This is a genomic window from Stenotrophomonas sp. NPDC047960 (assembly GCF_043204395.1).
Lineage (GTDB): Bacteria > Pseudomonadota > Gammaproteobacteria > Xanthomonadales > Xanthomonadaceae > Stenotrophomonas.
In genome coordinates this window covers 338,085-394,132 of sequence record NZ_JBIDBX010000003.1, presented here as the reverse complement: position 1 = coordinate 394,132, position 56,048 = coordinate 338,085, and the positions used below count along the sequence as shown (strand labels likewise).

The window sequence follows — 56,048 nt, the reverse complement described above, 5'->3', positions numbered from 1 at the left end:
GGGTCGAGCCAGGCCAGCAGGCCACGCATGTGTTCGGGCTGCATCGCCGTGCAGCCGGCCGTGGCCTCACCCGGCGTGCGCCACAGGTGCGCGAAGATGCAGCTGCCCCGGCCCGGCTCGGCGTTCGGGTTGTGCTCGATCACGAAGCCTTCGCGGTAACGCACGTCGCCCTTGTTGTGCAGGTCCAGCCGCATCGGTTCGGTGGACCCTTCGACCGCGTCGGCCCCTACGACCTCGGCATCGACGATGCGGTTGTAATACTTCGAGTCGGGTACATCCATGCAGTAGCTGCTCTCCAGCATCGGCTGGTAGGGCATCGCGCTGGCGATCTTCGGCGCATAGCCGAACGCCGGACCGATGCTGAACATGCCGGCCGGGCTGCGGCCGTCACCCTCCTTCTTCAGCGGCTCGCCCGGCTGCTGCGGCCCACTGCCGTTCGGCGCGGGCGCTACGCCCACGCCCCAGGCGCTGCCGCTGCGGCCCACCGCCACATCGAATGCGGCGCCATGTGGCTGCCAGCCCTGTGGGGTACGTGCATAGGCCTGCAACCTACCCTGTGTGGCATCCCAGCCATCGGTGGTGACCACGATCATCTGGCCGTTGTCGTGCAGCGGCGTGGCCACGGGGGTGAGTGCCGAAGCGGGCAGGGCGCTGGCAACCAGCACGGTGGCAAAGGCGGTACGCAGCAGCGACAGCATCGGGTGCACTCCGGGAATCAGGTGTCGATCAGGTGTTCGATCCGTTCCAGGTTCACCCCGAGCTGGCGGTGGCGGTCCGGGTTGGCGTGGCAGAGCAGCACGAACACGAAGTCCAGCAGCGACTGCAAGGCAGAACGGTACAACAGTTGCGCCACGTGCGGCGCCGGATCGTGCGCGCACACCACCAGCGCGCCATCGGCGTGCGCGCGCAGCGGGTTGGCGCTGTGGCGGGTGATCGACACCACCTTGCCGCCCACGTCCTGGAACTGGCGCGAGAGCTGGAACAACTGCGGCAGCTTGCCGAATTCGGAAAACACCAGCAGCACATCGCCCGGCCGCGCCGCCGACAGGTTGGCCATCATCAGGATCGGGTCGGCGTGGTGCACGGTGAGCATGCCCAGCAGCGACAGCCGCATCGCGAATTCGCGCGCGTACAGACCATCATCGCCCAGCCCGTACACGAACAGCTTGGGCGCGCCATCGATCAGCTGCACGATCGCTTCCACGTCCGCCTGCGGGTTGGCCAGCCGGGTTTCCTCGTCGGCTGCGTTGCGGCTCAGGCGCAGGCGCTCGGCCAGCTGGTCGTAATCGTTGCCCGGCGCGGCGGCCGGCGGGCCGGCGCCCGGATCGTTGCCGGCGCGCGCCACGGCCTGGCCGATGGAATACTTCAGGTCCGGGTAGCCCTTGAAGCCGAGCTTCTGGCTGAACTTGACCACGCTGGACTGGCTGATGCCCAGCGCGCTGGCCAGCTGCTGCGAGGAGTAATCGCGCAGCAGGTGGGCATTGTCGAGGATGAAATCAGCGATGCGGCGTTCGATTGCCGACATGTGGTCACGCTCGGAGCGGATTTTCACCAGGGGCGGCATGGGTCAGGCAACGGTTCCAATCAAAAGGGGGCGGGGCACGTTACCAGCGCGGCGGCCTGATCATCTCCAGACCGCGCACTTCAGTGATGCCCAGACCGGGCGCGTCGCTGATGGTGATCTCCGACTCGTTGAACTGTACCCCGCCCGTGACGGGGTTGAACTGCCCCAGCGACGGCCCGTCCAGGTCCACCTTGGTGATCACCTCGCTCTTGGCCACCGCCAGGTGCACGGCCGCGGCCACGCTGATGCTCGATTCGATCATGCAGCCGATCATGCACGGCACCCCGTAGATGGCGGCGATGTCGGCAATCCGGATCGCGTTGGACAGCCCGCCGGTTTTCATCAGCTTGATGTTGATGATGTCGGCGGCGCGCTGCTGGATCAGGTCGAACACCTGGCCCGGGTTGAACACGCTCTCATCGGCCATCACCGGCGTGTTGACCCGGTCGGTCACATACTTCAGCCCGCTGATGTCGGCCGCCTTCACCGGCTGCTCCAGCAGTTCCAGCACCACCCCGGCCTCTTCCAGCGTGCGCATGGCATGCACCGCCTGCTTGGCGGTCCAGCCCTGGTTGGCATCCAGCCGCAGCAGGGCGCGGCCCTGCACGGCCGCATGGATCGCCTTCACCCGCTCGATATCCAGCCCGATGTCCTTGCCGACCTTGATCTTCAGCGACTCGAAGCCGCGGTCGATCGCCGACAGCGAATCGGCCACCATCTTGTCGATGTAATCCACGCTGATGGTGATGTCGGTGGTGATCACCGGGTCGCCACCGCCCAGCATCTGGTACAGCGGCGCCTTGTGCAGCTGCGCCCACAGGTCGTACACCGCGATTTCCACCGCCGCCTTGGCGCTGGTGTTGCGCTCCATCGATGACTGGATCAGCGCGCAGTTGCGGTTGAGCTCGGCCACGTCCTGGCCGACCAGGCGCGGCTTGATGAAGGTGTTGATCGCCTCGATGATCGAACCGTGGGTATCGCCGGTGATCACCGCCGTGGCCGGCGCCTCGCCGTAGCCGGTGTGGCCGGTATCGGTGCGGACCAGCACCACCACGTCTTCCACCGTGTCCACGGTGCGCAGTGCGGTCTTGAACGGGGTTTTCAGCGGCACGCGCAGCATGCCAAGTTCAATGTCGGTGATTTTCATCAAGGAGTCTGGGGCCGGATGCGCTGGATGTTGGTGATGCGGTCGATATAGCTCACGGTGTCGCTGGCCATCATCGGCTGCAGCGGCGTCACCGAGACGCCATTGAGATGGGCCTGCACGCGCTTGCCGCCCGGGCCGAACCAGCTGCCGCCGGCGGTGTCGTGGATCATCCACGTCTGTCCGTCGAGCTGGCCAATGGTGACCATCACGTGGCCGGGAATGTAGACCAGGTCGCCCACCTGCAGCTGCTGAACGGCCGCGTCGCGCTTGGCCTTGCCGTCCTTGTCGCTGAAGGCGATACGGTCCAGCGCCGGGCTGATCGCCTGCGCGCTGGTATTGCGCGGCACCAGCACGCCGAAGCTGCGGTAGATCTCGGAGACGAAGCCGCTGCAGTCACGGGTGTCGTACGAATGGCCCCAGCCGTAACGCTCGCCCAGGAACTTGAAGCTCTGGCTGAGCAGGTTGCGCGGTGTCAGTGGCAGGTAGTCGCTGGCCGTATCCTGCGAACGCGGCAGCAAGGCCGGCACCAGGGCCAGGGTGCCGTCGTCGTTGCGGACCGGCAACTGCACCACGTGCGCGCCATGTGCCTGCTGGCCATTCACGGCCTGCGCCATCGGCCAGTCGGCCAGCACCGGCAGGCGCACGCCCATCTCCAGCTGCAGCCGCGACACGCGCGGCTCTTCCGGGGTGAACGCGGTGTACACGGTGGCGCCGGTCACCACGCGATACGGACCGTGCTGGCCGTAGCCCAGCACCGTGGCCGCATCCCCCACGCCCACGAAGCGCTTCTCGATCCACGCCGAGTAGCGTTCGCTGGTGACGAACAGCCACTGCCCATCCGCGCTTTCATGCAGCACCGCTACCGCATCGCCCGGGAACAGCGCGGACTCCTGGAAGCGGTCGATATCGGTATCGCCCTGCGAGGTGAACACCCGCAGCGCGGTCGGGAATGCGCGTAGTGCGGCGCGGTGGGTGACCAGGCCGTACTGCAGCGGGCGCTCGGCAGGAATGGCGTCCAGCGCCAGGTTGGCCTCGATCGCCGGACGCGCGGTGGCGGCCACCGGTTTGCCGTCCTCACCGAACAGCAGCTTCTGCGGCCAGCGCGAGAGCGCCTGGATGTCGGCCAGCACCGTGGCGCGCGGCAGGCGCGCGGGCAGGGCGCGCAGGTCATGAATGGAGGTGTCTTCGGCGCGCATGCGCGCGTTCTGCGCCGCGATGCCCGCGCGATCCAGGATCACCCGGTCGGCATCGGGCAGCCGCGCCGCCCAGAACGCCGGGTCCAGATAGGCCTCACGCAGGCCCACCACGCCAGCAAAGTCGGAAGGGCTGGCGACAGGCGCCTGAGCCCAGGTAGCAGCGGCGGGCAGGGCGAGCACCGCGGCCAGCAAGGCACGCGCCGGCCACGCAAGCCGCGCGGGGCGGCGGGGGGAAGCCTGGATCATGGAGCGGTCACCCTCCTCGAAAGCGTCAGGAATATTTATTCCTTTTTCCAGCGAAAGCAAGAATAAATTATTGACCACCTGTCAGGCCCGTGTTACACAGCGATTACCACCTGCACCTTGGGAAGTGTCGCCGTGGATCTGCCCGTACGCAAACCGCGTTCTTCTGCCTCGACCTTCGCCCGGCGCGCCGCGACGGCGTGCCTGCTGCTGGGCATTGCCTCGGCCGGGGCGCAGGCGCCGGCGCTGGATGCGGTGGTGGCGCAGATCGACCACGGCGACTTTGCCGCTGCCGACGCGCGCATCGCTGCGGCCATCAACGATCCCGCGCTCAGCGAAGACGCACGTGCGGCTTATGCGTTCCAGCGCGAGCGGATGCGCCGCATGCGGCTGGACTTCACCCTGGACGAGGCTGCCGCCAAGGCGATGGTGCGCAAGCAGATCCCGGACCTGCGCGATGACGAGTTCGCGCGCTGGGATGCCGCCGGGCTGATCGAACACCTGGACATCGACGGTGAACGCCGCTACTTCAAGCGCGCGCCGGCCAACCTGTTCCGGGTCAGCGCCGAAGCCAAGGCACGCCGCGCACCCAACGTCCCGCTACCGGTGGATGGCCCGTACGAGAACCTCGCCCCGCACCACGAAGAAGTGATCGCGGCGGCCAAGGCCAGCGGCGCCACCAGCCTGGTGCCACGCCGCGTGGAAGTCACCCAGTCGATCACGGTCAAACCCGATGCCGTGCCCGCCGGCGAACTGCTGCAGGCCTGGATTCCTTACCCGCGCGCCATTCCCGGCCAGCAGGAAGACATCACCTGGATCGGCCCGAAAAGCGAAGTGGTGATCGCGCCCGAAGCCGCCCAGCAGCGCACGGTCCACCTGCAGCAGAAAGCGGTGGCGGGAACGCCGACCCGCTTCGAGATCCGCTACGCCGTCACTGTCTACGCGCGCCACATCGCGATCGATCCGGCCAAGGTGCTGCCCACGCCGGCCGATGCCGCGCTGCAGCCCTACCTGGCCGAACAAGCGCCGCACGTGGTGTTCACCCCGGCGTTGCGTGCGTTCTCGCAGCGCGTGGTCGGCAATGAGACCAACCCCTACCGGGTCGCTCAGAAGCTGTTCGACGCGGTCGACCAGATCCCGTGGGCCGGCGCCCGCGAATACTCGACCATCTCCAACATCAGCGACTACGCCCTGCACGCTGGCCATGCCGACTGCGGACAGCAGACACTGCTGCTGATCGCCTTGTTGCGGCTCAACGGCATTCCCGCGCGCTGGCAGTCGGGCATGGTCTATTCGGACGACGCGGTGGGCTACAACAATCTGCACGACTGGGGCGCGCTGTACCTGGCCCCGTACGGCTGGGTGCCGATGGATGTGACCACCGGCCGCCTGAAAAGCGCGGACCCGGCGCTGCGCGATTTCTACTTCGGCGGGCTCGATGCCTACCGCATCGCCTTCAACGACGACTTCCAGCAACCGTTCCAGCCGGCCAAGCGGTACCCCCGTTCGGACACCGTGGATTCGCAGCGCGGTGAAGTCGAATGGTCCGGCGGCAACCTGTATTTCGATCAGTGGAATTACGACTTCCAATCGCACGTGGTGCCAGCCACGCCGCGGTAGCACCCCACCGTTGGTGGGGTAATCAACATTGTTTTTTCACCCTTGAAGGAGAGAGCAGGGAATGAAAGCGAACGGTTTGAAGCGGGCGGCGCTATGCGTCGCATTGGGTGCGTGCCTCGGTGTCGTGGCGCCGGCGGCGATGGCGCAGGACGGTTCCGTGGCGGGCAGGCTGCTCAGCGAGCCGGGCCAGCAACTGGAAGGCGCCACGGTCACGGTGCGCAACCCGGCCACCGGCTTCGTGCGCTCGGTGCGCGCCGATGCCAACGGCAGCTACCGCATTCCCCTGCTGCCGGTGGGCACCTACGACCTGGAAGTGGCCGTGGCCGGCGGCGCGCCGGCGCGCGTAGGGCAGGTCAACGTGACCCTGGGCAATGCCACCACGGTGAACGTGCCGGTCAGCGGCGTGAACACCTTGGGCGCAGTGCAGGTCAGGGCCCCCCAGGTGGTGAACATGGTGGACGTGCGCTCCACCGAATCGGCCACCAACATCACCCGCGAAGAGCTCTCGCGCCTGCCGGTGGACCGCGACATCACCGCCGTCGCCCTGCTGGCGCCGGGCGCGGTGAAGGGCAAGGGCTCGCTGGGCGGGCAGGGCATCTCCTTCGGTGGCTCCTCGGTCGCGGAAAACACCGTGTACGTCAACGGCCTGAACGTTACCGACTTCTACAACCGGGTCGGCTTCTCGTCGGTGCCGTTCGGCTTCTACCAGGAGTTCCAGGTCAAGACCGGCGGCTACTCGGTGGAGTTCGGGCGCAGCACCGGCGGCGTCATCAACGCCGTGACCCGCTCGGGCACCAATGAATTCCAGACCGGTGCGCAGCTGGTGGTGGAACCGCGCGCGTGGCAGTCGCAGGCCCGCGACCGCTACGACCGCAACGGAAGCCGCTACATCACCGCCAGCCAGGATGACTACTCGCGCAGCGCCCTGAACGTGTTCGCCTCCGGCGCGCTGGTACAGGACAAGCTGTTCTTCTTCGGCATGTACGAAGCGCGCGACTACCAGCCCAACTCCACCAACGACGCCGGCACCGTGTTCAACCGCGGCAGCGCCGATGACCCGTTCTGGGGCGGCAAGCTGGACTGGCAGATCACCGACAACCAGATGCTGTCGCTGTTCGGCTTCTCCGACAAAAGCGACACCATCACCGACGTCTACAGGTACGACTACGCCACCGGCGACATCGTCGGCGACCGCACCAACCAGATCTACAACACGGTCGGCGGCAAGAACTGGTCGGGCACCTACAGCTGGCAGGTCAACAACGACCTGACCATGAAGCTCATGTATGGCGAGAACAAGCGCAACCGTTCGCAGAGCAGCCTGATGGACCAGAACTGCAACCGCGTGTTCGACAACCGCACCGCCAGCCAGGGCGTGCCCACCGGCCTGCAGGGCGACCGCAGCTGCACCAGCAGCTCGCAGGTGGAATCGGCGCTGGATACCCGCAAGGCGGCCCGTGCCGACTTCGAGTGGGCCCTGGGCGACCACCTGCTGCGCTTCGGCCTGGACCGCGAAGAGAACACCTCCGATTACGAACGCTCCTACCCGGGTCCGGGCGGGCTGCGCTACGACATCTACTACCGCACTCCCGGCAGCTCGCTCAACGGCGGCACCGTGCCGGCCAGCGGACTGGTCGCGCGCACCCGCCGCTATGAAGTGGCCGGTTCGTTCGAGACCATCAACTCCGCGTACTACATCGAAGACAACTGGCAGGTCACCCCCAACCTGCTGCTGAACATCGGCGCGCGCGTGGAAGGCTTCGACAACAGGGGCGGTGACGGCGACAGCTACATCAAGATCGACAACATGTTCGCCCCGCGCCTGGGCTTCTCCTGGGACGTCAGGGGCGATGGCACCACCAAGGTGTTCGGCAACCTCGGCCGCTACTTCCTGCCGGTGGCCAACGTCATCAACATCAAGCAGGCCGGCGGCTTCCTGGATGAGCGTACCTGGTACGAGTTCCTCGGCTACTCCGGTGGCGGGAACAACATCCCGGTACTGGGCGGCCAGATCGGCCCGGTGGACAACTCGCAGGGCGACGGCAGCGTGCCGGACCTGCGCGCCGAAGTGAACCGCGACATGGACCCGGTGTACCAGGATGAAGCGATCCTCGGCTTCCAGCACATGCTCAGCGAATCCTGGTCGGTCGGCGCCAGCGTCACCTATCGCCGCCTGAACAATGCCATCGATGACATGAACATCACCGCGACCGGCCAGTGTGGTGAGGTCGACAGCGTGTGGATCATGGGCAACCCGGGTCGCACCAACACCGTGTGGGGCGATACCGATTGCGATGGCAGCAATGATGGCTGGATCGACATCGACACCGCCCGCGAAGGCTGGGCGCTGTATGACGACGACGGCAACTACGTGGGCCAGCGCGGCTGGGTCAAGCCGAAGCGTGATTACAAGGCGCTGGAACTCCAGGTCGACCGTGCATGGGATGGCAAGTGGGGCTTCAACGCGTCCTACACCCTGGCCTATGGCAAGGGCAACGCCGAAGGTCCAGTCAATTCCGATACCGACTTCGCCGATTCGGGCCGTACCGAGAACTTTGACAACCCATGGGTCAACTACCGCGGCTACGGCTACCTGGCCAATGATCGCCGCCACCAGTTCAAGTTCCGCGGCAGCTACGCGCTCACCGAAAACCTGACCGTGGCGGCCACGCTGGGCATCCAGTCCGGCAGCCCGATCACCCGCTTTGGTGCAGGCAACCCGTTTGATGCCACCGATTTCCACAGCTATTTCGTGTGCGTATCCAACTGCCAGTCCAGCGTGCCGTCCGAACGCGTGTTCGTGCATTCGCCGCGTGCCGGTGATGGCCGCACCCCCTGGACCTACGACCTGGACATGAGCATCGCCTACAAGGTGCCGGTGCCGCTGGACATCAGCCTGAAGCTGGCCGTGTACAACGTGCTCAACCAGCAGCGCATCGTCTCGGTGGACCAGGACTACGAGCCGCAGGACAGCATCGGCACGCCGAACCCGCTGTACGGTTACGGCGCCGGGTTCCAGTCGCCGCGCTATGCGCAGCTCACGGTGACGTGGAACTATTGAGCGCATGAGCGTCTTGAAACCGTGGGTGGCGTGCGTGGCGGCGGGGGTCATGGCTTCGGCCACCGCCGCAGCCGCCGAGCCCGGCTTCCAGGCGATGTTCGACCAGACCCGGCAGCACTACGCGCTGCCGGGACTGGCCATGGCCGTGGTGGATGACGGCCGCGTGGTCTATACCCACACCGCCGGTGAACGCCGCGCCGGCAGTGGCGAACCCATCGACGCCGACACCCTGTTCAAGATCGCGTCCAACAGCAAGGCCATGACTGCGGCAGTCCTGGCGCGGCTGGTCGACCGTGGCCTGCTGGCGTGGGACGACCCCGTTACAAAGTACCTGCCGCAGTTCCGCATGCACGACCCGTGGGTCACCGAACACATGCAGGTGCGCGACCTGCTCATCCACAACAGCGGGCTGGGCCTTGGCGCGGGCGACCTGATGCTCTGGCCCGAACCCAATGCCTTCACCCGCGCCGACATCATGGCCGGTCTTGCCCATCTCAAGCCGGTCACCAGCTTCCGCAGCGGTTACGCCTACGACAACCTGATGTATGTGGTGGCCGGTGAGGTGGCCGCCGCCGCCGGGGGCAAGCCGTATGACCAGCTGCTGCGCGAGGAAGTCTTCGGCCCGCTCGGCATGACCCGCTGCCAGGCCGGCGCGTGGTCGGTGGCGAAGGTGGGCAACGTGGCCCAGCCGCATGTCCCCCGCGAAGGTCGCAACGCGGTGGTCAATGCTGATACCGACATCGCGCCGGATCTGACCTCGATGGCGGCTGGCGGCATCCGCTGCAGCCTGCGCGACATGACCCGCTGGATGCAGGTCCTGCTGGATCCCAGCCTGGTGCCTGGCTGGCTCAGCGATACCCAGCGCCGCGCGCTGTGGACCGCGCACATGCCCATGCCGCTGGGCGAACGCCAGCGCCGCTGGGACAACGCGCATTTCTCCGCCTATGGCTATGGCTGGCGGCTGTCGGACATGGACGGGCAGTGGAAGGTCGCCCACACCGGCACGTTGTCGGGGATGTATTCCTCGCTCGCGCTGCTGCCGGACCGCAGGGTGGGCGTGGTGATCCTGATCAATGGCGAAGGCGAGGACGCGCGCACCGTGCTCATGCAGGCCGCGCTCAAGCATTACACCGCGCCAGAGCAGCTGCAGACCGTTGCCGGTTACTCCGGGCAGCTGCAGGCCGAACGGACCCAGCGCCGCAACACCACCCACGTACTGCCAGACACGACGGCACGCAAACCCGTAGAGCCACGCCCTGCGTGGCTGAGCAGCGCCGACCATCCCGCAGCCACGCAGGGCGTGGCTCTACGCAGCGCCGACCATCCCTCAGCCGTGCAGGGCCTCTATCGCGACCCCTGGCTGGGCCAGGCCCGCCTCTGCCCCGAAAACAACAGCCTGCGTTTCAGCGTGGACAAATCGCCGTCACTGCGCGGAACCGTGATGCAGCTCGATACCCGCTGGCTGGTGCAGTGGGATACCCTCGGGGCGGATGCAGAACCCTGGCTGCAGGTGGAGCCGGGCACCCCGCCGGCGCTCCGCCTGAGCGCGATCGATCCGGATATCGACTTCAGCTATGACTACCAGGACCTGCACTTCACCCGCGTCGGCGATTGCCCTCAGCCTGCTGCTCGCCTTGGCCGCGCCCGCGGTGGTGTCGGCCCAGCCGGTGCACATCGCCTTGGTCCGTACCGCCGAGCAGGCCGGCCTGGTTGACATCACCACGCTCTCGCCGGATATCAAGCTCGACATGCGCTACGCCGGCGCCAACAACTTCACCGGCCGCCCGGTACCGGGGTACGAGGCACCCAAGTGCTTCCTGCTGCGCCCGGCGGCCAAGGCGCTGGCCCAGGTGGAGGCCGACCTGCGCGCGGGCGGCTATGGCCTGCAGCTGTTCGACTGCTACCGTCCGGCACAGTCGGTGCGCTCCTTCGTGGCCTGGGCCAACGACCCGCTCGAGCAATCGCGCAAGGCGCAGCAATACCCCGGTCTGGACAAGCCGGCGCTGCTGGGCGGCTACATCGCCGAAACCTCCGGGCACAGCCGCGGCGCCACCGTCGACCTGGGCCTGCTCGACTGCCGCAGCGACCCGTGCAGCGTGATCGACATGGGCACCGACTTCGACTTCTTTGGCCCGCGCGCGCATACCGACGCGCCCGACATCACCCCCACCCAGTACCGCAACCGGCAGACCCTGCTGCAGGCCATGCAGCGCCGGGGCTTTGCCAACTACCCGCAGGAGTGGTGGCACTTCACCCTCACGCCCGAGCCCAGCCCCACCACGGCCTACGACGTTCCGGTTCGCTGAGCGCCTACAATGCGCGCTCACCGAACCCACGGAACACGATGAACCTGCCGCTGCATTTTGGATTGCTGGGCACGCTTGAAGCCGGCCTGATCGCCCTGCTGCTGGGCGTGCTGGTGTATGCGCTGTGGCACCGGCTGTGCCGCTGGGCGGGGTGGTCGGACGGGCACGCCATCGGCTGGTCCTGCGTCATCGCCGTGGCGGGCGCGGCTGGCATCGATGCCTGGAACCTGTTCTACATGGGCATGATGCGGCTAGAGTCGCCGCTGTATGCGCGCCTGTTCCTGGCCACCATCCACGATCCAAACGAACTGGGCTCGCGCGTGGTCATCGAAGTGGCCGGTGCACTCGGTGGCGTTGCACTGGCCTGGCTGATATTCAGTTCCTGCTCAGGCGAAAAAAGCGCCACCGAACGCTGAGTTTTCGTTCGCATCCGGTTAAATCCGGGCGCATTGAATGATCACCTTACCAACCGCTCACCTGTGCGTAACCGCACCGGTAATGGAGCGCGGCGCGCGGGTGGTTAAGACCGTGTGCGAAGGCCGGTTGCGGCGCAAGATTGATTCACAAACGGGGTGTCAGTCTGGGGTCGTGCGGAAAACAACGAGCCGCGCAACATCCCACAAGGAGACCACCCAGATGACTATTCGCAACCGCAAGCCCCTGATCGCCCTGATCGTCGCCGCCGGCAGTGTTCTGGCCATTCCGGCGATGGCCCAGACCGCCCAGCAGAGCGCCGCGCAGGCACAGACCCAGGCCGCGCAGGCCCAGCAGTCGGCGGCACAGGCCGACCAGGCGGCGGATGCCGCCACCGGCGCCGCTGCCCAGGCGTCGGCGCAGGCTGGCGGCGGTGGCGGTGGCGGCCAGACCTGGGCCAGCGTTGATACCGACGGTGACGGCGCCATCAGCAAGACCGAGGCCCAGGTGAACGCCGGCCTTGCCCAGGTCTTCGACCAGGCTGACAGCAACAAGGACGGCAAGCTGACCCCGGACGAGTACAAGGCCTATGTCGCCGCCCAGCAGGGCGCCGCAGCCGGCGGCAACGCCGCCCCGGGCCGCTAAACGCGCAACTGCCTGAAACCGATGGACAACGGTGAATGGCCTGGAAGGGCGGCTTGGGCCGCCCTTCCTTCTTTTCGCCTTGGTATCCTTGCCCGATGATGACCTCCATGCCCGCGCCCACCGGCGCCATCGGTCTGGTCGGTTTTGACGGTGACGATACGCTGTGGAAGAGCGAGGACTACTACCGCAAGGCCGAGCAGGATTACCTCGACATCCTGTCGCGCTACATCGACGTGCACGACACCGCCACCGCGCGCCACCTGCTCGAGGTGCAGCAGCGCAACCTTGGCGTGTTCGGCTACGGTGTAAAGGGCATGACCCTGTCGATGCTGGAAGCGGCCATCGAGATCACCGGAAAGGCCATTGCCGCACGCGACCTGCAGCTGATCCTCGACATCGGCCATGACACCCTGCGCCATCCGGTCGAACTGATCGACGGCGTGCGCGAGTCCGTCGCCGAGATCGCCCGCGATTACCCGGTGGTATTGATCACCAAGGGCGACCTGTTCCACCAGGAAGCCAAGATCAAGGTCGCCAACCTGCGCGAGTTGTTCCCGCGCATCGAAATCGTCTCCGAGAAGGACCCGGAAACCTACGCGCGCGTACTCGAAGAGTTCGACCTGCCGATGGAGCGTTTCGTCATGGTCGGCAACTCGCTGCGCTCGGATATCGAGCCGGTGGTTACCCTGGGCGGCTGGGGCATCCACACCCCGTACGCAGTGACCTGGGCGCACGAAACCCAGCATGGCGTGGCCGCCGATGAGCCGCGCATGGTGGAAGCGGCCACCGCCTTCGACTGGCCGCAGGCCCTGCGCGCCATTGAAGCCAAGGCGGCGGGCGGCTGAGCCGGTGAAGCGCCTGCGCCTGCTGCTGGTGGTTCTGCTGCTGTGGTTGCCGGTGCTGGCGGCCGCACAGCAGACCCCTGAGAAATCCCAGGCCTACCAGGTCGATACCGGTGATGCCTGGGTCGATACCCAGCTGCAGGACATCAACCATTACGCCGAGCGCTACCCGCAGAGCTTCCTCGACGAGGTAGCGCGTTACGCCAGCGTCCCGCGCGATTACATCGCCGCGCTGTTCTACACCCACGGCTGGCAGGCCGGCGACATCTACTTCGCCTGCTTCTGGGCCAAGGCCACCGAACGCTCCTGCCGGGATGCCGTGCAGGCCTGGTCGCGCTTCGTGCCCGAAGAAGGCGACGACAAGCGCTGGGCCGAGGTGGTGACCAGAATGCCGGTCACCCCGACCAACCAGCACTGGCGCACCCTGCGCCACGCCATCGTGGCCAGCCACGACCACTGGGACCGCCCGGTCACCCTCGACGCCACCCTCAAGCGCCAGCTCGGCGACCGCGCCCAGCGCGACAAAGCCGCCAAGCGGTAGGGTCGCATCCCGATCGACCGCCGTGAAATGCTCCGCGTTCGGTGATGGCATGACCTTCGTCGGGGACGGCTCTCGCTCCGTTTCGGGGTCATGCGTTACCGGGCGTTGACCCGTTATCGGCGGTCGTTCGGGAACCGACCCTACCCCTCCATGCGACGTGTGGGGCACCCTCGTCAATGCTGCTGTGCACCTCGCCGCATCCCGCTTCCTCGGCGACAATGGGTACCTGCTGTTCCCGTGATCCGTTGCCGAGTACGTAATGAGCGCCGACCGTTTCGTTTCACCCGACGATATCCGCAGCCTGTTCGCCCAGGCCATGTCCACCATGTACCGCACCGAAGTGCCGCTGTACGGCACCCTGGTTGACCTGGTGGCCGAGATCAACGATGCCGTGCTCACCGACAACCCGGCGCTGGCCGAGCAGCTCGAACGCAATGACGAGCGTGGCCGCCTGGCGCAGGAACGCCACGGCGCCATCCGCGTCGGCACGGCCGACGAGCTGGCCACCCTGGGTCGCCTGTTCGCGGTGATGGGCATGCACCCGATCGGCTACTACGACCTCTCCGTAGCCGGCGTGCCGGTGCATTCCACCGCCTTCCGACCGCGCACCGCCGCCGCGCTGGCCGCCAACCCGTTCCGCGTGTTCACCTCGCTGCTGCGCCTGGAACTGATTGAGGACGAAGTCCTGCGCGACGAAGCCGCGCGCATCCTCGCGCGCCGCCGCATCTTCACCGCTGACGCACTGGCGCTGATTGACCAGGCCGAACGCGAAGGCGGGCTGGACCAGAACGACGCGCGCCGCTTCGTGCTCGCCGCGCTGGAAACCTTCCGCTGGCACAGCGACGCCACCGTGTCGCTGGCCACTTACCACGCCCTGCACGACGCCCATCGCCTGGTGGCCGACGTGGTCAGCTTCCGGGGCCCGCACATCAACCATCTCACCCCGCGCACGCTGGATATCGACGCCGCGCAGGCCGGCATGCTCGCCCGTGGCATCGATGCCAAGGCCGTGGTCGAAGGCCCGCCGCCGCGCCGCTGCCCGATCCTGCTGCGCCAGACCAGCTTCAAGGCGCTGGAAGAAACGGTGAACTTCCCTGATGGGGAAGGTGGCGATGCCGGCACCCACACCGCACGCTTCGGCGAAATCGAACAGCGCGGCCTGGCCCTGACTCCCAAGGGCCGCGCGTTGTACGATCAGCTGCTGGCCCAGGCCCGTGATGCCGGCGGTGCCGGCAGCACCGGCCAGGATTACCCCACGCGCCTGGCCGCGGCCTTCACCGCGTTCCCGGACGACCACGACACCCTGCGCCGCGAAGGGCTGGGCTATTACCGCTATGCGCTCACTGAAGCCGGCCGCGCCAACCCGGCCGCCGTGGGCGACCTGCCGGCCGAAGCGCTGGTGGCGGCAGGGCTGGCCAGTGCCGACCCGATCGTCTACGAAGATTTCCTGCCGGTCAGCGCGGCGGGTATTTTCCAGTCCAACCTCGGCGGTGAAGAGCAGCGCGCCTATGCCGCCCATGCCAACCGCGATGCGTTCGAGCAGGCGCTGGGCATGAAGGTGGAAGACGAGTTCGTGATTTACGAACGCCTGCAGCAGGAATCGCTGGACAGCCTGCGCGGTTGACGGATTGCGTGCGCCACCACCAACGGTCGTGGCCTACCGGCAATCACCGCGGCGGATGATCGCGGTTTACCGGTAGGTACCGACCGTTGGTCGGTACCTCACCCACCGGCGCTCACGCCTTCATCGTGCCCGTATCCAACCACCGCTGGTGCCACGACAACGCTTCGGGCAGCAGGTGCGGGGTGTGCTTGCCGTAACTGTCCCGGCTGGCGCGCTCGAAATAATCGTTGAGCTGGTCGCGGAAATCGGGATGCGCACAATTGTCGATCACCGCACGCGCACGCTTGCGCGGCGGCAACCCGCGCAGATCCGCCAACCCCTGCTCGGTCACGATCACCGACACATCGTGTTCGGTGTGGTCCACGTGGCTCACCATCGGCACGATCGCCGAGATGGTCCCGTTCTTGGCCGTCGACGGGCTCAGGAACGCCGACAGGAACCCGTTGCGCGCGAAATCCCCCGAACCGCCAATGCCGTTCATGATCCGCGTGCCCATCACATGCGTGGAATTGACGTTGCCGTACAGATCCACCTCGATCATGCCGTTCATGCCGATGCAGCCCAGGCGGCGCACCAGTTCCGGGTGGTTGGAAATCTCCTGCGTGCGCATGATGATGCGCTCGCGGTAGAAATCGATGTTTTCCTTGAACGTCTCGTTGGCCTGCGGGCTCAGCGCGAACCCGGTGCACGAGGCATAGCTCAGCACCCCGTCGCGCAGCAGGTCCAGCATGCCGTCCTGGATCACTTCGGTGAACGCGCTCAGGTCGCGGAAGCCGCTTTTGCCCAAGCCCGCCAGCACCGCATTGGGAATGTTGCCCACGCCGCTCTGCAGTGGCAGCAGGTTGGCCGGCAGGCGCCCGCGCGCCACTTCGTGCTGCAGGAACTCGATCAGGTACGCCGCGATCTGCTCGCTGGTCGCATCGATCGGGCTGAACGGGCTGTTGCGGTCCGGGCCGTTGGTGCGCACCACCGCCACGATCTTGTCCGGGTCACAACGCAGTGCCGTCTCACCGATGCGGTCGTTGCCGTGAACCAGCGGAATCGGCTTGCGGTGCGGCGGCAGCGCCGTGCCGTAGTAGATGTCGTGCATGCCGTCCACCCCGGCCGGCTGCCATTCGTTGACCTCGACGATCACCTTCTTGGCCAGGTCCAGCCAGGTCTTGTTATTGCCCACCGAGGTGGAGGGGACCAGCGAACCGTCTTCGCGGATCGCCGAAACCTCGATCACCGCCGTGTCGATCTCGCCATAGAACCCGAACCACACATGCTGGGCCACGTGGCTCAGGTGGATGTCGATGTAGTCCAGCAGGCCCGCGTTGATGCGGTTGCGCGCATCCGGATCGCTCTGGAACGGCATGCGCATGGCGATGCCATCGGCCTTGGCCAGCGCGCCGTCCAGTTCCGGGGCGGTGGACGCACCGGTCATCAGGCTGATCTGGAAGGGCAGGTTGTCGGCGTGGAACGCCTCGATGCGCTGGGCCAGGGCCACCGGCACCGCCTTGGGGTAGCCCGAGCCGGTGAAACCACTCATGGCCACCGTCTCACCGGGCTGGATCAGCGCGGCGGCGGCTTCGGCAGATACAACGCGACCGCGCAGGCGCGCGTCGGCAATGCGATCAACGGACATGACGACTACGTTTTGTGGGGGACATTCATTATCCGCCATCGCCGCCGCCAACCGGCTGCGACCAAGGTGGAATGGCGTCCACCGCGCGGATGGGTTCCTATTCAGTTAAATGAGGGCATCTGTACCCGCCGGTATTGTTTTGCAGTGCAGCGTGCAACTTCTGCGCGGAGCCTAGAAGATCGCCCTGCATCCCGACGTGGGGGAGGGAGCAGAGCCCGCTGGCAGTTCGCTGCAAGCGGGCTTTTTTATGTCTGAAATTGGGTGAACGGCCGTCTCCGGCAGGGCCGCATCCCAATCGATCGCCGTTGGATTACCCGCGTGCGATGGGGCACGGCCCTTATACGTACCGCATCATTCGGGCGCCGCGTGCGACCCCATGCATAATCGCTTCATGCCGATTCCTGCCGATGCCGTCCCCGCCGCCCTTGTCCCGCTGGTCGACCGCGCGCTTGCCCGCCTCGCGCTCAGCCTGAACGACTCAGGCAACTGGCCGCCGCCGGAACCGGTGTTGGCCAAACTCCGCCTGCTCGCCATCACCAGCGACTTCGCCCTCGACACCCTGTGCCGGCAGCCGGCGCTTCTGTCGCAATTGCCCCAAACCGACTGCCCGCCGCTGCCGCTCCCGGAACTGGATCCGCAGCAGCCGGCCGACTGGCCCGCGCGCCTGCGCCGCTACCGCACGGCCTGTTCCACCCGGCTGATCTGGCGCGACCTCGACGGCCTGGACGACGTGCCCGCCACCCTGGCTGGCGCCACCCGCCTGGCCGAGGAATGCCTGGGCCTGGGTCTGGCGGCGCTGGAGCAGGAATTCGCCACCCGCCACGGCGTGGTCCGTGCCGCCGATGGCAGCGCCCAGCAGCTGGTGGTGTTCGGCCTGGGCAAGCTGGGCGGTGGCGAACTCAACTTCAGTTCGGACGTGGACCTGGTCTACGCCTACCCGCAGGGCGGCGAATCCGATGGCCCGCGCCCGCTCGCCGCCGAGGAATACTTCGCCCGGCTCGGCCAGCGCCTGGCGCGCCTGCTCGACGAAACCACCGTGGACGGCTTCAGCCACCGCGTCGACCTGCGCCTGCGCCCGTTTGGCAGCGCCGGCCGCGTGGCGCTGTCGTTTGCCGGCATGGACCAGTACTTCCAGCGCGAAGGCCGCGACTGGGAACGCTATGCCTGGCTGAAGGCGCGCGCCGTGGCCGGCGACATCGCCGCCGGTGAAGCCTGGCTGCAGACGCTGCGCCCGTTCGTCTACCGCCGCTACCTCGATTTCACCGCGCTCGATGGCCTGCGCGAAATGAAGGCGGCCATCACCGCCGAAGTCTCGCGCCGCGACATGTTCGACGACATCAAGCGCGGCCCCGGCGGCATCCGCGAAATCGAATTCCTGTCGCAGGCCCTGCAGCTCATCCGCGGTGGCCGCGAAGCCAGCCTGCGCGAGCGCCGCCTGCTGCACGCGCTGCCGGCGCTGGTCGCCTGCGGGCAGATGGCGCCGGAGGATGGCAACGACCTGCTGCACGCCTACCGCTTCCTGCGCCGCCTGGAAAACCGCCTGCAGATGCTGCGCGATGCCCAGACCCACGCGCTGCCCGCCGACCCCACCGACCGCCTGCGCATCGCCTGTGGCCTGGGCTACGCCGACTGGGACGCGCTGCTGGTCGCGCTCAATGTACAGCGCGACCGGGTCAGTACCGAATTCGCCGCACTGCTCGCCCCGCGCGCCGGCCAGGCCGCCCCCGATGCACTGGCCAATTACTGGCGCGGCCTGCCCGACAGCGGCGATGCCGAGGTGCTGGCCAACGCCGGCTTCCACGATCCCAACGGCGCCGACCAGTCGCTGCGCGACTTCGCCCAATCGCTCGGCGTGAAGTCGCTCAGCGACAACGCCCGCGCACGCCTCGACCGCGTGCTGCCCGCGCTGCTGCATGCGGCCACCCGCTCACCGCACCCGGACGCCGCGCTCAAGCGCGTGCTCGGCCTGCTGCAGGCCATCCTGCGCCGTACCAGCTACCTCGCGCTGCTCGACGAACAGCCCAGCGCACTCGCACGGCTGGTGGACGTGCTCGCCCGCAGCGCGCTGCTGGCCGAACGCATCGCCGCCTACCCGTTGCTGCTGGACGAACTGCTGGACGTGCGCGTGTCCGGCCCGATGCCCGACGCCGCCGCCATGCAGGCCGAGTGCGATGCCGCGCTGGCTGTGGACGACCCCGAAGCCGCGCTGCGCCTGCTCAATGAAACCCGGCTTGCGCTGAGCTTCCGCATGGCCCTGGCCACGCTGGACGGCCGCCAGCGCGCCGTGGACAGTACCCGTCAGCTGGCCCAGCTCGCGCAGGCGGTGGTGGTCACCGTACTGGCAATGGCCGATGCGGACATGCGCCGCGCGCACGGCGAAGTGCCGGGCGGCCGGTTCGCCATCATCGGCTACGGCAGCCTGGGCGGGTTGGAACTGGGCTTCGGCTCGGACCTGGACCTGGTGTTCCTGCACGACCACCCGGCCGACCAGGACAGCAGCAACGGCGCCCGCCCGCTCGACCCGGGCCGCTGGTATGCGCGCTTGGCGCAGAAGGTGATGGCACTGCTGGGCGCGGTCACCGCCGCCGGCCGCCTGTACGACATCGACGTGCGCCTGCGCCCGGATGGCGGCAAAGGCTCGCTGGTGTCCTCGCTGGCCAGCTACACCGAGTATCAGCGCGAGCGTGCGTGGACCTGGGAACACCAAGCCTTGGTGCGCGCACGTGGCATCGCCGGTGATGCCAGCCTGCTGGCCGATTTCGAACGGATCCGCGCTGCCACGCTGGCGCGCCCGCGCGAACGCGACGTGCTGTATGCCGATGTGGTGAAGATGCGTGGCCGCATGCGCACCGAACTGGACCGCAGCGATGCCGCGCGCTGGGATCTGAAGCAGGGCGCCGGTGGCATCGTGGACCTGGAGTTCCTGCTGCAGACCGGCGTACTGGACAGCGCCGGCACGCACCCGCAGGTGCTGGAGCCGCGCGACACGCCCAGCCTGATCGACCAGCTGGCTGCCATCGCATGGCTGCCGGGTGGCACACGCGACGCGCTGCACGAAGCGCACGCCGCGCTGCTGGACGTGGGCTTGGCCTGCACGCTGGACAGAAGGCCGCGCCTGGCGGTCCTGACACCCGCGTTGGAAGAAGCCCAACGCGTAATCACCGCCACCTGCGAAGCAGCAGCGCTACCTTTTGGTAGGGTCGATTCCCAAACGACCGCCGATAACGGCGCAACGTTCGGTAACGCATGACCTCGAACAAAAACAAACGCCGTCCCCGCCGATGTTCATGCCACAACCGAACGCGGGCAACGTAACGGCGGTCGATTGGGATGCGACCCTACCACGGGGTAGTCGGCGCATGCGTCGGTAGGGTCGGTTCCCAAACGACTGCACGTATCGGTGCAACGTCCGGTAACGCATGACGTTGGGCAAAAACAAACGCCATCCCGCCGACGTTCATGCCCAACCGAACGCGGGCAACGTAACGGCGGTCGATAGGGATGCGACCCTACGCCGTGCGCGGCGCCATCTTCCACAACAACGCGCGGAACGGCGCCAGCAAAAACAAACCGATCGCCAGCTTCACCGCCAGGTCGCCCGCCGCCCAGCTCACCCACGGCAGACTCGAGCCGGCAAACGCGATGCTCCAGAAAATCGTCGTATCGAACGTCGCACTGCACGTGGTCGCCACCATCGGCGCGCGCCACCAGTGCCCCCGGCGCAGCCGGTCGAACACGGTGATATCCAGCAGCTGCGCGGCAATGAACGCCAGGCACGATGCCACCGCAATGCGCGGCGTCGCAATCCAGATCGACAACAGCACCGCCAGCGCGAACCCCGCCCACGCCACGCGCCGCGCCGCCGCCGGGCCAAACCGGCGGTTGATCAGGTTGCTCACCAGGAACGCCACCGGGTAGCTGAAAGCGCCCCAGGTCAGCCAATCGTTGATCGGGTACTGCACCAGTACGTTCGAGCCCAGCACCACCGCGCCCATGGCCAGCACCGCCAGCAGCAGCGAACGCAGGGTCAACGGGGCAAACACAATGGCAGGGCGCGCGGTCATGGCGGCGGATTATCCCGGCTTGGGGCGGCCACAGCCACCCCGCGCCGGTTCACTTACCAGCGTTCGCTCAGGTTGCTGGCCGCAGCATCGGTGGTGGGCAGGAACGCCAGCTGCGTGCCCTGCGCATCGGCCACCATCCACCCGGCACCGGCCTCGGTGGGCGTGAAGGCCAGCACATCACCGGCTTTCAGCGCCTGCGCGGGGTTGTCGTCGCGCGCAGGCCACTGCACCACGGCCAGGTCGGCGGGTGCCTCGGGGTTCTTCAGGGCCACCTGGTAAGCGCCGTCAGCCTGGCGCTCCACCTTCTCAACAGTGAGCGGCGGCAACGGGCCGGCTTTCGCCCCGGCAGCGCCGGCGCCCTTGTCCTTGGCCGCACTGCGCCGCTCCGAGCCCTTGGCTGAGCCTTTGAAGCCCGCCGCCGTCAGCCAGATCGGCGCGGTGACCACCGCGATGCTCACATACGCGCTCAGCGCCGCGTAGCTCACCGACTGCTGGCTGGGGGTGAAGTTCTGCGCACCGGCCTGCGGTGCTGCAATGGCCACGCCCAGGGCCACCGCCAGAATCGAATAACGCTTCATGCCAACTCCTTCTGCAAAGGGAAAAATCGTTACGGCTTCGGCGCCGCCATCCCGGCCACCGGCACGTGCGCCACGCTCAGCTCCTGCGCCAGCACCTTGCGCTGCTGCAGGAAATCGAACACCGATTCCACCGTCACCACCGAATAGTCGCCGGAAATGCGCTCACTGGCCGGGTGGTCGGTGGTGGCTGCATTGGCCGAGAAGAAGCGCGCGCCCAGGCGCTTGCCCACGCCAATGTGCAGCGAACTGGGCTGGTACCGCTGCTCCTTCAGCCACGCCTGCACCTGCGCACGGCGCACCAGCAGCGTGCCGTCGCGCGATTGCGCCATCGCCGCCGCCAGCACTTCCAGCACCCACTGGTTGGAGTTCTGGTATTCAACGCTGAAGGGGTAGGCCACCACGCTGTAGCGCGGCTCATGCAACGCCTTGGCCTGGATGCCCGGCGCGGTGAGCATGGTCTTCAACGCCGCGCGCACCGCAGGCGTGGGCACGCCCACGCGCAGATCGGTATGCGTGCCGGTTTCGCCGATGAAGTTGCTCAACCCTTCATGGAACAGCGAAGACTGCGGCGACTTGCAGTGGTTCAACAGATGCACAGCGCGCCAGCGGCCATCGCTTTCGCGCACCGCGAAGGCCAGGTGGCTGTGGCGCAGGCCGTACCTGCTGAGATCCTGGCCGCCGCGCGCGATGATCACCACATCCACGTCGTCGAGCGCTTCCAGTGTTTCATCGGCGCGCTGGGCCACATCGAACATCGAAGCGAGCGCAGCCGGGGTAGGGTGGCGCTCCATGCATTCGGGCTGTTGGGATTGCGCGAACGCCCCAGGCGCGGCCAGCAATAACACGGCGCACAGCAGTGCCGGCAGCGCGATGCGCTTCAACGGCGGGTGCTCAGGCAATCCGGGGCAGGGCAGGTCCATTGCGATTCAGTCTCCAGCGGTACGGGGCCGCGTCGGCATCATAGCGGCATCAGGCCGTGTGCCGGCTAACAGTCGGCGCTACCGGGTTCATGCCGACTTATACGCTGCGTTACCGGCTCAGCTCCCGCGCACAAGGCTCGCTCACCGGCGCCGGCTGATCCTCGGGCGGCCACCGCTCCTTCTTCTGCTCATCCGTGCGCGGCGGCTGGTTCCGGTACGCGGTGAGCTCCTTATGGCAGCTCCACGACAGCGCATCCTGCCCGGCAGGCATGCTCGAACACCCCGCCATCAACGCAACCATCAACGCCGCTACAGCACTGCGCATACGCACGCTCCTTCCCTGGTGAACCCCGAATCTAACGGCATCACCGCCGCATCGGTAGCCAAGCGCCCATCGCCGTTAAGCCGGGATACCCAAAGCCCCGCGCACCTGCGCGGCAATCCGCCCGGTCTCGCGCAGCGGCTCGATCGGCCCGGGATAACCCCAATCCAACCAGCGCTCCTGCAACCGCCCACGTGCGCGCAGCGCCTGCTGGAACTGCACCATCCGCCCCTGCGCCTGCTGTTCCAGCGCCACCGCCACCGGCAGCCGCGTGCCGCACGCTTCAGACAGCAGGTTCACCGAATCGGGCGATACCACGATGCGGTCGGCCCAGCCCAGCAGCCCCGCATACGGGTTCACCCCATCGCCGCCATCGCCCCAGATCACCCCGGGCACATCGGCGAATGCGCTGCGCAGCGCGCCCACCAGCGCCGGCGGCGTGCGCCGCGAGGTGGTGGCCAGCAGGCTGCCGCCCTCGGCGCGCAGCTGCTCGGCCAGCTGCTGGAACACCTTCACCATGTCCGGCTCATGCCACGGCGCGTGCGCGGTAGGCCCGCCCACCAGCAGCGCGGTGCGCGGCCCGGGCAGCTCGCCGAAGGGGGCAAAGGCCGCGCGGCCCACCGTGAGCCAGTCATCGTCCACCGGGTTCAGGCTGCCCAGCAGGGTCAGTACGTTGCCGCCACGCAGGGCATCGTGTTCGGGCACCACCAGCAGGTCCCAATGGCGCGTGCCCAAGCGCGGGTCCAGGATCTGCACCACCTTGCTGCCGCGCCGGCGCAGCTCGCGCAGCGCGCCGGCGGCCTGGCGGCCACAGCCCACCGCCAGCTCGGGCGGCTGTGCGGTCAATGTCGCGAAGGCCTCGCCAAAGCCCTGGGCCATGCCCGGCAGCCAGCGCGGCGCCACCCATTTCCAGGGCGCGCGCGGCAGCAGCACCAGCGGGCGATGCACCCCCAGCTTCAATGCCGTGGCCAGGGCCACTGCCTGCCGCACATTGCCGGCACGGCCGTCAGTGATCGTCCAGGGCGGACTCCATCGTTTCACGTGTGGCATTAATTCGTTTCAGCCAAGCTGGGTGTTGCAACAGTCGCGACACTCTACACTGCCAGCCTTCGCCGACCGCGCAGTGCCCCGTAAAGGTAGCGCACGGCGTGCGGGATTCCTTCTTCATCCAACGTGTTCTTCTGGAGGCTTCATGTCCGACGTGCTCAACGATGCTGCGCTTGACCAGTTGTTCCGTACCGCCCGTACCCAGAACGCTTTCCTCGACAAGCCGGTCGAAGACAGCCAGCTGAAGGCGCTGTACGAACTGCTGAAGTGGGGCCCCACGGCCGCCAACGGCAGCCCGGCGCGTTTCGTGTTCGTGAAGTCGCCCGAAGCCAAGGCCAAGCTCGCCCCCGCGCTGTCCGAAGGCAACCACGACAAGACCCTGGCCGCCCCGGTCACCGTCATCATCGGCTTCGACGAAGACTTCCACGAAAAGCTGCCGTACCTGTTCCCGCATACCGATGCCAAGGCATGGTTCGACGGCCCGCGTGAAGGCCGCCACGAATCGGCGTTCCGCAACAGCAGCCTGCAGGGCGCCTACCTGATCCTGGCCGCCCGGGCGCTGGGCCTGGATGCCGGCCCGATGTCCGGTTTCGACCCGGCCAAGGTGGACGAGGCCTTCTTCAAGGGCACCGCCATCAAGTCGAATTTCCTGGTCAATCTGGGTTACGGTGATTCTTCGGGCCTGTTCCCGCGGCTGCCTCGCCTGGCCTTCGACGAAGCTGCCCGCATCGAATAAGCGTTTCCGCCGGATGTGGCCCGTCCGTGCGGACGGGTTGTTTCCTTACTTTTCCCTTTTTCCCTACGAATTCGAGAGAGAACCGACATGACCGTGACCCGCAAACTGCTCCTGCCGCTGGCCCTGACCCTGGCCATCGCCGCCTGCTCCAAGCCGGCTGAAGAAACCGCCGCCCCGGCCGCCGACGCGACCCCGGCTGCTGCCGCCACCACCCCGGCCGCCGAAACCGCTGCCCCGGCCGCTGCCGCCCCGGCCGCAGAAGCCATCCAGATCGCCTCGGGTACCTACAAGCTCGACCCGAGCCACACCGACGTGCTGGCCCAGTGGAGCCACTTCGGCTTCTCGCACCCCACCGCGCACTTCGGCAGCGCCGAAGGCACCCTGGTGTACGACGCCGCCGACGTGACCAAGTCCACCGTGGAAGTGAAGCTGCCGCTGAGCGGCCTCAACAGCTTCACCGCCAAGTTCGACGAGCACCTGCGCAGCGGCGATTTCTTCGACGCCGCCAAGTTCCCGGCCGCCACCTTCAAGAGCACCAAGGTTGAAGCTGCGGGCACCAACAAGCTGACCGTGACCGGCGACCTCACCATCAAGGACATCACCAAGCCGGTGACCCTGGATGTGACCGTCAATGCCGGCGGCGAGCACCCGATGGCCAAGGTTCCGGCCGCCGGCTTCGACGCCACCACCACCATCAAGCGCAGCGATTTCGGCGTCGGCGCGTACGCCCCGAACGTGAGCGATGAAGTGAACATCCGCATCACCACCGAAGCCACCGGCGAAAAGCCGGCTGCGTAAGCGGTAACGATGTAGAACGCAGAAATCCCGCCGAAAGGCGGGATTTTTGTTTGTGCCCAATGATCGACGGGGTGCTGCACTGGTAGGGTCGGTTCCCAAACGACTGCACGTAACGGTGCAACGTTCGGTAACGCATGACCTGTGCCGAAGCAAAAGCCGTCCCCGCCGATATTCATGCCCCAATCGAACGCGGGCAATTCCACGGCAGTGGTGCTCCTCCGCGTCCTGCGGCCGCACCACTCGTGCATCCATGCACATCGTCGATCGGGATGCGACCCTACCGCCGTGCGTTTCGTAGGTTGATAGCGCAGTTACGCTGCAGCGATCTTTGCCAACCAACCCGTGGCGAAATCCGTCGGCAGTCGACGTGCCGGGGCGGTCAACCCGCTTTCGCGCAGGAACGTGTGCGTGGCCTGGGCGAAGTTCTGCCGGGCGATCAACGCCGTCTGCTTCACCGCGCCCTGCTGCTTGCGCAGCTGCACGATCTGCAGGCTCGGCTTACCCGGCAGGGCGTACTTCTGGTAACGGCGCAGCTCATCAGCCACCAGGGTGATATCGGCGTTGGCCTGCAGCAGGGCCAGCTGGGCGCGGGCCAGCGGCAGCACCGCCTCGCGCATGGGCACGGTGGTCTGCGGGGCGATGTCGGCCAGGGTGGCGTCCAGCGTGGCATCGGCGCGCTCCAGGCGCGCGATCAGGTCGGCCAGTGCCGAAAGAGAAGCTGCTTGCATCGAAAGGCACCGGCCCAAAACGCGATTGTCGCATGGCGGGGGTCACGACCAACGGTCGTGACCTACCGGGGATCGGGTTCGTGGGTACACGTGGCACCCCCGCGGTAGCGCACGACCGTTGGTCGTGCGGCGCAGGGACTCAATCCCCCTCGTGCTCCGGATGCGCCTTCCAATACCCCTTCGAGCGGATCCACTCCTTCGGCACCCCCAGGTGCCCCTCCACGTACTTGCGCATCATCCGCGCCCGGCGCGATTCGGTGGCAATCCAGTAGAACGTATCGCCCTCCGGCTCCTCGAAATCGGTCAGCACGTCCTCCAGCAGCGTGCTGGTGGCCGCATCAAACCCGTTGCGCTCCAGCCACGACACCCGGATGCGTTCATCCTCCGGCAGCTCCTGACGGTCATCCGCTTCCGGAATCTCGATGTACACATCCGCCCGGGCGCCTTCCGGCAACGTCTCCAGCCAGCGCCCAATGGCCGGCAGCGCGGTTTCATCGCCAAACAGCACATAGGTATCGAAGTCATCGGCGGTGATATGCGAGCCACGCGGCCCACCCACCGCAATCGCGTCGCCGGCCATGGCATTGGCCGCCCAGCGCGAGGCCACGCCATCGCCGTGCATCACGAAGTCGATGGCCAGCTCGTTGGCCTCCAGGTCCCACCAGCGCGGGGTGTAATCGCGGGCGGGCGAGGGCTCCTGGCCCTCCGGGCAGCGCGGGCCGTCCGGGGTCATGGTGGGCACCACGAACTGGCCTTCCGCATTCGGGAAGAACAGCTTCACGTGGTCATCCGGCGAGGGCGACGCAAAGCCCTCCAGCGCCTCACCGCCCACGATCACCCGGCGCATGCACGGGCTGATTTCCTCAGTGCGCAGCACCTGCAGCGGGCGGAACTTCACGGTGTGGCGCACCAACTTGTTTTCATGCAGAGCCATGGCGATGTACCTGTTTCAAAGCCGCCGCAGCGGCGTAGGGGGAAAGACCTGGCTGGCGAAACGCGGGCGGGGTCGAACAAGGGGAAGAACGGTTCAGCGGCCCTGCGCGCGTATCTGCGCAGCAGCCTCGCGCAGCGCCTGGGCCACCGCCACTGCGTTGTCGTCCTGCCAACGCGCGTGGTGCAGGCCCAGCGCCTGCTTCAGCTCGCGCATCGCATCGCGCACCACCGGCGGCAGGTTGGCCTTGGCGATCGCGCGCGCGCTGTGGCGCACCCGGTGCAGCGCCGCGTCCACCTCCTCGCGCTGCGCGGCCAGTTCGGCCTGGCCCAGTGCGGTGAGCTGGTAGCGCTTGCGCCCGGCCTCTTCCAGCGCGCTCACCCAGCCAGCGGCCTCGAACTGCGCCAGCACCGGGTAGATCGAGCCCGCGCTGGGGGTGTACACCCGCACGAACATCTCACTGATGCACTGGATCAGCTCATAGCCATGGCGCGGCTGCGCCGCCAGCAGCGACAGCACCAGCAGGCGCAGGTCGCCACGGCTGAGCGGGCGGGAGGTCAGCGGACGGGCAGGGCCATCCAGATCACGGGGAGCGGTCATTTCGATATATCGAATGAAGTGCGCAAACGATATATCGAAAACCCCAGCCGGTGTAGAGCCACGCCCTGCGTGGCTGCGCAACGGTTCAGCAAACCGGTGCCCCAGGATGGACCGCGCGCAGCCAAGCAGGGCGTGGCCCAACCCCAGGCCGGCCACCACAACGCTTCGTCCCCCAGGTAGAACACTCCGCACGTTCCACGCCCACCATGACAGCGCTAGCCAACGCAGGCGCCTTGAAACCGCCCGTGGAACCCCCTCAAGACAGCACGCCACTGTCGCCTGATGTCCCCAAGACACAACCGCACCCACTCCATACGCACCCGTAGCGAAGTAAGCAAACCCATTGGTGCGCTACACTTTGCGGCTAGAAATCTAAAACAGTCGCGCGCGTGCGTGCGGTCATGGGAGCGCTAATGAACTGGTTGAACGAGGTGCTGAACAACGACCCGAATCCTGTGGAAACCCAGGAATGGATCGAGTCGCTGAAGGCCGTTATTGATGTCGAGGGCCCTGAGCGCGCGCATCAACTGTTGGAAGGCATGGTGGAACTGACCCGTCGTTCGGGTGCTTACCTGCCGTTCTCTCCCACCACCGAGTACGTGAACACCATCGCGCCGAACCTGGAGGCCAAGAGCCCGGGCAACGCCGAACTGGAATGGCGCATTCGTTCCATCATCCGTTGGAACGCCATGGCCACCGTGGTGCGCGCCAACCGCAAGCCGGGCGACCTGGGCGGCCACATCGCCAGCTTCGCTTCCGGTGCCACCCTGTACGACGTGGGCTTCAACCACTTCTGGCGCGCCCCCAGCGACAACCACCCCGGCGACCTGCTCTTCATCCAGGGCCACAGCGCCCCCGGCATCTATGCGCGTTCGTTCCTCGAAGGCCGCATCGACGAGCAGCAGCTGGACAAGTTCCGCATGGAAGTCGACGGCGGTGGCCTTTCCAGCTACCCGCACCCGTGGCTGATGCCCGATTACTGGCAGACCCCCACCGTGTCGATGGGCCTGGGCCCGCTGGCCGCCATCTACCAGGCGCAGTTCCTGCGTTACCTGGAAAACCGTGGCCTGATCGAAAAGAGCGACCGCAAGGTGTGGTGCTTCATCGGCGACGGCGAATCGGACGAGCCGGAAACCCTGGGCGCCATCGCGCTGGCCGGCCGTGAAGGCCTGGACAACCTGATCTTCGTGGTGAACTGCAACCTGCAGCGCCTCGATGGCCCGGTGCGCGGCAACGGCAAGATCATCCAGGAACTGGAAGGCGTGTTCCGTGGCGGCGGCTGGAATGTCATCAAGCTGTTGTGGGGCGGTTACTGGGATGCTCTGCTGGCCAAGGACACCAACGGTGTGCTGCGCAAGCTGATGATGGAAACCGTCGACGGCGAATACCAGAACTGCAAGGCCTTCGGCGGCGCCTACACGCGCGAGCATTTCTTCGGCAAGTACCCGGAAACCGCCGCCATGGTGGCCGGTCTTTCCGACGACGACATCTGGCGCCTCAACCGTGGTGGCCACGACCCGCACAAGGTGTACGCCGCCTACCACGAGGCCGTGAACACCAAGGGCATGCCCACCGTGATCCTGGCCAAGACGGTCAAGGGCTACGGCATGGGCAGCGCCGGTGAAGCGCTCAACCCGACCCACCAGACCAAGAAGCTGGACGACGAAGCCGTCAAGCACTTCCGCGACCGCTTCAACATTCCGGTGACCGATGCGCAGCTGGCCGATGGCCAGGTGCCGTTCTACCATCCGGGCCCGGATTCGCCGGAAGTGAAGTACCTGCAGGAGCGTCGCGCCGCACTGGGCGGCTACCTGCCGCAGCGCCGCCGCAAGGCCACCAAGAGCTTCAACGCACCGAAGCTGGAAACCTACGAACGCCTGCTCAAGAGCAGCGGCGAGCGCAGCTACTCCACCACCATGGCCTTCGTGCAGAGCCTGAACATCACCCTGCGCGACAAGGAACTGGGCCCGCACATCGTGCCGATCGTGGCCGACGAAGCCCGTACCTTCGGCATGGAAGGCCTGTTCCGCCAGATCGGCATCTACGCCCCGTTCGGCCAGAAGTACAAGCCGGTCGACGCCGACCAGCTCATGTTCTACCGCGAAGACCAGAGCGGCCAGGTGCTGCAGCAGGGCATCAGCGAGCCGGGCGCCATCAGCTCCTGGATGGCTGCAGGTACCAGCTACTCGGTCTCCAACGTGCCGATGCTGCCGTTCTACATCTACTACAGCATGTTCGGCTTCCAGCGCGTGGGCGACATTGCCTGGCAGGCCGCCGACATGCGTACCCGCGGCTTCCTGCTCGGCGGCACCGCCGGCCGCACCACGCTCAACGGTGAAGGCCTGCAGCACGAAGATGGCCACAGCCACCTGGCCGCTGGCGGCATTCCGAACGTGCGCAGCTATGACCCCACCTTCGGCTTCGAAGTCACGGTCATCCTGCAGCACGGCACCAAGCGGATGATGGAAGACCAGGTAGACGAGTACTACTACCTGACCCTGATGAACGAAAACTACACCCACCCGGAAATGCCCGAAGGTGCGGCCGAAGGCATCGTCAAGGGCATGTACCTGCTCACCGACGCCGGCAAGCCGAAGAAGGGCGAGCTGCGCGTGCAGCTGATGGGTTCGGGCACCATCCTGCGCGAAGCCATTGAAGCGGCCGCGCTGCTGGAGAAGGACTTCGGCGTTACCGCCGATATCTGGAGCTGCCCCAGCTACAACGAACTGCGCCGCGATGGTTTCGACGCCGAACGTTGGAACCGCCTGCACCCGGAAGAGCCGCAGCGCAAGGCGTATGTGACCGAGCTGCTGGAAGACCGCCAGGGCCCGGTGATTGCCGCAACCGACTATGTGCGTGCGTATGCGGACCAGATCCGCGCGTTCGTGCCGGCCACCTTCACCGTGCTGGGCACCGATGGCTTCGGCCGTTCGGATACCCGTGCGAACCTGCGTCGCTTCTTTGAAGTGGACCGGTACTACATCGCGCATGCCGCGATTGCGGCACTGGCCAAGGACGGGAAGATGACCGGGAAGGATGTGGCCCGGGCTATCAAGCAGTACAAGATTGATCCTGAGAAGGCTAATCCTGTCGGGGTTTGATTGAAAGCAAAAGGGGTAGCAAATGGCTGCCCCTTTTTTTTGAATGGAATCATTGCTCCGGGGGGAAGCATGCAGGTATCAGCAAAGCCAAATGCGTTCGGCGATGTGCGTGGCGAGAACGATCACAAGGCACTCGACGAATCATTCTATGAATGGCAAGACTATAGAACTCTGTTCGAGAGTGTTGATCGATTCATCGTTGTAGGTAGGCGCGGTACTGGAAAGAGCGCGATTACGTATCGCTTGAGTAAGGTGTGGTCGGCACGCAAGACGCCGGTGATAAAAATTGCACCCGTAGAAGAACAGATGATCGGGCTACGGCCGCTCGCCCAGATCTTCGGAGAGGGCCTGTCTAAGATGCGGGCCGGCATAAAGATTGCTTGGAAGTACGCAATCTTGATGGAGATCGCTTGCGAGCTACAGTCTGATTACAAGCTAAAGCGATACGTTGAGACGAGCAGTCAGCTCTCCGAAAAGGTTGCCGACTGGCGTCGCCGGGGCGCAACGGCGGTGGAAAGAGTCAGGTCAATCCTTAAGGAATTTAGGGGGCAAGTAGCCGGTGAGGATGAGCGGATAGCCGAGCTTCCGGCTTTTCTTTCCGTGGAGCGCATCACGGGGGAGATATCGAAAATCCTTTCCGACTCCGGCCAAGAATATGTCCTGCTCGTGGATAGACTGGATGAAGGGTATGAGCCTGACGTCGTCGGAACTAGCATAATTGACGGAATACTATACGGTACCGATGAGGTCAGGTCCGCACTGTCCGGCCACTTCAGGGCGATAGTCTTTATCCGCGATAACATGCTTCGTGCCATCGAGGCTGAAGATAAGGACTTTACTCGAAACTTGGAATCTCAAGTACTCCGCCTGCACTGGGATCCTCAAGAACTTTTCTACATGGTCGCGAAGCGGATTCGATACGCCTTCGGGATATCCAAGGAAAGCGATGTCAAGGCATGGAACGCAATTACCGCCAATGAGCTCCACGGTAGAGAGGGTTTTAAGCGATGCTTGAGGCTCACGCTCTACAGGCCCAGGGACGTAATCGCTCTGTTGAACACAGCCTTTTATCAAGCGCAGCGCCAGGGGCGCACGACGTTGATCGAGGCAGATTTTGACGAATCTGCCAAGAGCATTTCGCTTACGCGATTCAATGATCTCGGCAAGGAGTATGAGGCTGTTTTTCCTGGGCTGCGCGCGTTGACGTCGTCCTTCTCGAGTGGCGAGGCCAAGCTTAGGTTGTTCGAAGTCCAGGAGAGGATCTCTACAGTCATGAATAGCTCTGCGCTTACGGTGGCAGAGGCTCAACACTTTCAGATACTTGGAAGTGCTCAGGAAGTGCTCAAAGCGCTCTACGGCATTGGATTCATCGGGATATATGACAAGCAGATAGCGAGCTTTGTCTATTCCCATGACGGAAAGCGGTTCGGGAAGTCGTTGGCTCCCGAAGATATCTTGATGATTCACCCGTGCTATTGGCCGGCGCTAAACATTAGCGGCTTCGAGCTAACGCAGGGAGAGGCAGAAGAAATCTACGATGAGTACGAGATTGCAATCGAGTCGCAGAGTGGTGAGCAGCGCAAGAGGATACTCGGGCAGTTGATGTCGGAGCTCAACACAATTCCCGAAGGGGTGCCTGGAGCGCCGCAGTTTGAAGTCTGGTGCAAGAAGGCAGTCGAGATTGCGTTCTCAAAGCAGCTCTCAAACATTCAGTTGCGGCCCAATGCGAATGCAACACAGCGCCGCGATATTGTTGCTACCAATCAAGGCGGTGGGGTCTGGCGTCGAGTATTGGATGATTACAAAACACGTCAGGTAGTCTTTGAAGTAAAGAACTACGCCAAGATTGGCGTAGACGAGTTTAGGCAGGTATTCAGCTACTTGGGCCGCGAATATGGAGATCTCGCCTTTATTATTTGTAGGGATGCGGAGTTCGGGCTTAGGAAAGGTGCAGAGCTTGATGCGTTCAGGGAGTTTTACAACAAGGGTAGGGTGATTATCAAGTTTCCTGCGCAGCAGTTGGTGACAATTCTCTCGAAGTTGCGTAGCCCCGAGAAAGTTGATGCTGGGGAGCTCGCAGTAGAAAGGTTGTTGGACACCTATGTCCGGATGTATGCGTCTGGGCAAAGCGACGTCCCAAACACAGCGACGCGAAAGAGGAAGCGATCAAGGCGAAGCGGTTAGCTGTTCTAATATGCAATCTTAAGAATCATATCTTCGGTCAAGGAAGGACGATATGGCTAGTATCCAATTGAGTTTGCGTATGTGTAAGTCAGGGCTATCCATTAAGACGGTCGTCAATTCATTCGATGACATGGTTTCGTATAAGGCCGGCAATGGCGTCGTGCTGGTATCCCAGAGGAAGGAAGGAGTTCCAGAATGGCTTCCTGTGCTGAGAAAGGAAAGTCTCTCCGCAATTCCTGATTTGCACACAATGAGCTGTGGTGCTGCCTACATACTTGAGGTCCAGTACAAGACGAAGAAATACATCGTCGCTTATACCTTTGGCACTGCGCACCATCGCATCGATGATGACCTTTTTGAGCCGCGGTTTGGTCTGCGCATCGCTCTTAATCTAATTGAGAGCAATCAGCTGCGCAACATGGATGTGGCTAGCCTTGACTCATCAACTCTGAAGACGAGAATGCAGGCGAGTCGGTCGACTTCCGTGAATGACTTCGGCGTCGACGTTAATCAGGATTTGCTGACTCTTCTTTCCGGTGCATCGAGTGATTCGTCGTTCGCACGGGCCGTGTCTGGCCGCGATGCCATCACGATTCGCGCGACGCCGTCACCAGGATTTCTCAGGGACAAAGCTGTCCAGGCAATTGAGATCTTCAAGAAGCGCACGTACAAGAGTAGGTATCCATGGGTTGACTACATTGACCCTGTCAGGGACTCCTCTGTTCTAGCTGCGTTGGAAAGTGAGCTATTTGATGAGCTTGTACAGGTGGCTGGTGGGACGTCGACAGATGCGAGCCTGTCTACACCTGACATATCGGATCCCTTGGTAGCGGAAGCAATCACTTACTCGGGCGCGGGGATGAAGCCTGGAAAGAAGAAGGTGTTTGACGAGATAGATATCTATGACTACGTCTCGGAGATAAAGGGGGCGCTCTTGGGTGGGAAGTTGACGATTGATGACGTCCGTAGCAGCCACAAGATTGTTCTAGAAGACGAGGTTACCGGAGTGCCACGCACCGAAAGGATCTTCAAATCGATAAATTTTGAAGTATCTCGCGCAGGCGTGAGGTATGTTCTGTTTGGGGGTTGTTGGTACCAGGTCGATGCAAAGCACGCCAAGTCCGTCGAGGATGAATTCAAGTCGTTCCTCATACCTAAGCCAATCTTTAAGCCAACGAAGGCAAAGAACGAGCGAAAGTACATAGAGGAGCTTGATGCCCGCGCTGATCTTCTTAACATGGATCAGACAAAGATTGATCCGGCAGGAACGACGCGCGCAAACATCGAGCCCTGTGACTTCCTGTCTACCAAGAGGCATCTTATTCATCTAAAGGATGCTGCTGCTTCTAGCTCGATGAGTCATCTCTGGAATCAAGGTCAGGTGTCCTGTACGTTGATGATGACGGACGGCGTATTCCGTGAAAAATTCATCAAAGAAGCGAAAAAGAGAGAGGCAAAGCACAGGAAGTCGGGCTTTTCAGGGCTTCTGCCTTCTAAGTCGGCGTCGCCTGATCCGGCGCAGTTCACGGTAGTGTTTGGCGTAATGCGGGCGAAGAGCAAGAAGAGTGGCCAGCTAGATGTTCCGTTCTTCAGTAAGGTGGCCATGCGACCTGCACTAACCGCCATTCGTTTGATGAACTATAAGGTCTACGTTGAGATAATCGAGAAGATCTAAAGGGTCCTTGCGCGGCCTTTCGAGAGCGGTTCTGTGGTGGTCAGTCCGGCATTTGAGGCAATGAGCCCCTTAGAGCGTGTCTACTGCCGAGATCGCTGGTGCGGCGGTTGAGAGTGCTGCCATGGCTTTTGCGATGGCAGTATTCCTTTACGACATAGTTCGAGGCTGCAGAGAGGCGTCGCTGCGCTATCTTCGTTCACTTTTAACTCGGTTCCCCGCAGTTGCCCAACGACCTGGCCATCTACGCGGGTCGCGGTCGGGGTTAGCGACCGCCGGTACGCGCGTTGTCTTGCCGAGACATTGGGTGTGACTACTCACTAGGACTCGTTGAATCGGTTCACTCTGTGCCACTCAAGATATGTGGGGTGAGGTCTGTCGCTGATCTTCTCAGGTACAGTCATCACGTCGCGGAGGGGTAGCGATGCAAGGGCGTCGTGGTGCTTCGCAGAGCGAAGTATGCTGAAGTCGTCGCCAATTGAGATCAGGCCTCTATCAAAGAGCCAGTGGACCGTCGCGGTCATGGCGATGCCATTGCGTACGCTGTCGGGCCCGTTCTCTTCGACAGGCCAGATATGTGCTCCCTGAACCTCCGGACGGCCCTTTCTATCAAAGAATCGCAGTCCGGTGATGGCGCAAGTGTTCGCGTACGCAATTCTAACGTGCCTGCGAAACGCCACGTCGCGAATCTTCCGCGTGATCGTAGTTGTGGCAGTTGGCCGCTCAATTGGGGTCGGAGCGGACATCGAGGGATCGAACATGTGCTCGTCAGATTCACTGCGGGCCTCCTCGATTGAAGGTCCGAGACCAGCGGCGATGATTGCGGAAAACTCCACGTCCGAGATCAAACGCACGGAGTGGCCGAACGCCCCTTTGTTGGTAGAGCCATCGTCCTTCCGCAGAAAGCTCTCCCAGTAGTGATCGCCGACTTTGAATGGAACCTTCAGGTCAAACTCCATGTACTCGGCCAGGTCGGCGAAATGGTGATCTGCTCGATTCGGGTCTGGCCGAACGTTCACTACCCGCGCCGCTGCGAAATAGGCTTGCGCTCCATCAGTGCTTGTTGGGCCGCTATTGCGTCTTGGCTGATAGAACACAACCTGGTCGCCAATGGCTTCGCAAACACTTTTCAGATAGATGTTTGGGAAGTGGTACCAGCGGTCCCTAACGTCATCGTAGATTGAGCTATCTGAAGCAGTGAAAACGACCTTGGACATAGCTTTCCCCCTAATAGCCCTAGCCTATCAGGTGAAGTGCGGCAAATTAAGACGCAAGTGGCCGGAAGAAGCCCTCGATGCGGGCGACATCGATCTATGGGCTTGGGAGCTGAGCCGGGCGTACTAGGTCCGTGAAGCCCAGACAATTCGTCGATTCCCGCGGAACTGGAGACGATTGGCGCCGCTAGCGTCACATTGCGTCGCAGCTGGCATGACGGATATGGCTGTTAGAGGTCTAGCTAACTCCAGAATGTGTCAACCCGGCACAAGTCAAAGTCCTGGCCGTAGGCAAGTGCAGCCTCCCTAGCTGGAAGATCTGCATACCAAGACAGCTCTCTCTCATCCATTCCAGCGTCCGCATGGGACATGGCGAAGAAGCACGTCATCGCCTCATCAAACTCCCGCAGCCGGTCAGCGTCGATACGATTCATTTTCCCTACTGCTCTCTCAGCGATTTCCATAGATTGCGTGCACCCCATCCCAGATCTTGAGACCGTAGCGAGCCATTTGCGCCAATCAGTAGGCAGCGCCTACCAAACCGCAGAAATCAACAGCAACAAGCGATTTCCCATCCGTTGACGACTCCAGCAGAGTGATGTCCGGAGCGTAGAAACTCCTCTAGCTGGAAAATGTTGGACGTCCCATGTCGGGAGGGTGGCTAATACAACACCTCCTGAGGAAATACGCCCGCCGGATCCAGCTAGACGGTTTCTAACCTCCCGACCCCCTCACCATCCCGGCGAGGGGCGATCCTTACAGGAGGTCCAACATGCAAACGCGCTGGGACGACACGTCCTTCGATGAAGTGCCCACACGCCGGCGCGCGCGCCGGGCGCATCTGTCCGGCACCGCAAAGCCTGCAGCCTGCTCACCGCCCCCGGAGTTCCACGAGGAGCTGAAGGTGCCCTACCTGAAGATTCGCGGCCGCTGGCTGCGGCAGATGGGCTTCAACGTGGGCCGCAAGCTGCAGATCGAAGCCTGCGCTGGGGTGATCACCATCAAGCTGCTGGGTCCGCCGGCGGTGGAAGACCTCCGGGTGCCCCGGTTCGTGGAGCGTACGATCTACCACGGTGAGATCAATTCCGAGTCGGGGCAGTTCGTCCCCGAGGATGTCATCCAATGAAAAAGCAGGTGTACATGAGGGTGAAGCTAGACCCCGATCTACGCCGCGCCTTTCAGCTTTCGGCGTGGCGTAGCGAGCGTTCGCCTACGAACGTGCTGCGGTCGTTGATCCAGGATTGCGTGAACCTGGATCGGAGCGCCCAAGGCGTTGATCTCTACGTTTGGGGGGATTCGTTCCCGGTGGACGCGGGTGTGAAAGAGGCGCCAGGGCGATGTAACTCTCGGCGCTGAAAAAGCGTGGCTGCTGGGGGGCGAGCCGGGATGGCAACCGGCTCGCTTGGCCAGCTTTCCTGGCCTGGGCGCTTTCGCCCTGTTTTGAGCCACGCTAGTAGGCCCAACATTCCATTCAGTCTTCACCGCATTGGCAGTTGCACGGGACACAGGCAGTGGATAAAATCACCCCAACACACCCGCCACGCCTCTGTCGCACGCGACATGCTCAAATTGGCGGGTTTTTTTTGCGCGAGGGTTTAAGTCAGGATGACTAAGTACCTCAAACCTCCTCTTTCCTTCGACGCGCAGCTGCTGCAGCTGGAAGAGCGCGGGCTGGCCGTACCCGATCGCAGAATGGCACTGCTCTACCTACAGAGGGTGGGGTACTACAGACTGATGGGCTACCTGTATCCGCAGCGGTTGCAGCAGAGCGACCACTACATTGCAGGGGCCAGTATTGACGAAGCCCTGACGTTGTACGAGTTTGATCGCTGCCTACGTGAGTTGGTGCTTGAAGCTGTGGGGCACGTCGAAGTTGCAGTCAGAACTTCCATCACTCACAACTTCTCCAGCGCCTACGGACCCTTTGGTCATCACGTAGCGGGAAACTTCTCCTCTGGTCCTGAGTGGCATCGGGAATGGATCGCGAAGGTCCGAGTTGAGGTGGAGCGCTCAAGGGAGGCGTTCCTCACCCATTACCGCAGCAAGTACACCGATCCGCCGTTCCCGACGGTTCCCATATGGATGGCCAGCGAGGTCATGTCCATTGGGACGCTATCCAAGTTCTACTCTGCAATGCATCCTGCTCACCAGAAGGTGATTGCGAAGGACTTCGGGCTTAGAAGTCCGGTGCTGAAGAACTGGCTGCATTTCGCCTCAGTTCTGCGAAACGTGGCCGCCCATCACGGGAGGCTCTGGAATCGCGAGTTGGGGGTGAAGCCTCTTCGCCCACATGGGACTGCCTGGTCCGAGGAGCGGACTCCGTATTCGACTTCCCGCTGCTTCTACACTTTGCTGGTGCTGAGGTATCTTCTTCGCTACACCACGGCCTTGGACCTTGACTGGCGGGATCGGGTAACGAAGCTTCTGGAGCAGTACCTCGACGTTGACCATCGGGTCGTCGCAATAGGGGCCAGCTCAGGCTGGAAGTCGCACCCGCTCTGGTGATACCGCGTTAGCAAGCCCATTCGCATGCTGCGGGCTTCCAGTTCCTGCTGGTTGTACTGCGTACGTTGTTCGGTCTGCATGGTCAAGGCCCGCCGTTCCTGGCCTGCTTCATCCAGCCGCAGTAGCGATCTGACAGTGGGCTGCGGCGTGCCGCCGCCGTTAGCGTGGGCAACGTCAAGGCTCTGGACGGGACGCTAAGCTCACCGTCCAGTGACCACCCTCTTCCCGATGCGGTGTCAGCAGGTCGTAGGTCTTTACCATACTCAGTAATCCGGAATGGCCGTATGCGGATGGATTGAAAGCTGGGTCAGCCCGCTTCAGGTAGGCCCCCAGAGAGGTCAGCATCACCCTGCCGTCCGGGCTGGAAGAGGTGAGCAACGCTACCGCCTTGACAACGAAGCCCGGGCGTCGCTTTGGCAGCGGTCCAGACGGAGCAGCCTTTGGTTCTTGCTTCTGCACGGGGGCTACCGGCTTGGCTTCAGGTGTATCGAGATCCTTGGCCTTCGGATCGCTCTGCGCTTCCGGCGTCCACTCGAAGAACTGGTCACAGGCGTTGCGCAGCGCATCCGGGCATTTGGCTTCACCCACGATGTAGACAGTTGAGCCGCGTTCCCTCAATTTTCGGCACAGGTAGGCGAAGTCGCTATCGCTCGTCACCAGACAGAATGTGTCTGCACGTCTGTCAAAGAGCGCTTCAAGCGCATCCAAAGCCAGCGCGATATCGGAGGTGTTCTTCTTTGAGGCGTACTGGAACTGCAAGCACGGCGTAAATGCTTGGCGCACCAGCGTCTGTTCCCAGCTGGCGCCCAATGTTGTCCGGTTTCCATAGCCCCTGCGAACTGTTACCCGGCCTGCCTGTGCTGCCATCAACAGCGCGAAATCAACGATATCCGGGGACACGTTGTCACAGTCAATCAGGATGGCGACGGACGCGTCTTGCGAGGAGAGGGCCATGGCAGTTCCTTGTGCTGGGCCGGGGTGCCGGTAGGCGAACTATAGGCAATTTGGTGGTGGGTGCGCGCGGGGGTTTGGGGGGGGCTGGCTTGCGGGGGAGGCGACTAACAGTCGGCGCTACCGGGCGAGGGGGCGGGGCGCTGCCGCTGGGTGTTATCCCATGCGCATTGTCTGGTGGTGGTTGTGTTCCTGTTGCTGGGTCTGTGCCAGCGCCTGCTGGCGCTCTTGGCCTGCCTCCTCCAACCGCTGCAGCGATTGCTCCACCGGCGTCTGCACGGCCACATCCGTGGGCATGGAGGCGCGGCGGTGCGCCGGGTCGGCAGGGTCGCCCTGCACCACGAACACATTGCGCCCGGCCGGGCTGTCGGCGGTCTGGTGGCTCAGCAGCACGTGGTCGGCGCGGTCCAGCCCGTTCTGGCGGGCCAGTGCCACTACGCTGGCGGTGAGCCGTTCGCTGCTCTCATCCGGAGCGCGGCCCTGCCTGGCGTCGATGGCGGCCACGCCTTCGCGTACCTGCTGCACCAGTGCGTAGTCCGCATGACCCGGGCCGATATCGGCCAGGCGGGTGGGGGGTTGCTGCCGGTCCCCCGGCGCGCCGTCTAGCGAGGCCGTGAACGGGCTGCGGGTGATGGTGCGGTACGGGTCATCCTCGTGGAACTGGGTGGCCTTCTGCTGGCGCTCCAGGCGCACGGCGCGGGCGTCGTTGAGTTCGGCAATGCGGCTGGGGTTGGTCTCTTCCCGCATGGAAACGTGGCCGCCGCCGGTGCTGACGTTCGTCCACTTCTGGTCCGCTTCGAAGTACATGGCGTAGTAGCTGTTGCCGCCAATGACGTTGGGGTTGGTGGCCGAGCGGCCTTCCAGCAGCTGGGTGGCTTCGGTGGCGCCCAGCCGGGCCAGGTACTGGCCGCCTTCCACCACGCCCATCTGGGCGATGGCGTCATAGCCGGTCCTTCCTACGCGGGTTGCGCCCAGGTAGTTGTTGTCAAGCATGTTGGTCCAGATCTGCTCCATCTTCTCCGGGCCGCTTTCTTTCAGGGCGGCCTGCAGGAGCACGCGGGGTGTCCAGCAGTTGGGGTCCAGGTTGTGCCGCTCGAACGCGCGGTCGTGCGCGCGCATGACGTCCTTGCCGGGCAGGTTCAGCGCTTTGTCCGGCTGGTTCTGTCCCATCCAGTAATTGCGCAGCTCCAGGTCGCGCTTGAGCAGGGTCTGGCCGAAGGCCTCCCACTGCCGCTCGCTCAGGTCCGCGTTGGGAAAGCGAGAGCCATTGTCGTGCTGGTTGCGTGCATGCTCCTGCGCGTAACTGTTTGCCACACGCCCGGGCAGGCTGTCGTTGCGCACCACGCCCAGCGCCAGCGTTCCGTAACCGTCGGCGCCCGGCAGCTGGGACAGGTAGTTCCAGTACAGCTCGCGGTTGCCCGCGTCGGCGTAGCTGGTCAGGATCCGGATGTCGTTCTGGGTCAATCCACTCATGTACTAATCCCTGTAAGCGTGGGTTACCTGGCCTTGGTGCGCGCCAGCAGATCCCGCACTGCATCTTCCATGCGCTTCCAGTCTTTCAGGAAGGCTCGCTTGTAATCGAGGGTGATGGAGAGCTTGTTCTCCACGTCGGTGAAGTAGTGGATGCAGCCAGCGGCCACGGCGCCCTGCGCCTGGATGACCTGGTCACCCTCGAGCCGCACGCCGTCTTCGCGGAAGGTGCTGCTGTCGCACTTGATGAAGGTGGTGAGGTTGCCGCCGGGGCCGCGTGCCACGTACCAGTCATCCTCGAAACCGGGGTTGCGGGTATGCGGCTTGCCGTAGCGGGCCTGGTAGGCCTTGGAATAGGCGGCCATCTTTGCTTCGTCGATGGCGTAGGGAATCAGCCCCATCGTCTCTGGCTGCGCCACACGCAGATCCAGCCGATCCTTGGGGTTGTCACGCTCGACGGAGCCTTCCACGGTCACCGCGGTGTTGGACGACAGCCTTTCCAGCGAGGTCTCAATGGGCGCGGTGTTGATGTAGTCGATGGACACGGCGATCTCTTTGCGGAAATCATTGGTGCGCGGGTCCACGCGCGCACCCGGGGCCGTGGGCTTCATGTCCGGCCACTCGATGATGAGGCTCACGCCGTCGCCAGGCCACGGTGCGATCTGGCTGTCGAGGTAGTTGGCGGGAATGCGGAAGGTATTCGGCCCCAGCTTCACGTCCACCGGTGCATCGGTGTAGGTGTGGCCATCGAGGGTGCGACCGGTTTCTGTGGCTTCCGACATGTTCGAAGTCCCTTTGTGTTCGGTGGGCGGCGTCCGTGCGCAGGCGCTGGCGCTCAGGGCGACGGCGAGTGCAACTGTCAGGCACCGGCCGGATGACATCACGCTCATGGGCCATTCCATTGCATTGGTTGGGGTCAACTATAGGGAATGTGGTGTCAACGGGACAGGACGCCGGCCGCCAGGGTCGATACCTCTGGTCCGGACGGGTCTAAAAGCGTCATGCCCCGGCCGCATAAGCGATGCGGTCTACTTGACCTTGGAGCGGCTCAAGACATCCCGTACAGCCGCTTCCATGGCCTTCCAGTCTTTGAGGAACACACGGTTGTAGTGGAGGCTGATTGACAGGCTGTTTTCGGTATCCACGATGTAGTGGGTGCAGCTGGCAACCGTCCTTGAATCGGTGTTGACGACCTCGCTGCCGTTGATCTGCAGCCCGTCCTCGCGATGCTTGCGGCTGTCGCACTTGATGAAGGTGCTGAGCTGGCCGGCGGCGTCGCGGCCGATGTACCAGTCATCTTCGTATGCTGGGTTGCGGGGATGCGGAGCGCCATGTTTGGCCTCATAGGCGCGCGCATACTCGACCATCAGTGCTTCGTCGATAGCATAGGGGGTCAGCCCCAGCTGCTCGGGTTGGGCAACGCGCAGATCGAGCCGCTTGGAAGGGTCATTGCGCTCCAATGAGCCTTCCACGGTGATGGCGTCGTTGCTCACCTGGCGCTGCAGCAGGCTCTCGATCGGCACCCGGTCGATGTGGTCAACCAGGATCCGGATCTCCTTGCGGAAATCACTGGTGCGGGGGTTGGCGCGGGCGCCCGGCGGCGTGGGTTTCATGTCCGGCCATTCGATGACCAGGCTGACACCCTCGCCGGGCCACGGTGCGATCTGGCTGTCCAGGTAGTTGGCGGGAATGCGGAAGGTATTCGGCCCCAGCTTCGCGTCCACCGGTGCATCGGTGTAGGTGTGGCCGTTGAGGGTGCAACCGGTTTCTGTTGCTTCCGACATGTTCGAAGTCCCTTTGTGTTCGGCGGGCGGCGTCCGTGCGCAGGCGCTGGCGCTCAGGGCGACGGCGAGTGCAACAGTCAGGCACCGGCCGGATGACATCACGCTCATGGGCCATTCCATTGCGGTGGTTGGGGTCAACTATAGGGAATGCTGCGTCAACGGGACAGGAATGGGGTGCTTGAGGCTGCCCTTCCGTGGTATTCAACGGCTGTAGCAGCGATGGCAAAGGGAGCCATGCACCATGGATGGAAGAGCCAGACTCTGGTTGGCGGTTGGCGTGGTCGCCGTGCTGGCGGGCGTAGCGCTGTGGCAGGTGGTTCCAGCGACGCAGCGCGACGCACCGGGAAAGGCAGCTCAGGCGGCGCAGTTGCCCGCTACTGCCGATGTACGCGCCAATGGAACCGACGCCCGCCCCAGCCACGGCCGCCCCGCAGAAGTAGACCGGGTAAAGGCGTTCGAGGAACTTAAGCAGCGGGCCAAGGCGGGTGATGCCGTGGCCCAGCGCCTCTTGGCCGATACCTATGAAGGCTGCTACTTCGTCAATATTGACCGCGACAAGTTCATGGGCAGTCTCGACTTCAACAAGCAGGTGATCAGGGCGCCCGCGCAGCTCTCTGTGCTGGAGCAGGTAGCGGACGAACGTTTTGCACAATGCGGGGCAGTGGACGGTGGCGCCATCGTGCCGATGCAGCTCGTGACGGGCTGGTACGCGCAGGCCGCCGAAAATGGTGACTTGGCTGCCCGGCTGATGGACAACGCGTTCAAGCGGAAGAGGCTGGATACGGCTGAAGCTGCCGAGCAGCTTGAAGAGGTATTGGGCTCCAATGATCCAGCGGCCGTGTTTGCCATGGGCAGCACGTTGCACAGCAACTACCCCGCCAGCGCGGAAGGCCCGGCGGCGGGCTTGATGACCGGGGAGCACGCCGGCGAGGCATGGTTGGTGGCCGGCTGCCGCATGGGGTACGACTGCGGGCCTACCGGCAAACTGATGGGAACGCTTTGCCTGATTCAGAACGCCTGTACGGGAGAGGACTTCGAGTCCTACCTCAAGCGGGAGATGATGAACGAAGCGCAGCGAAGGGACCTGGAGCGCAGGGTGACGGAGATACTGCGGTTGATCGAGGGGTAACCCTCGCGCCGTCGTCCACTGCGCTCAGCTGTTCAACGCCAGCCCCATCGGCGGCCACAGCGGATTCATCCGGTCCAGGTCGTAGTCATTGCCGAACGCCAGCGCCGCCTCACGCGGCTCCAGGTCGTAGTAGCTCACCAGCAGCTGCTCATCCATGCCGGCATCGCTGTGGTTGATGGCATACAGCCCGAGCATGGCCTGGTCGAACTCTTCCAGCCAATCAAGGTCGATCTTGTTCATGTTGATCCTCCGAAGCGGATCGCAGGATCGCGCACGGGCGTCTCATGGCGTGGGACGGAAGAATCCAGCCGCCGGCCACCCCTGTTAAGATGTCCGGGCCAGCCAGCCTTCCCACGTCATTCGACCGTGTGGTTGGCCGCTCCTCCCAGCGGCCACGCGAGCCAGGATCCTTCCTCTGCCTCTCACAAGGACGCTCGCATGCACCCTCGTTCCCTGTTCCGTTCGGCCGCCCTGGCGCTGGCCATCAGCCTGACCCTTGGCGCCCCGTCTGCCTTTGCCGCTGAAAAGGCCGCAACCACCGCCGCCGCTTCCTCCGTTCAGCGCGCCGCCGTTGCCCAAGGCCTGTACGAGCTGGCCTTCAGCCCTACCCAGAACGCGCTGTTCGTGGCTTCCTCCGGCGGCTTCGGCGATGCCGCCGGCCCGGCCCAGGTGCTGCGCCTGAACCCGGATTCGCTGGTGGTGGACGCCAGGATCCCGCTGGAGCGCAAAGCCTTCGGCGTGGTGCTTGATGACGCCCACAACCGCCTGTACGTGGGCAACACCGTGGATACCTCGGTGACCGTGGTCGACACCGCCTCCAACAAGGCCCTGGGCATCGTGCAGCTGATGGAGAAGAAGGTCGGCAAGGATGGCAAGGCCGGCTACACCCACGACCTGCGTGAGCTGGTGGTGGATTCCCCGAACAACCGCCTGTATGTCACCGGCCACTCCGGCGAAGGCAGCGTGCTGTTCGTGGTGGATACCCAGTCGCTGAAGCTGATCAACACCATTCCGGACCTGGGCAACGCCAAGGCGCCCGGCCTGACCCTGGATGCCGCCAACAAGCGCGTGCTTACCTCCAACCTGCTGGGTGAAGTGGTCACCGTGGGCACCGACAGCGGCAAGGTGGAGCAGCGCTTCAACATCAGCGCCGAGCAGCCGATGAACCTGGTACTGGACCCGAGCGGCAAGCGCCTGTTCGTGACCGACCAGGGCCTGGAGATGATCCGCAAGTACCAGGCCAGCAGCATTCCAGGCTTCGTGTCCAAGCACCCGGGCCAGCGCGTGCTGGTGCTGGACCCGACCACCGGCAAGGAACTGGCCAGCATCGCCACCGACGCCGGCCCGCTGGGCCTGTTGCTGGATGCACCGCGCAAGCGCCTGTACGTGACCAACCGCGAAGCGGGCACGGTGACGGCGTATGACAGCGGGAGCTACAGGAAAGTGGGCACTTATGACGTGCCGACGCACCCGAACAGTTTGGCGCTGGATGCGAAGAAGAACGTCCTGTACGTGACCATCAAGAATAGCGACGAGGACGAGAAGGGGAGTGAGGAGTCTGTGGCGCGGATTGTGCTGTAAGGGCCGACCGTTCGCGGCATATCAAGTCGTAACATGATTTTTTGCTGTAACACGCGCTGCGTTACAGCGAAATTTCATGTTACGACCCAGGAGCCGAGAACCGGAGTGCTGCCTGACGTTGGAAGCGGGCAGCTGCGGCTGGTTGATCCCGTTGGAGCGGGTGGCTTCGTTTCTGGTCATGCCGCAACCGGTTGGTGCACTGCTGCGTGCAGTCGACTGGGGTGCGACCCTACCGGTTGGATGCCACCGCGTGACATTGGGATTGTGCGCGCAGCCAATTGCGTGCTGTTTGCTCGGCATCCGCTGCGTTGCTCACAGTGACATCCGGCTGCAGCTTCCCGCCATCGCCTTTGAGGTTCCGGTCAACTGACACCGAGCCTGTGAGTAACAGAATGCTGCCGTCTGGCAGACGCGTCGGAACGTTGGCCGTGGAGTATCCAGCGCTGCGCTGCCCGAAGCTGCGTGTGGCAGGGCGACCCCTGAACGCCAATGCCACTGCTTCACCGGAACTGGCAGTCTTTGGACCGATGAGCACCGCTACCGGTGGAGCAGGGTGGCGCAGGGAGTACGCCGGAGAATCCAATGCCACGGGGGCCCGCTCATCCAGCAGCACCAGACCAGAATCGATGCTCCAGATCTGGCGCTCGGGCCCACCGACAAATGCGCCGATCACCTCTCGATGCTTTGGATCCGTGGACAGCAGCGGTGCTATGCCGACCAGCATGGGCCACATGTTGCCGCCTTGGTTCTGGCGAAGATCCACGATCCAACCGCAGCGATCTCGCTCATCCTCCTTTCGGAGCTGAGACTGCAACTGTCGCGCGAAGGCGAGTCGCTGCTGGTCCCGGACCGCTGGGGACGCTGTGGAGCTTTCCTTGAACGCGGAAATGGAGATCCATCCGATGGGGTCGGCTTCATCTGTGCGGACGGGCCCTTGACCGGAGGTCGCTTCCCGCCCGTGTGGACGTTGTCCCTCTTCAGCGCGTGCGATGCGCTTCATGCCTCCAGATGGACTGGACACCTGCGATTCGCGGATCCAGCGGCCGTGGTTGCCCGTGCTGCTTGCGATCAGCTGGTCCAGGATCTTGTCGGCTTCGGCGGTTCCGCTGGCTTGTTGTATCTGTTGGCGCGCGGCGGGCCAATCGATCTTGTCCCGGTAGAGGGCGCGTTGTTCCAGGAGCTGCAGGATGCTTTCACGCACGTCCGGCCACGCGGGTGTACCGGGAGGAGTGGCAGCGATTGCTGTGAGTATGCTCCCTGCTGCTAGTGCTGCGCTGGCGCCAAGCACTGCTAATCCTTTAGCCGTTGCCACGTGTTGCTCTCCGTATTTTCTGAAACGTTGGTGTCTTCGTTTGGGGTCATGCCGCAATCGACTGTTGCACTGGTACGTGCAGTCGACTGGGGTGCGACCCTACCGGCGGGTCGGGCGCCCGGTGTGGGCGCCTGACGATTGCATACGCTTGAAGCGCTGCGTTGCGCCGTCCATCTTAGCGTGTGGCGCTCAGGCGTTTACATCCACCACCAAACGCCCGCGCACCTTGCCTTCCAGGAATGCCGGGAAGATCTCCAGCACGTCCTTCAGGCCAATCACTTCCACGGTGCTGGCGAGCTTGCCCAGGTCCAGATCGGTCGCCAGTCGCTTCCAGGCTTCTTCGCGCACGTTGTGCGGCGCCTGCACCGAATCGATACCGGCCAAGGTCACGTTGCGCAGGATGAAGGGCAGCACCGACGTGGTCAGGTCATCGCCCTGCGCCAGCCCGGCCGCGGCCACTACGCCGCGATACCTGGTCTGCGCCAGCGCGTTGGCCAGCGTGTGGCTGCCGGCGACATCCACTACGCCGGCCCAACGCTCGGCATCCAAGCCACGGGTGCGCGGGGCGGCGAGCGTGGCGCGGTCGATGAGCTCGGCGGCGCCCAGGTCCTTCAGGTACTGCGCGTGCTCCGGCCGGCCGGTGGAGGCCACCACGCGGTAGCCCAGCTTGGACAGGATGGCCACCGCGATGGAGCCCACGCCGCCGTTGGCGCCGGTCACCAGGATGTCGCCGTGCTCGGGCTTCACCCCGCCGTGTTCGAGCGCCAGCACGCACAGCATGGCGGTGTAGCCGGCGGTGCCGATGGCCATGGCGTCTTTGCTGCTGATGCTGTCGGGCAGCTTCACCAGCCACTGCCCGGGCACGCGCGCGCGCTGGGCCAGGCCGCCGTGGTGGGTCTGGCTCAGGCCGTAGCCGTTGAGCACCACGCGCTCGCCTGCGCGGAAACCGGCGTGGCTGGATTCGAGCACGGTGCCGGCCAGGTCGATGCCGGGAATCATCGGGAAGCTGCGGATGATCGGCGAGCGGTTGGTCATCGCCAGCGAGTCTTTGTAGTTCAGTGTGGAGTAGTCCACCTGCACCAGCACATCGCCTTCGTGCAGGTCCGCTTCGTCGAAGCTCACCAGCTGGGTGGATACCTGGCCGTCGTCTTTGCTGGCCAGCAGGGCATTGAATTTCATGGGCGTACATCACCTTGGGGGGACATGAGCTGCATGCTATGGTCGTGCCGTGGATGTCACAAGAACTATGCTTTTCCATAGGTACTACGATTTTCAGGAGTATCCCGTAATGGCACGGCGCGTATATGGCAAAACCGGCTGCAGCGTAGAGGCTACGCTTTCGGTCATGGGCGGCACGTGGAAGCCGGTGATCCTGTTCTACCTGGTGTCCGGCACCAAACGCTTCATGGAGCTGACCCGGCTGATTCCCAACGCCACCCAATCGATGTTGACCAGCCAGCTCCGGGAGCTGGAGGCCGATGGCGTGGTGGTGCGGCATGTGTACCCGGAAGTGCCGCCGAAGGTGGAGTACCGGCTTTCGGAACTAGGGCAGACGCTGGTGCCGGTACTGCTGGCGATGCGGGATTGGGGGACGGCGTACAAAAAAAAGAACCGGGAAGCGGCGAAGGGCGGAGATGGTGACGCGGCTGAACTGTGACGTGGCTCAAACTGTGAGTAGGGCTTTTCCTATTCTTCAGCGGAACCGCGTGCCCCAGACTATGAACGTTGGATCAGCCGTATCAGGACCAGACATGACCACGATTCTTCGGGCCACCCGATCGATGCTGTTGAGCGCCGCAACGCTGCTGGCGATTGCCGGCCTTGCCGCGTGCGGGCGGGAGGCGGATATCGCCAGGCCCAACCTGGAGGTCAACAAGGAGAACGCTGCAATGCGAACTGAAGTTCCGCTCACCCGACCGATTGCGTTGGACAAGGCGGGCGAGGTGGTGAGCGTGGAGTTTGATCTCCCGCCTCCAGGTCGGAATGCGTCAAACATGTTGATGCTTGGCTTCCGTACTGGGAGCCCGAGTTCAGACGCCGCAATCGCGTTGACCAGTCAGCTTCTTGAAGCAGACCTGCCAGCGAAGGTGCGCCTTCTCCGAGTGACCGAAGGTTCGATTGCAACGGTTCCTCTTATTCGACCCACGGGGGGGGCGGGGGAATGGGTTGCACTACCGCCTGATGGTTCGGTGCCAGGCGTGACCGTGACCAGTGTCGATACGTCTCTGCTGGAGGAGGCTGGCTTGCTGAACTCGTCGCACTCTGAAACGTACTTCCAGTTCGCGGCTGCAGAGAAGATGGTGCCGGGCCACTATCGGCTGACTGTTGAATTGATGGGTGAGAACCCCGAGTTCCAAGGCCAGAAGGCAGAGTTGTTGGTTGCTTACTTCAAACGCGGGAAGTAACTCATGAGCAAGGACGCCCCCTACACCGTTACCGTCTATGTCGCGGCTCCCGGAACGCCATTGCGCGCCGGTGACACATCCGCTGCCGGGCATATGTACCTGGTTGTTGAGCATGGAAAACAACGTAGCAGTTTCGGCTTCGCGCCAATCGAGCACGGCGCGACAAGTGGCCCTGGCGCGGTAACGAACGAAGATTTCGATCAGTATCAGAAGCCCTACTACGCCCGAACGCTCGAGATCACCAAAGAGCAGTACGACAAGATCGTCGACTACGGAAGGAACCCCGCCAAGCATGGGTTCAACATGGAGTACGGCGGCCTCTCCAACAGTTGTATTGATTTCACTTGGGGTGCGCTGAACCATGCAGGCATCCATCGCCAAACAAGGTCGGGTCAGGATCAGACCTTCGAAGGCGCGATCAAGCCACTCAACAACACGCGCGATATCAAGAGCATTCCGGAGCAGGTTCCCGGCAGTAAGCTCAACACCGAGCATGAAAACCCCATGCCGAAGCGGTCGCTCCTGCAGCGCCTGATCTCCGAAAATGATTCGTACGAAGGCATCAGGGGCGACCCCATGCTGTCACAGATCCAGGAGAAGGTGGCGGAACTGGACGCGGCCAACGGCCGAACCTTTGACCCCACCAGTGAGTGCGTCAGCGCAAGCCTGTATGTGCTCGCCAAGGAAAATAGCCTGTCCCGCGTGGACCACGTGATCCTCAGCGAGCGCACTCCGAATGCGACGGCCGCGGAGAACATCTTCGTCGTGCAGGGCGAGCGCAACGACCCCGGGCATCTGCGCGCATCCATGCCCACCGCACAGGCTGCGCAGACCCCGGTTGAAGCGTCGTTGGAACGGGGCGAACAGCTGGCCAATGCCAACCAGCAGACCCAGCAGCTGGCGGCGCAGGCCGAACAGACCCAATCGCAGGAGCGTGAGGCTGCGGTTCGGCGGATGGGGTGATTTCCCGCCCGTTACGTCCGCTTCCGCACGTACCGCGCCCGGCCTTCGCCATGCACCACGCTAAGCGCATTCACCTGTCCACGCGCATCGCGATGGAACTCAATCTGCAGCCCATCGATATCCGGTGATAAGAACCGGTTCGGGGTGAGTGGCAGCACCTGGCCGTCGCGCGGTGTGCCGGCCATACCCACCCGCACTTCGCCTTTGGCGACCTTGACCTGCAGCGCGGGGATGTCGAAGAAGTCGGCGAGGGCGCGGCGCTGATCCATGGGAACGGTGTCGTCACGCTCGAACACGCCGGCGTAGTCCGCGTAGCGGGCATCGCGCAGGTCCAGCGCCACGGTGCGCACCGGTGGGTTCACGCCACGGCCGAGGGCATCGCTGAGGGCGTTGCGGATCTCGGCGGCCAGCGCGGCGCCATTCTCGCCGTTGGTGAGGATGACAAAGCCATCGCCGGTTTCCAGATAGCCTTCGATCCACGCGCGGTAGCTGTCGTTGGAGCCGCCGTGATGGAAGATGCGGGTCTGCCCGGCACCGTCCAGGCGCGGGCCCAGGCCGTGCCAGCTGGGCGAGACCTCGCTCATCATGTCCGTGGCGATCGCGCGCGGCAGGAAGCTGCCCTCGCCCCGGTAGCTGGCGGTGAGCGCGGCCACGAAGGCGACCAGGTCGTTGGCGCTGGTCCACAGGCCCGAGGCGCCCTGCTCGGGGAATGACTGCCAGCCGCGCGGCAGGGCGGTGAGCGTGCCGTCGGCGTCGTGGGCCTTGGCGATGTTGTCAGTGCCCGGCTGCGGGTCGCTGTAGCGGCTGCGCTGCATGCCCAGCGGCGCGAAGACCTGCGCGCGGGCGATGGTATCCAGCGGCTGCCCGGTGACATCTTCCAGCACCTGCTGCTCCACCATCACGCCGCCACCGGAATAGTCGCCTCGCTCGCCGGGTGTGTGGACCAGTCGCACGGGTTTGTTCTTTGCAGGGGCAATGCCGTCGAGGGTCTGCAGCAGGGTGGGCAGCGGCTCGCCCGGCAGGTAGTCAGCGAAGCCATGCACGCCCAGCCCACTGGTGTGCGACATCAACATGCGCAGGGTGAGCTGCGGGGCGGGTACGGTGTCGGTGGCCGGCACCTTCCAGCTGCGCAGGTAGGTGGCGATGTCCTGGTCCAGGGCGAGCTTGCCGTCGGCGGCCAGGCGCAGGGTGGTGGCGGCGGTGACGACTTTGCTTACCGAGCCGACCGAGAACAGGGTGTCTGCATCGACTGCGCTGGCGGTGCCTGCTTCGCGGGTGCCGTAGCCGGCGCTGTGCACCAGCTTGCCATCGCGCAGCACGGCGATGGCAACGCCGGGCACGTGGTGCTGGGCCATGCGCGCCTGCAGGGACCAGTGTGGAAGTGCGGCACCGGTTTGCAGTACGGTGGCGCGCAGCCCGTTGCCGAGTGCGGCTTCGATCGCGGGATCCTTGCGATCGGCAGCGAACGCCGGTGCGGTGAGCAACAGCGCCATCGCGCTGCACAGGGTGCGTGCCAGCAGTGACGAAGCGGCGCGGCGGCGAGCGGCGGCGGTGAAGGGGGAGGTGGGGGCGTAATCCATGCGGGGCCTCTCGGGGTTGGGCTGCGTGAAGCGGAGGCGTGCGCGTGCACGCCGTGGGGTAACGGTTGGATCGGGGGCAGCAGTGAGCCAACGGTGGCCGTGGTTGGCCACCGGGTGGGTGTGATGCAGGAGGGCGCGCTGTGCGCCGGTGGAATGTAGCTTAGCGGCGGGCGGTGACCGCGCCGCGTTGCACGAGGTAATCGCGCACGCGCGGGTTGCGCGCCTGGTTGAGCGGGGAGCGCCACTGGCCGGCATCGGCCACCACGCCCAGGTTGACGTCAGCGCCGTGGTCGATGAGGAAGGCCACGGTATTGACGTCCCCGGAGCGGGCGGCGTTGATCAGCGGGGTTTCATCGAAGGGCACGATGCGGTTGACGTCGGCACCGGCAGCCACGAGGCGTTCCACCACCGGCAGATGACCCCGGCGCGCGGCGGCGATGAGCGGGTTGCCGTCGCCGATGGCGTGCAGGTTGGGCTGGGCGCCCAGCGCGAGCAACGCATCGACGGCGCCAAGCTGGCCGTTGCGTGCGGCGGTGATCAGGGCGGTGCCTTCGCCACCCACCGGGGTATCTACGGCGACGCCTGCGTTGATCAACTGCTGCACCTGTGCCACATCGCCTTCAGCTGCGGCGTCGATCAGACGCCGTTCCTGCGGCGACACGCTGTGCTCGGGTTCGTCATCCATGATCCGCATCGGCGCGGTGCCCAATCGCGGGGTGGCGGCGACGGTGACGCTGATGTGCGCTGCAAGGGCGAGCACGCACAGCGCGCTCCACAGCAGTCGGGTGGCCCAGGCGGTGCGGGCGGTGTCCAGGCGCAGCAGGCTGTCGATGCGTTGGGACAGGCCACTGCGGCTTCCGGACATCGCAACGGCCAGCGGTGCGTTGCCACGCGTGTTGCGGAGCAGGCCGTTGATGCCGGTGAGCAGCGAGTTGGCGTAGCCGCTGCCGCTGCCGCTGAGTGCGGCGGCGCGGGTGTCGCAGGCGATTTCGCGGGCCAGGTCCACGCGCTTGCCGAGCAGGTGCAGGAACGGGTTCCACCAATAGATGGCGAGCAGCACGCGTTGGGCGGCTGCTACCCACAGGTCATTGCGCTGGATGTGAGCGGCTTCGTGGAGCAACAGGTCGCGCAGAGCGATGGGGGACAGCGTGCCGGCGAGTTGCGTTGGCACCAGGATGCGCGGGGAGGCCAGGCCTACGACCATGGGGCCGGAGGCGGTGTCGGAGAGGGCGACGGTGGCGTGGTAGGGCAGGTCGCGGCCCAGCAGGGCGTTGAGCTGCGGGGCGCGGTGGGAGCTGCGGTGCAGGCGGGCTGCTTGGCCGACGCCGCGCAGGAGTTGCAGCAGGGCGTAGGTGGTGCCGAGGAGCCAGAGCAGGGCGGTTGCGTTCAAGGCAACTGCGGTGGGCGAAGGGAACGAATGTTGTTGCGTTTCCGTGGGCCGACCAACGGTCGGCGCTACCCGGGCGTCGGGCGATGTCAGGGCCGATGCGGCGGCCGTCGCCGTTGCCGTGGTTGCCTGATGCCCCGGCGTTGCTGAGGGCAGCAGGACCAACATCGGGGAGATCGCGGCCAGTGCGAAGGCAGCGCAGAGCAGCCAGGAGCGGGCTTCGGCGCTGAGGCGGCTGCGGGTGAGCACCAGCGTGGCCAGGGCGAACAGCAGGGCGCTGTGCCAGAGATGCTGCACGCCGAAGGTAGCGAGGGCTTGGGTCCAGTGCACGGTCATTTCGGCTTCCCCGGTTTGGCGGCGTCGTCCACGCGCTTTTGCAGCGCCTGCAGTTCGTCCATGTCCATGTCGTGTTCTTCGATCAGGTGCTGGGCCAGCACGCTGGGTGAATCGTTGAAAAACGATCTGAGCAGGTTTTCCAGCGCCTGCTTGCGCGCCTCGCTCCGGCTGATGGCGGCGCTGTAGATGAAGGCGCGGCCTTCGGCGCGATGGTGCACCAAGCCCTTCTTGTCCAGCACTTTGAACATGGTGAGGACGGTGGTGTAGGCCACCGGTTTTTTCTTCGACAACTCGTCGGCCACCTCACGCACGGAGGCTTCCTTCTTCTTCCACAAGACCTCGAGGATGCGGCGCTCGGAATCGGTGAGCGTCGGCGAAGGCGGACGGGCCATGGGCTGTCTACTGGTTTATTAGTTGATGGCTTGCATCCTGCTCCCGGCGGGCGTGGAGTGTCAACTATGTAATTAGTAAGGGGCGGGTGGTGCAGGACGGCCCCGGTGCCCGTGCAGGCCATGTCATCGCAGTGGCGGAATTGTTCACGGGAAAGGTGCGGAAGTTTCTCTATGGTCATCCTTCATTCGCGCTACAGAGGTACTTACGATGACTGCACCCCGCGTTCGCCTGCACGTTGAAGATTCCGGTGGTACCGGCCGCCCTGTTGTGCTCATCCATGGCTGGCCGTTGTCGGCCGAATCGTGGGAGGCGCAGGTGCCTGTGCTGAAGGCCGCTGGTTATCGGGTAGTTGCCTATGATCGCCGCGGTTTTGGGCGTTCGGACAAGCCTGCCGATGGCTATGAGTACGACACGCTGGCCGATGATCTGGCCGGTGTGATCAACGACCTGGACCTGCGCGACGTCACGCTGGTGGGCTTCTCGATGGGCGGGGGCGAGGTGGCGCGTTACATCGCCCGGCACGGCGAGGAGCGGCTGCATAGCGTGGTGTTTGCGGCGGCCGTTCCGCCTTATCTGCTCAAGACCGCTGATAACCCCGAGGGGCCGCTTACCGAAGAGAAAGCCGAGCAGATGCGGTTGGGGCTGGAGAACCACCGCGATACGTTCTTCGATGGGTTCACCAAGGACTTCTTCAGCGCCAAAGGTGTGTTGAAGGTCAGTGAAAAGCAGCGGCAGGAGGCGATTGCGCTGTGTGAGCAGTCCGACCAGACCGCTGCGCTGGGGTGCATGAAGGCGTTTGGGACGACCGATTTCCGCGAGGATCTAAAGAAGGTGACTGTGCCTACGCTCGTGCTGCATGGTGATAGCGATGGGACGGTGCCGTTCGAAGGTTCGGGAAAGCGGACGCATGCTGCCATTGCCGGTAGTACGCTGGTGGTGCTTGAGGATGCGCCGCATGGGTGTAATGCGAGTCATCCGGAGCAGTTCAATGCGGCGTTGGTGGAGTTCCTGGCGCGGTAAGATTTCGGCTTCGATCAGCCACGCAGGGCGTGGCTCCACGCGTCTATGGGAATTGCCGTGAAGAAGAGCACGACGCCGCCTTGGAAGAAGCCCAGTCCGAAGAAGGCCGGAAAAGGGCAGCCGCTGTCCGCGTCTCAGAAGGATGCGGCGCGGCAGCGGGCCGAAGAGAATGGGCGCGCCTATCCCAATCTGGTCGATAACATGTGGGCAGCAAAGCTGCCTCGGGGCGACTGATTCATCGAACGATGCGGTGGGCGATCCACCGCATCGCGCTTGGTATGCCGGTCAGCGCAGGGCGTCTTTCGCTTCGCTCAGTGCCTGGTCGGCACGCATGAAGACCGCAGTGTTGGATTCGGCCGTGGTGGTTGAGGCTGCGCCGCGCAGCAGGGTAGCGCCGGCGTTTTCCTGGAGATTGCGGGCGACCTGCTCGAACCTTGCCAGCGTTTCGCCGGGCTCGCTGGTGCCGAGCACGGCAATGAACTCACCGCTGCCGGTGACACGGTTGATGCTGTCGCCGCGGGCCGTGTCCACACACTGTTCCAGCGCATGGTCCAGCTGCTGCAGCTGGCGTTCCAGCATGCGCTCACCGAGACGCTGGGCCAGCTCGGACAGGTTCTGCAGTTCCAGAATGACCACGGTGTAGGCACCTGCAGCGTCTGGGGCACTAGCGGCTTCTTCCGCTACGCCATGGTCCAGGATGGCTGCCACCTGCTGCTCGCGTTCGCGGCTGCGGCCTTCCATCAGGGTCATGGTCAGGCGGGCCAGCGCCTGCAGGGCCTCGCGCTGGGTCGCGTTGAGCTCGCGCGGGTTGAGGTCCACCACGCACACGCTGCCTACGGCGGCGCCGCTTTCGGTCACCAGGGGCATGCCAGCGTAGAAGCGGGCGCCGAGGTCCTTGAGCACGGGGTTGTCGGCGAAGCGGGCGTCCTGCGAGAGGTCACCCACTTCCATCAGTTGCGTGGGCTGGCGGATGGCGTGGTCGCACACGGCCACGTTGCGCTCGGTCTGGATGCCTTCCAGCCCGGTGCGGGCCTTGAACCACTGGCGGTCGCGGTCGATCAGGGTCACCAGCGCCATTGGCGTGCCGCAGACGGCGGCGGCGACTTTGACGATGTCGTCATAGGCGGGCTCGGGCAGGCTGCCGACGATGTGCAGTGCATCGAGCGCACGCTGGCGTTCGGCTTCGTCGACAGTGGCGGTGCTCTGGGTCATGCAGCTACCTGTGGCGCGTGGAACCAGACAATAGCGTAGGCCAGCCGCAGCGGCGCTGGGTTAAGCCGGGGTGGACGCGGGTCGAACGGTTCACCCACGCGTGCGGTGGGTGCGTTTCAGCGCTTGACCGCGAGCACGCCATCCAGCGCCAGTTCGGCCTTGAAGCCGGCCTTATCCAGCCGCTTGGCCACTTCACGCGGCACGTCGCGGCCACTGGTGAGCTTGTTGGGTGCGCCGGTGTAATGGAACATGCGCCCGCCCTTGCGGATCACCCGCGCCAGCTGGTCGTAGAACA

50 protein-coding genes (2 of these 50 cut by a window edge) are annotated in these 56,048 nt (G+C 64.5%); 24 read left to right on the top strand and 26 right to left on the bottom strand.

Going from position 1 to position 56,048, the window contains the following annotated elements; translation table 11 throughout:
* The 4 genes in view from ACGFZ3_RS09745 to ACGFZ3_RS09730 are tightly spaced (at most 40 nt apart) and all read right to left on the bottom strand, a layout consistent with a single transcriptional unit that may run on beyond the window.
* Positions 1–698, bottom strand: the 5' portion of a protein-coding gene (locus tag ACGFZ3_RS09745; protein ID WP_392919832.1) for a L,D-transpeptidase. It extends 97 nt beyond the left edge of the window; only the first 698 of its 795 coding nucleotides appear in the window; the start codon lies at positions 696–698; the stop codon falls past the left edge of the window.
* A gap of 17 nt (positions 699–715) precedes the next feature.
* The gene (locus ACGFZ3_RS09740; protein ID WP_392919829.1) at positions 716–1,564 is read right to left on the bottom strand and encodes a MurR/RpiR family transcriptional regulator; all 849 of its coding nucleotides are present in this window, start codon (positions 1,562–1,564) and stop codon (positions 716–718) included.
* Positions 1,565–1,604: 40 nt separating this feature from the next.
* Positions 1,605–2,711: a dipeptide epimerase gene (locus tag ACGFZ3_RS09735; protein ID WP_392919826.1), complete on the bottom strand. Its 1,107-nt coding sequence runs from the start codon at positions 2,709–2,711 to the stop codon at positions 1,605–1,607.
* Positions 2,711–4,153, bottom strand: a complete 1,443-nt coding sequence (locus ACGFZ3_RS09730; RefSeq protein ID WP_392919823.1) for an SH3 domain-containing protein — start codon at positions 4,151–4,153, stop codon at positions 2,711–2,713. Before ACGFZ3_RS09730 ends, ACGFZ3_RS09735 begins: the two co-directional genes overlap by 1 nt.
* 132 nt (positions 4,154–4,285) lie before the next feature.
* On the opposite strand from ACGFZ3_RS09730, the gene ACGFZ3_RS09725 reads away from it, so the two are divergent.
* From ACGFZ3_RS09725 to ACGFZ3_RS09685, 9 genes are all read left to right on the top strand, one after another.
* Complete coding sequence (locus ACGFZ3_RS09725) at positions 4,286–5,770, top strand: transglutaminase-like domain-containing protein (RefSeq protein ID WP_392919820.1); 1,485 nt, start codon at positions 4,286–4,288, stop codon at positions 5,768–5,770.
* A 61-nt stretch (positions 5,771–5,831) separates the two neighbouring features.
* Entirely contained in the window at positions 5,832–8,831 is a 3,000-nt protein-coding gene (locus ACGFZ3_RS09720) for a carboxypeptidase regulatory-like domain-containing protein (RefSeq protein WP_392919817.1), read from the top strand.
* A 4-nt stretch (positions 8,832–8,835) separates the two neighbouring features.
* Positions 8,836–10,545 carry a serine hydrolase domain-containing protein gene (locus ACGFZ3_RS09715; RefSeq protein ID WP_392919814.1) on the top strand — a complete coding sequence of 570 codons (1,710 nt, stop codon included), beginning with the start codon at positions 8,836–8,838 and terminating at the stop codon, positions 10,543–10,545.
* A complete protein-coding gene (locus ACGFZ3_RS09710; protein WP_392919811.1) occupies positions 10,466–11,137 on the top strand; it encodes a M15 family metallopeptidase in 672 nt (223 codons plus the stop codon). Before ACGFZ3_RS09715 ends, ACGFZ3_RS09710 begins: the two co-directional genes overlap by 80 nt.
* 38 nt (positions 11,138–11,175) lie before the next feature.
* Positions 11,176–11,553: a hypothetical protein gene (locus tag ACGFZ3_RS09705; protein WP_392919808.1), complete on the top strand. Its 378-nt coding sequence runs from the start codon at positions 11,176–11,178 to the stop codon at positions 11,551–11,553.
* A gap of 220 nt (positions 11,554–11,773) precedes the next feature.
* A complete protein-coding gene (locus tag ACGFZ3_RS09700) occupies positions 11,774–12,196 on the top strand; it encodes an EF-hand domain-containing protein (RefSeq protein ID WP_392919806.1) in 423 nt (140 codons plus the stop codon).
* 95 nt (positions 12,197–12,291) lie between these two features.
* The gene (locus ACGFZ3_RS09695) at positions 12,292–13,041 is read left to right on the top strand and encodes an HAD family hydrolase (RefSeq protein ID WP_392919803.1); all 750 of its coding nucleotides are present in this window, start codon (positions 12,292–12,294) and stop codon (positions 13,039–13,041) included.
* Between the two features lie 4 nt (positions 13,042–13,045).
* Positions 13,046–13,579, top strand: a complete 534-nt coding sequence (locus ACGFZ3_RS09690; RefSeq protein ID WP_392919800.1) for a hypothetical protein — start codon at positions 13,046–13,048, stop codon at positions 13,577–13,579.
* Between the two features lie 259 nt (positions 13,580–13,838).
* Complete coding sequence (locus tag ACGFZ3_RS09685) at positions 13,839–15,203, top strand: VOC family protein (protein WP_392919797.1); 1,365 nt, start codon at positions 13,839–13,841, stop codon at positions 15,201–15,203.
* A 112-nt stretch (positions 15,204–15,315) separates the two neighbouring features.
* Here the strand turns inward: ACGFZ3_RS09685 and ACGFZ3_RS09680 are convergent, their stop codons facing one another.
* Positions 15,316–16,830, bottom strand: coding sequence for an acetyl-CoA hydrolase/transferase family protein (locus ACGFZ3_RS09680; protein ID WP_392919794.1), 1,515 nt, complete (start codon positions 16,828–16,830; stop codon positions 15,316–15,318).
* A gap of 391 nt (positions 16,831–17,221) precedes the next feature.
* Here ACGFZ3_RS09680 and glnE point away from each other — a divergent pair, with 391 nt between their 5' ends.
* Complete coding sequence (gene glnE / locus ACGFZ3_RS09675; RefSeq protein ID WP_392919791.1) at positions 17,222–20,080, top strand: bifunctional [glutamate--ammonia ligase]-adenylyl-L-tyrosine phosphorylase/[glutamate--ammonia-ligase] adenylyltransferase; 2,859 nt, start codon at positions 17,222–17,224, stop codon at positions 20,078–20,080.
* Positions 20,081–20,339: 259 nt separating this feature from the next.
* Here the strand turns inward: glnE and ACGFZ3_RS09670 are convergent, their stop codons facing one another.
* From ACGFZ3_RS09670 to ACGFZ3_RS09650, 5 genes are all read right to left on the bottom strand, one after another.
* Positions 20,340–20,894, bottom strand: a complete 555-nt coding sequence (locus ACGFZ3_RS09670; RefSeq protein WP_392919788.1) for a queuosine precursor transporter — start codon at positions 20,892–20,894, stop codon at positions 20,340–20,342.
* Positions 20,895–20,947: 53 nt separating this feature from the next.
* On the bottom strand, positions 20,948–21,472 hold the full coding sequence (locus ACGFZ3_RS09665; RefSeq protein WP_392919785.1) for a hypothetical protein: 525 nt from the start codon (positions 21,470–21,472) through the stop codon (positions 20,948–20,950).
* A 29-nt stretch (positions 21,473–21,501) separates the two neighbouring features.
* On the bottom strand, positions 21,502–22,392 hold the full coding sequence (locus tag ACGFZ3_RS09660) for a DUF2145 domain-containing protein (RefSeq protein WP_392919782.1): 891 nt from the start codon (positions 22,390–22,392) through the stop codon (positions 21,502–21,504).
* 109 nt (positions 22,393–22,501) lie between these two features.
* Positions 22,502–22,717, bottom strand: a complete 216-nt coding sequence (locus ACGFZ3_RS09655) for a hypothetical protein (RefSeq protein WP_392919779.1) — start codon at positions 22,715–22,717, stop codon at positions 22,502–22,504.
* Positions 22,718–22,792: 75 nt separating this feature from the next.
* Entirely contained in the window at positions 22,793–23,764 is a 972-nt protein-coding gene (locus ACGFZ3_RS09650) for a mitochondrial fission ELM1 family protein (protein ID WP_392919776.1), read from the bottom strand.
* Between the two features lie 142 nt (positions 23,765–23,906).
* Here ACGFZ3_RS09650 and ACGFZ3_RS09645 point away from each other — a divergent pair, with 142 nt between their 5' ends.
* Entirely contained in the window at positions 23,907–24,497 is a 591-nt protein-coding gene (locus ACGFZ3_RS09645; protein WP_392919773.1) for a malonic semialdehyde reductase, read from the top strand.
* A gap of 87 nt (positions 24,498–24,584) precedes the next feature.
* Positions 24,585–25,295: a YceI family protein gene (locus ACGFZ3_RS09640; RefSeq protein WP_392919769.1), complete on the top strand. Its 711-nt coding sequence runs from the start codon at positions 24,585–24,587 to the stop codon at positions 25,293–25,295.
* A gap of 311 nt (positions 25,296–25,606) precedes the next feature.
* On the opposite strand, the gene ACGFZ3_RS09635 is transcribed toward ACGFZ3_RS09640, so the two are convergent.
* The 3 genes from ACGFZ3_RS09635 to ACGFZ3_RS09625 form a co-directional block, all read right to left on the bottom strand.
* Entirely contained in the window at positions 25,607–26,023 is a 417-nt protein-coding gene (locus tag ACGFZ3_RS09635; RefSeq protein ID WP_392919766.1) for a hypothetical protein, read from the bottom strand.
* A 139-nt stretch (positions 26,024–26,162) separates the two neighbouring features.
* Positions 26,163–26,957: a siderophore-interacting protein gene (locus tag ACGFZ3_RS09630; protein WP_392919763.1), complete on the bottom strand. Its 795-nt coding sequence runs from the start codon at positions 26,955–26,957 to the stop codon at positions 26,163–26,165.
* Positions 26,958–27,050: 93 nt separating this feature from the next.
* Complete coding sequence (locus ACGFZ3_RS09625; protein ID WP_307107560.1) at positions 27,051–27,554, bottom strand: PadR family transcriptional regulator; 504 nt, start codon at positions 27,552–27,554, stop codon at positions 27,051–27,053.
* Between the two features lie 413 nt (positions 27,555–27,967).
* On the opposite strand from ACGFZ3_RS09625, the gene aceE reads away from it, so the two are divergent.
* The 3 genes from aceE (at position 27,968) to ACGFZ3_RS09610 (ending at position 34,514) form a co-directional block, all read left to right on the top strand.
* The gene (gene aceE / locus ACGFZ3_RS09620; RefSeq protein ID WP_392919758.1) at positions 27,968–30,655 is read left to right on the top strand and encodes a pyruvate dehydrogenase (acetyl-transferring), homodimeric type; all 2,688 of its coding nucleotides are present in this window, start codon (positions 27,968–27,970) and stop codon (positions 30,653–30,655) included.
* A 69-nt stretch (positions 30,656–30,724) separates the two neighbouring features.
* Entirely contained in the window at positions 30,725–32,839 is a 2,115-nt protein-coding gene (locus ACGFZ3_RS09615) for a P-loop ATPase, Sll1717 family (protein WP_392919755.1), read from the top strand.
* Positions 32,840–32,891: 52 nt separating this feature from the next.
* Entirely contained in the window at positions 32,892–34,514 is a 1,623-nt protein-coding gene (locus tag ACGFZ3_RS09610) for a DUF6119 family protein (protein ID WP_392919752.1), read from the top strand.
* A gap of 317 nt (positions 34,515–34,831) precedes the next feature.
* Here the strand turns inward: ACGFZ3_RS09610 and ACGFZ3_RS09605 are convergent, their stop codons facing one another.
* Positions 34,832–35,728: an HNH endonuclease gene (locus tag ACGFZ3_RS09605; protein ID WP_392919749.1), complete on the bottom strand. Its 897-nt coding sequence runs from the start codon at positions 35,726–35,728 to the stop codon at positions 34,832–34,834.
* A gap of 769 nt (positions 35,729–36,497) precedes the next feature.
* Between ACGFZ3_RS09605 and ACGFZ3_RS09600 the strand changes: the two genes are divergently transcribed.
* Positions 36,498–36,851 carry a SymE family type I addiction module toxin gene (locus ACGFZ3_RS09600; RefSeq protein ID WP_392919745.1) on the top strand — a complete coding sequence of 118 codons (354 nt, stop codon included), beginning with the start codon at positions 36,498–36,500 and terminating at the stop codon, positions 36,849–36,851.
* A gap of 479 nt (positions 36,852–37,330) precedes the next feature.
* A complete protein-coding gene (locus ACGFZ3_RS09595; RefSeq protein ID WP_392919742.1) occupies positions 37,331–38,230 on the top strand; it encodes an Abi family protein in 900 nt (299 codons plus the stop codon).
* A gap of 174 nt (positions 38,231–38,404) precedes the next feature.
* Here ACGFZ3_RS09595 and ACGFZ3_RS09590 read toward each other — a convergent pair whose 3' ends face one another.
* From ACGFZ3_RS09590 to ACGFZ3_RS09575, 4 genes are all read right to left on the bottom strand, one after another.
* Positions 38,405–39,184 carry an NYN domain-containing protein gene (locus ACGFZ3_RS09590; protein WP_392919739.1) on the bottom strand — a complete coding sequence of 260 codons (780 nt, stop codon included), beginning with the start codon at positions 39,182–39,184 and terminating at the stop codon, positions 38,405–38,407.
* Positions 39,185–39,337: 153 nt separating this feature from the next.
* Positions 39,338–40,654 (bottom strand): XVIPCD domain-containing protein, encoded by a 1,317-nt coding sequence (locus tag ACGFZ3_RS09585; protein WP_392919736.1) that lies wholly within the window; start codon positions 40,652–40,654, stop codon positions 39,338–39,340.
* Positions 40,655–40,677: 23 nt separating this feature from the next.
* On the bottom strand, positions 40,678–41,541 hold the full coding sequence (locus ACGFZ3_RS09580; protein ID WP_392919733.1) for a hypothetical protein: 864 nt from the start codon (positions 41,539–41,541) through the stop codon (positions 40,678–40,680).
* Positions 41,542–41,679: 138 nt separating this feature from the next.
* The gene (locus ACGFZ3_RS09575; RefSeq protein ID WP_392919730.1) at positions 41,680–42,543 is read right to left on the bottom strand and encodes a hypothetical protein; all 864 of its coding nucleotides are present in this window, start codon (positions 42,541–42,543) and stop codon (positions 41,680–41,682) included.
* A 169-nt stretch (positions 42,544–42,712) separates the two neighbouring features.
* Here ACGFZ3_RS09575 and ACGFZ3_RS09570 point away from each other — a divergent pair, with 169 nt between their 5' ends.
* Entirely contained in the window at positions 42,713–43,564 is an 852-nt protein-coding gene (locus tag ACGFZ3_RS09570; RefSeq protein WP_392919727.1) for a hypothetical protein, read from the top strand.
* 24 nt (positions 43,565–43,588) lie between these two features.
* On the opposite strand, the gene ACGFZ3_RS09565 is transcribed toward ACGFZ3_RS09570, so the two are convergent.
* On the bottom strand, positions 43,589–43,804 hold the full coding sequence (locus tag ACGFZ3_RS09565) for a hypothetical protein (protein WP_083214053.1): 216 nt from the start codon (positions 43,802–43,804) through the stop codon (positions 43,589–43,591).
* 198 nt (positions 43,805–44,002) lie between these two features.
* Between ACGFZ3_RS09565 and ACGFZ3_RS09560 the strand changes: the two genes are divergently transcribed.
* On the top strand, positions 44,003–45,145 hold the full coding sequence (locus ACGFZ3_RS09560; protein ID WP_392919724.1) for a YncE family protein: 1,143 nt from the start codon (positions 44,003–44,005) through the stop codon (positions 45,143–45,145).
* 229 nt (positions 45,146–45,374) lie between these two features.
* Here the strand turns inward: ACGFZ3_RS09560 and ACGFZ3_RS09555 are convergent, their stop codons facing one another.
* A complete protein-coding gene (locus ACGFZ3_RS09555; protein ID WP_392919721.1) occupies positions 45,375–46,346 on the bottom strand; it encodes a S41 family peptidase in 972 nt (323 codons plus the stop codon).
* Positions 46,347–46,646: 300 nt separating this feature from the next.
* A complete protein-coding gene (locus tag ACGFZ3_RS09550) occupies positions 46,647–47,636 on the bottom strand; it encodes an MDR family oxidoreductase (protein WP_392919718.1) in 990 nt (329 codons plus the stop codon).
* A 109-nt stretch (positions 47,637–47,745) separates the two neighbouring features.
* On the opposite strand from ACGFZ3_RS09550, the gene ACGFZ3_RS09545 reads away from it, so the two are divergent.
* From ACGFZ3_RS09545 to ACGFZ3_RS09535, 3 genes are all read left to right on the top strand, one after another.
* A complete protein-coding gene (locus ACGFZ3_RS09545) occupies positions 47,746–48,114 on the top strand; it encodes a winged helix-turn-helix transcriptional regulator (RefSeq protein WP_392919715.1) in 369 nt (122 codons plus the stop codon).
* A 94-nt stretch (positions 48,115–48,208) separates the two neighbouring features.
* Positions 48,209–48,862 carry a hypothetical protein gene (locus tag ACGFZ3_RS09540; protein WP_392919712.1) on the top strand — a complete coding sequence of 218 codons (654 nt, stop codon included), beginning with the start codon at positions 48,209–48,211 and terminating at the stop codon, positions 48,860–48,862.
* Positions 48,863–48,865: 3 nt separating this feature from the next.
* Entirely contained in the window at positions 48,866–49,825 is a 960-nt protein-coding gene (locus ACGFZ3_RS09535; RefSeq protein WP_392919710.1) for an XVIPCD domain-containing protein, read from the top strand.
* An 11-nt stretch (positions 49,826–49,836) separates the two neighbouring features.
* Here ACGFZ3_RS09535 and ACGFZ3_RS09530 read toward each other — a convergent pair whose 3' ends face one another.
* The 3 genes from ACGFZ3_RS09530 to ACGFZ3_RS09520 all read right to left on the bottom strand — a co-directional run bounded on the left by ACGFZ3_RS09530 (position 49,837) and on the right by ACGFZ3_RS09520 (position 53,520).
* Positions 49,837–51,405, bottom strand: a complete 1,569-nt coding sequence (locus ACGFZ3_RS09530) for a serine hydrolase domain-containing protein (protein ID WP_392919707.1) — start codon at positions 51,403–51,405, stop codon at positions 49,837–49,839.
* 160 nt (positions 51,406–51,565) lie between these two features.
* Positions 51,566–53,128: an ankyrin repeat domain-containing protein gene (locus tag ACGFZ3_RS09525; RefSeq protein WP_392919704.1), complete on the bottom strand. Its 1,563-nt coding sequence runs from the start codon at positions 53,126–53,128 to the stop codon at positions 51,566–51,568.
* Entirely contained in the window at positions 53,125–53,520 is a 396-nt protein-coding gene (locus ACGFZ3_RS09520) for a BlaI/MecI/CopY family transcriptional regulator (RefSeq protein WP_392919701.1), read from the bottom strand. The genes ACGFZ3_RS09525 and ACGFZ3_RS09520 overlap by 4 nt, the downstream gene beginning before the upstream one ends.
* 208 nt (positions 53,521–53,728) lie before the next feature.
* Between ACGFZ3_RS09520 and ACGFZ3_RS09515 the strand changes: the two genes are divergently transcribed.
* Positions 53,729–54,541, top strand: coding sequence for an alpha/beta fold hydrolase (locus ACGFZ3_RS09515; protein WP_392919698.1), 813 nt, complete (start codon positions 53,729–53,731; stop codon positions 54,539–54,541).
* A 57-nt stretch (positions 54,542–54,598) separates the two neighbouring features.
* Positions 54,599–54,775 carry a hypothetical protein gene (locus ACGFZ3_RS09510; RefSeq protein WP_392919695.1) on the top strand — a complete coding sequence of 59 codons (177 nt, stop codon included), beginning with the start codon at positions 54,599–54,601 and terminating at the stop codon, positions 54,773–54,775.
* A 51-nt stretch (positions 54,776–54,826) separates the two neighbouring features.
* On the opposite strand, the gene ACGFZ3_RS09505 is transcribed toward ACGFZ3_RS09510, so the two are convergent.
* A complete protein-coding gene (locus tag ACGFZ3_RS09505; protein WP_392919692.1) occupies positions 54,827–55,753 on the bottom strand; it encodes a GAF domain-containing protein in 927 nt (308 codons plus the stop codon).
* Between the two features lie 116 nt (positions 55,754–55,869).
* Positions 55,870–56,048: the 3' end of a class I SAM-dependent methyltransferase gene (locus ACGFZ3_RS09500; RefSeq protein WP_392919951.1), read on the bottom strand. The gene runs 664 nt beyond the window's last position; the window shows 179 of its 843 coding nt (coding positions 665–843); the start codon falls outside the window, past its right edge — the gene reads right to left on this strand; the stop codon is at positions 55,870–55,872.

Bases quoted from the DNA above. Each gene is read 5' to 3' on its own strand.
- ACGFZ3_RS09740 (WP_392919829.1), bottom strand. From the start codon at position 1,564: ATGCCGCCCCTGGTGAAAATCCGCTCCGAGCGTGACCACATGTCGGCA.
- ACGFZ3_RS09735 (WP_392919826.1), bottom strand. From the start codon at position 2,711: ATGAAAATCACCGACATTGAACTTGGCATGCTGCGCGTGCCGCTGAAA.
- ACGFZ3_RS09730 (WP_392919823.1), bottom strand. From the start codon at position 4,153: ATGATCCAGGCTTCCCCCCGCCGCCCCGCGCGGCTTGCGTGGCCGGCG.
- ACGFZ3_RS09720 (WP_392919817.1), top strand. From the start codon at position 5,832: ATGAAAGCGAACGGTTTGAAGCGGGCGGCGCTATGCGTCGCATTGGGT.
- ACGFZ3_RS09715 (WP_392919814.1), top strand. From the start codon at position 8,836: ATGAGCGTCTTGAAACCGTGGGTGGCGTGCGTGGCGGCGGGGGTCATG.
- ACGFZ3_RS09705 (WP_392919808.1), top strand. From the start codon at position 11,176: ATGAACCTGCCGCTGCATTTTGGATTGCTGGGCACGCTTGAAGCCGGC.
- ACGFZ3_RS09700 (WP_392919806.1), top strand. From the start codon at position 11,774: ATGACTATTCGCAACCGCAAGCCCCTGATCGCCCTGATCGTCGCCGCC.
- ACGFZ3_RS09695 (WP_392919803.1), top strand. From the start codon at position 12,292: ATGATGACCTCCATGCCCGCGCCCACCGGCGCCATCGGTCTGGTCGGT.
- ACGFZ3_RS09685 (WP_392919797.1), top strand. From the start codon at position 13,839: ATGAGCGCCGACCGTTTCGTTTCACCCGACGATATCCGCAGCCTGTTC.
- ACGFZ3_RS09680 (WP_392919794.1), bottom strand. From the start codon at position 16,830: ATGTCCGTTGATCGCATTGCCGACGCGCGCCTGCGCGGTCGCGTTGTA.
- glnE (WP_392919791.1), top strand. From the start codon at position 17,222: ATGCCGATTCCTGCCGATGCCGTCCCCGCCGCCCTTGTCCCGCTGGTC.
- ACGFZ3_RS09670 (WP_392919788.1), bottom strand. From the start codon at position 20,894: ATGACCGCGCGCCCTGCCATTGTGTTTGCCCCGTTGACCCTGCGTTCG.
- ACGFZ3_RS09665 (WP_392919785.1), bottom strand. From the start codon at position 21,472: ATGAAGCGTTATTCGATTCTGGCGGTGGCCCTGGGCGTGGCCATTGCA.
- ACGFZ3_RS09660 (WP_392919782.1), bottom strand. From the start codon at position 22,392: ATGGACCTGCCCTGCCCCGGATTGCCTGAGCACCCGCCGTTGAAGCGC.
- ACGFZ3_RS09655 (WP_392919779.1), bottom strand. From the start codon at position 22,717: ATGCGCAGTGCTGTAGCGGCGTTGATGGTTGCGTTGATGGCGGGGTGT.
- ACGFZ3_RS09650 (WP_392919776.1), bottom strand. From the start codon at position 23,764: ATGCCACACGTGAAACGATGGAGTCCGCCCTGGACGATCACTGACGGC.
- ACGFZ3_RS09645 (WP_392919773.1), top strand. From the start codon at position 23,907: ATGTCCGACGTGCTCAACGATGCTGCGCTTGACCAGTTGTTCCGTACC.
- ACGFZ3_RS09640 (WP_392919769.1), top strand. From the start codon at position 24,585: ATGACCGTGACCCGCAAACTGCTCCTGCCGCTGGCCCTGACCCTGGCC.
- ACGFZ3_RS09635 (WP_392919766.1), bottom strand. From the start codon at position 26,023: ATGCAAGCAGCTTCTCTTTCGGCACTGGCCGACCTGATCGCGCGCCTG.
- ACGFZ3_RS09630 (WP_392919763.1), bottom strand. From the start codon at position 26,957: ATGGCTCTGCATGAAAACAAGTTGGTGCGCCACACCGTGAAGTTCCGC.
- ACGFZ3_RS09625 (WP_307107560.1), bottom strand. From the start codon at position 27,554: ATGACCGCTCCCCGTGATCTGGATGGCCCTGCCCGTCCGCTGACCTCC.
- aceE (WP_392919758.1), top strand. From the start codon at position 27,968: ATGAACTGGTTGAACGAGGTGCTGAACAACGACCCGAATCCTGTGGAA.
- ACGFZ3_RS09615 (WP_392919755.1), top strand. From the start codon at position 30,725: ATGCAGGTATCAGCAAAGCCAAATGCGTTCGGCGATGTGCGTGGCGAG.
- ACGFZ3_RS09610 (WP_392919752.1), top strand. From the start codon at position 32,892: ATGGCTAGTATCCAATTGAGTTTGCGTATGTGTAAGTCAGGGCTATCC.
- ACGFZ3_RS09605 (WP_392919749.1), bottom strand. From the start codon at position 35,728: ATGTCCAAGGTCGTTTTCACTGCTTCAGATAGCTCAATCTACGATGAC.
- ACGFZ3_RS09600 (WP_392919745.1), top strand. From the start codon at position 36,498: ATGCAAACGCGCTGGGACGACACGTCCTTCGATGAAGTGCCCACACGC.
- ACGFZ3_RS09595 (WP_392919742.1), top strand. From the start codon at position 37,331: ATGACTAAGTACCTCAAACCTCCTCTTTCCTTCGACGCGCAGCTGCTG.
- ACGFZ3_RS09590 (WP_392919739.1), bottom strand. From the start codon at position 39,184: ATGGCCCTCTCCTCGCAAGACGCGTCCGTCGCCATCCTGATTGACTGT.
- ACGFZ3_RS09585 (WP_392919736.1), bottom strand. From the start codon at position 40,654: ATGAGTGGATTGACCCAGAACGACATCCGGATCCTGACCAGCTACGCC.
- ACGFZ3_RS09580 (WP_392919733.1), bottom strand. From the start codon at position 41,541: ATGAGCGTGATGTCATCCGGCCGGTGCCTGACAGTTGCACTCGCCGTC.
- ACGFZ3_RS09575 (WP_392919730.1), bottom strand. From the start codon at position 42,543: ATGAGCGTGATGTCATCCGGCCGGTGCCTGACTGTTGCACTCGCCGTC.
- ACGFZ3_RS09565 (WP_083214053.1), bottom strand. From the start codon at position 43,804: ATGAACAAGATCGACCTTGATTGGCTGGAAGAGTTCGACCAGGCCATG.
- ACGFZ3_RS09560 (WP_392919724.1), top strand. From the start codon at position 44,003: ATGCACCCTCGTTCCCTGTTCCGTTCGGCCGCCCTGGCGCTGGCCATC.
- ACGFZ3_RS09550 (WP_392919718.1), bottom strand. From the start codon at position 47,636: ATGAAATTCAATGCCCTGCTGGCCAGCAAAGACGACGGCCAGGTATCC.
- ACGFZ3_RS09545 (WP_392919715.1), top strand. From the start codon at position 47,746: ATGGCACGGCGCGTATATGGCAAAACCGGCTGCAGCGTAGAGGCTACG.
- ACGFZ3_RS09540 (WP_392919712.1), top strand. From the start codon at position 48,209: ATGACCACGATTCTTCGGGCCACCCGATCGATGCTGTTGAGCGCCGCA.
- ACGFZ3_RS09535 (WP_392919710.1), top strand. From the start codon at position 48,866: ATGAGCAAGGACGCCCCCTACACCGTTACCGTCTATGTCGCGGCTCCC.
- ACGFZ3_RS09530 (WP_392919707.1), bottom strand. From the start codon at position 51,405: ATGGATTACGCCCCCACCTCCCCCTTCACCGCCGCCGCTCGCCGCCGC.
- ACGFZ3_RS09525 (WP_392919704.1), bottom strand. From the start codon at position 53,128: ATGACCGTGCACTGGACCCAAGCCCTCGCTACCTTCGGCGTGCAGCAT.
- ACGFZ3_RS09520 (WP_392919701.1), bottom strand. From the start codon at position 53,520: ATGGCCCGTCCGCCTTCGCCGACGCTCACCGATTCCGAGCGCCGCATC.
- ACGFZ3_RS09515 (WP_392919698.1), top strand. From the start codon at position 53,729: ATGACTGCACCCCGCGTTCGCCTGCACGTTGAAGATTCCGGTGGTACC.
- ACGFZ3_RS09505 (WP_392919692.1), bottom strand. From the start codon at position 55,753: ATGACCCAGAGCACCGCCACTGTCGACGAAGCCGAACGCCAGCGTGCG.